This window comes from Streptomyces sp. T028 (genome assembly GCF_048159505.1).
Lineage (GTDB): Bacteria > Actinomycetota > Actinomycetes > Streptomycetales > Streptomycetaceae > Streptomyces.
On the sequence record NZ_JBLRVZ010000005.1, the window covers coordinates 1 to 55,042 of the forward strand.

The 55,042-nt window shown below is 71.1% G+C and carries 54 protein-coding genes (1 of these 54 cut by a window edge); 28 read left to right on the forward strand and 26 right to left on the reverse strand.

All coding sequences use genetic code 11. The features are described 5' to 3' along the window. Positions 1 to 207 precede the first annotated feature (207 nt). On the reverse strand, positions 208 to 870 hold the full coding sequence (locus ACLZN2_RS04375; protein ID WP_416977012.1) for a class I SAM-dependent DNA methyltransferase: 663 nt from the start codon (positions 868 to 870) through the stop codon (positions 208 to 210). A gap of 321 nt (positions 871 to 1,191) precedes the next feature. Here ACLZN2_RS04375 and ACLZN2_RS04380 point away from each other — a divergent pair, with 321 nt between their 5' ends. The 10 genes from ACLZN2_RS04380 to ACLZN2_RS04425 all read left to right on the forward strand — a co-directional run bounded on the left by ACLZN2_RS04380 (position 1,192) and on the right by ACLZN2_RS04425 (position 12,167). Next, the gene (locus ACLZN2_RS04380; protein ID WP_416977243.1) at positions 1,192 to 2,436 is read left to right on the forward strand and encodes an amidohydrolase; all 1,245 of its coding nucleotides are present in this window, start codon (positions 1,192 to 1,194) and stop codon (positions 2,434 to 2,436) included. A gap of 309 nt (positions 2,437 to 2,745) precedes the next feature. Then, complete coding sequence (locus ACLZN2_RS04385; protein WP_416977013.1) at positions 2,746 to 3,783, forward strand: BMP family lipoprotein; 1,038 nt, start codon at positions 2,746 to 2,748, stop codon at positions 3,781 to 3,783. Positions 3,784 to 4,025: 242 nt separating this feature from the next. Then, entirely contained in the window at positions 4,026 to 5,078 is a 1,053-nt protein-coding gene (locus tag ACLZN2_RS04390; protein WP_416977014.1) for a BMP family lipoprotein, read from the forward strand. A gap of 260 nt (positions 5,079 to 5,338) precedes the next feature. Continuing rightward, on the forward strand, positions 5,339 to 6,991 hold the full coding sequence (locus ACLZN2_RS04395; protein ID WP_416977244.1) for an ABC transporter ATP-binding protein: 1,653 nt from the start codon (positions 5,339 to 5,341) through the stop codon (positions 6,989 to 6,991). Continuing rightward, positions 6,988 to 8,103 (forward strand): ABC transporter permease, encoded by a 1,116-nt coding sequence (locus tag ACLZN2_RS04400; protein WP_416977015.1) that lies wholly within the window; start codon positions 6,988 to 6,990, stop codon positions 8,101 to 8,103. The genes ACLZN2_RS04395 and ACLZN2_RS04400 overlap by 4 nt, the downstream gene beginning before the upstream one ends. After that, positions 8,103 to 9,365, forward strand: a complete 1,263-nt coding sequence (locus ACLZN2_RS04405) for an ABC transporter permease (protein WP_416977016.1) — start codon at positions 8,103 to 8,105, stop codon at positions 9,363 to 9,365. Before ACLZN2_RS04400 ends, ACLZN2_RS04405 begins: the two co-directional genes overlap by 1 nt. Beyond that, entirely contained in the window at positions 9,362 to 9,754 is a 393-nt protein-coding gene (locus ACLZN2_RS04410; RefSeq protein ID WP_416977017.1) for a cytidine deaminase, read from the forward strand. Before ACLZN2_RS04405 ends, ACLZN2_RS04410 begins: the two co-directional genes overlap by 4 nt. A gap of 67 nt (positions 9,755 to 9,821) precedes the next feature. Continuing rightward, positions 9,822 to 11,105 carry a thymidine phosphorylase gene (locus ACLZN2_RS04415; protein ID WP_416977018.1) on the forward strand — a complete coding sequence of 428 codons (1,284 nt, stop codon included), beginning with the start codon at positions 9,822 to 9,824 and terminating at the stop codon, positions 11,103 to 11,105. A gap of 76 nt (positions 11,106 to 11,181) precedes the next feature. After that, positions 11,182 to 11,769, forward strand: coding sequence for a Uma2 family endonuclease (locus tag ACLZN2_RS04420; RefSeq protein WP_416977019.1), 588 nt, complete (start codon positions 11,182 to 11,184; stop codon positions 11,767 to 11,769). Between the two features lie 44 nt (positions 11,770 to 11,813). After that, positions 11,814 to 12,167, forward strand: coding sequence for an STAS domain-containing protein (locus ACLZN2_RS04425; protein WP_416977020.1), 354 nt, complete (start codon positions 11,814 to 11,816; stop codon positions 12,165 to 12,167). Here ACLZN2_RS04425 and ACLZN2_RS04430 read toward each other — a convergent pair. The 3 genes from ACLZN2_RS04430 to ACLZN2_RS04440 all read right to left on the reverse strand — a co-directional run bounded on the left by ACLZN2_RS04430 (position 12,051) and on the right by ACLZN2_RS04440 (position 15,762). Then, positions 12,051 to 13,076, reverse strand: coding sequence for a sigma-70 family RNA polymerase sigma factor (locus ACLZN2_RS04430; protein WP_416977021.1), 1,026 nt, complete (start codon positions 13,074 to 13,076; stop codon positions 12,051 to 12,053). The two genes, ACLZN2_RS04425 and ACLZN2_RS04430, sit on opposite strands and share 117 nt — an antisense overlap. A 110-nt stretch (positions 13,077 to 13,186) precedes the next feature. Further along, complete coding sequence (gene dnaN, locus ACLZN2_RS04435) at positions 13,187 to 14,329, reverse strand: DNA polymerase III subunit beta (protein WP_416977245.1); 1,143 nt, start codon at positions 14,327 to 14,329, stop codon at positions 13,187 to 13,189. Between the two features lie 140 nt (positions 14,330 to 14,469). Next, positions 14,470 to 15,762: an MFS transporter gene (locus ACLZN2_RS04440; protein WP_416977022.1), complete on the reverse strand. Its 1,293-nt coding sequence runs from the start codon at positions 15,760 to 15,762 to the stop codon at positions 14,470 to 14,472. A gap of 63 nt (positions 15,763 to 15,825) precedes the next feature. On the opposite strand from ACLZN2_RS04440, the gene ACLZN2_RS04445 reads away from it, so the two are divergent. Then, positions 15,826 to 16,779, forward strand: a complete 954-nt coding sequence (locus tag ACLZN2_RS04445) for a LysR family transcriptional regulator (protein ID WP_416977023.1) — start codon at positions 15,826 to 15,828, stop codon at positions 16,777 to 16,779. An 85-nt stretch (positions 16,780 to 16,864) separates the two neighbouring features. On the opposite strand, the gene ACLZN2_RS04450 is transcribed toward ACLZN2_RS04445, so the two are convergent. Continuing rightward, complete coding sequence (locus ACLZN2_RS04450; protein ID WP_416977024.1) at positions 16,865 to 17,626, reverse strand: alpha/beta hydrolase; 762 nt, start codon at positions 17,624 to 17,626, stop codon at positions 16,865 to 16,867. 113 nt (positions 17,627 to 17,739) lie between these two features. On the opposite strand from ACLZN2_RS04450, the gene ACLZN2_RS04455 reads away from it, so the two are divergent. Together ACLZN2_RS04455 and ACLZN2_RS04460 are read left to right on the forward strand one after the other, a co-directional pair. Beyond that, on the forward strand, positions 17,740 to 18,903 hold the full coding sequence (locus tag ACLZN2_RS04455; protein ID WP_416977025.1) for an adenosine deaminase: 1,164 nt from the start codon (positions 17,740 to 17,742) through the stop codon (positions 18,901 to 18,903). 138 nt (positions 18,904 to 19,041) lie between these two features. Continuing rightward, the gene (locus ACLZN2_RS04460; protein ID WP_416977026.1) at positions 19,042 to 19,419 is read left to right on the forward strand and encodes an ATP-binding protein; all 378 of its coding nucleotides are present in this window, start codon (positions 19,042 to 19,044) and stop codon (positions 19,417 to 19,419) included. A 94-nt stretch (positions 19,420 to 19,513) separates the two neighbouring features. On the opposite strand, the gene ACLZN2_RS04465 is transcribed toward ACLZN2_RS04460, so the two are convergent. The 5 genes from ACLZN2_RS04465 to afsQ1 form a co-directional block, all read right to left on the reverse strand. After that, positions 19,514 to 19,714 (reverse strand): PspC domain-containing protein, encoded by a 201-nt coding sequence (locus ACLZN2_RS04465; RefSeq protein ID WP_416977027.1) that lies wholly within the window; start codon positions 19,712 to 19,714, stop codon positions 19,514 to 19,516. A 128-nt stretch (positions 19,715 to 19,842) separates the two neighbouring features. Beyond that, complete coding sequence (locus ACLZN2_RS04470) at positions 19,843 to 20,394, reverse strand: VanZ family protein (protein WP_416977028.1); 552 nt, start codon at positions 20,392 to 20,394, stop codon at positions 19,843 to 19,845. Positions 20,395 to 20,567: 173 nt separating this feature from the next. Beyond that, on the reverse strand, positions 20,568 to 21,173 hold the full coding sequence (locus ACLZN2_RS04475; RefSeq protein WP_416977029.1) for a hypothetical protein: 606 nt from the start codon (positions 21,171 to 21,173) through the stop codon (positions 20,568 to 20,570). Further along, on the reverse strand, positions 21,173 to 22,774 hold the full coding sequence (locus tag ACLZN2_RS04480; protein WP_416977030.1) for an ATP-binding protein: 1,602 nt from the start codon (positions 22,772 to 22,774) through the stop codon (positions 21,173 to 21,175). The genes ACLZN2_RS04475 and ACLZN2_RS04480 overlap by 1 nt, the downstream gene beginning before the upstream one ends. Further along, a complete protein-coding gene (gene afsQ1 / locus ACLZN2_RS04485) occupies positions 22,771 to 23,448 on the reverse strand; it encodes a two-component system response regulator AfsQ1 (RefSeq protein ID WP_174867840.1) in 678 nt (225 codons plus the stop codon). The genes ACLZN2_RS04480 and afsQ1 overlap by 4 nt, the downstream gene beginning before the upstream one ends. A 577-nt stretch (positions 23,449 to 24,025) precedes the next feature. On the opposite strand from afsQ1, the gene ACLZN2_RS04490 reads away from it, so the two are divergent. Then, entirely contained in the window at positions 24,026 to 24,763 is a 738-nt protein-coding gene (locus tag ACLZN2_RS04490; protein WP_416977031.1) for a SigE family RNA polymerase sigma factor, read from the forward strand. 243 nt (positions 24,764 to 25,006) lie between these two features. Here ACLZN2_RS04490 and ACLZN2_RS04495 read toward each other — a convergent pair whose 3' ends face one another. Then, on the reverse strand, positions 25,007 to 25,720 hold the full coding sequence (locus ACLZN2_RS04495) for a uridine kinase family protein (protein ID WP_416977032.1): 714 nt from the start codon (positions 25,718 to 25,720) through the stop codon (positions 25,007 to 25,009). A 59-nt stretch (positions 25,721 to 25,779) separates the two neighbouring features. Between ACLZN2_RS04495 and ACLZN2_RS04500 the strand changes: the two genes are divergently transcribed. Beyond that, entirely contained in the window at positions 25,780 to 26,187 is a 408-nt protein-coding gene (locus tag ACLZN2_RS04500; RefSeq protein ID WP_416977033.1) for a hypothetical protein, read from the forward strand. Between the two features lie 227 nt (positions 26,188 to 26,414). Here ACLZN2_RS04500 and ACLZN2_RS04505 read toward each other — a convergent pair whose 3' ends face one another. From ACLZN2_RS04505 to deoC, 3 genes are read right to left on the reverse strand one after another with little or no spacing between them, the layout of a single operon-like run. Further along, a complete protein-coding gene (locus ACLZN2_RS04505) occupies positions 26,415 to 27,323 on the reverse strand; it encodes an aldehyde dehydrogenase family protein (RefSeq protein ID WP_416977034.1) in 909 nt (302 codons plus the stop codon). Next, positions 27,316 to 28,752, reverse strand: a complete 1,437-nt coding sequence (locus tag ACLZN2_RS04510; protein ID WP_416977035.1) for an aldehyde dehydrogenase family protein — start codon at positions 28,750 to 28,752, stop codon at positions 27,316 to 27,318. Before ACLZN2_RS04510 ends, ACLZN2_RS04505 begins: the two co-directional genes overlap by 8 nt. 5 nt (positions 28,753 to 28,757) lie before the next feature. Further along, positions 28,758 to 29,711: a deoxyribose-phosphate aldolase gene (deoC, locus tag ACLZN2_RS04515; RefSeq protein WP_416977246.1), complete on the reverse strand. Its 954-nt coding sequence runs from the start codon at positions 29,709 to 29,711 to the stop codon at positions 28,758 to 28,760. Between the two features lie 268 nt (positions 29,712 to 29,979). Between deoC and ACLZN2_RS04520 the strand changes: the two genes are divergently transcribed. Then, complete coding sequence (locus ACLZN2_RS04520; protein WP_416977036.1) at positions 29,980 to 30,672, forward strand: PH domain-containing protein; 693 nt, start codon at positions 29,980 to 29,982, stop codon at positions 30,670 to 30,672. Positions 30,673 to 30,841: 169 nt separating this feature from the next. Here the strand turns inward: ACLZN2_RS04520 and ACLZN2_RS04525 are convergent, their stop codons facing one another. The 4 genes from ACLZN2_RS04525 to ACLZN2_RS04540 form a co-directional block, all read right to left on the reverse strand. After that, a complete protein-coding gene (locus ACLZN2_RS04525) occupies positions 30,842 to 32,473 on the reverse strand; it encodes a phospho-sugar mutase (protein ID WP_416977037.1) in 1,632 nt (543 codons plus the stop codon). 442 nt (positions 32,474 to 32,915) lie between these two features. Next, positions 32,916 to 33,740: a purine-nucleoside phosphorylase gene (locus ACLZN2_RS04530; RefSeq protein WP_416977038.1), complete on the reverse strand. Its 825-nt coding sequence runs from the start codon at positions 33,738 to 33,740 to the stop codon at positions 32,916 to 32,918. 106 nt (positions 33,741 to 33,846) lie between these two features. Then, complete coding sequence (locus tag ACLZN2_RS04535; RefSeq protein WP_416977039.1) at positions 33,847 to 34,131, reverse strand: hypothetical protein; 285 nt, start codon at positions 34,129 to 34,131, stop codon at positions 33,847 to 33,849. Between the two features lie 15 nt (positions 34,132 to 34,146). Beyond that, positions 34,147 to 34,584: a gamma-glutamylcyclotransferase gene (locus tag ACLZN2_RS04540; RefSeq protein WP_416977040.1), complete on the reverse strand. Its 438-nt coding sequence runs from the start codon at positions 34,582 to 34,584 to the stop codon at positions 34,147 to 34,149. A gap of 96 nt (positions 34,585 to 34,680) precedes the next feature. Here ACLZN2_RS04540 and ACLZN2_RS04545 point away from each other — a divergent pair, with 96 nt between their 5' ends. The 4 genes from ACLZN2_RS04545 to ACLZN2_RS04560 all read left to right on the forward strand — a co-directional run bounded on the left by ACLZN2_RS04545 (position 34,681) and on the right by ACLZN2_RS04560 (position 39,478). Further along, a complete protein-coding gene (locus tag ACLZN2_RS04545) occupies positions 34,681 to 36,129 on the forward strand; it encodes an NAD(P)H-quinone dehydrogenase (RefSeq protein WP_416977041.1) in 1,449 nt (482 codons plus the stop codon). A gap of 122 nt (positions 36,130 to 36,251) precedes the next feature. After that, entirely contained in the window at positions 36,252 to 37,217 is a 966-nt protein-coding gene (locus ACLZN2_RS04550; protein WP_416977042.1) for a DeoR/GlpR family DNA-binding transcription regulator, read from the forward strand. Between the two features lie 463 nt (positions 37,218 to 37,680). Continuing rightward, complete coding sequence (locus ACLZN2_RS04555; RefSeq protein WP_416977043.1) at positions 37,681 to 38,652, forward strand: response regulator transcription factor; 972 nt, start codon at positions 37,681 to 37,683, stop codon at positions 38,650 to 38,652. Positions 38,653 to 38,773: 121 nt separating this feature from the next. Further along, positions 38,774 to 39,478 (forward strand): hypothetical protein, encoded by a 705-nt coding sequence (locus tag ACLZN2_RS04560; protein ID WP_416977044.1) that lies wholly within the window; start codon positions 38,774 to 38,776, stop codon positions 39,476 to 39,478. Between the two features lie 125 nt (positions 39,479 to 39,603). On the opposite strand, the gene ACLZN2_RS04565 is transcribed toward ACLZN2_RS04560, so the two are convergent. Beyond that, on the reverse strand, positions 39,604 to 41,379 hold the full coding sequence (locus ACLZN2_RS04565; protein ID WP_416977045.1) for an acetyl/propionyl/methylcrotonyl-CoA carboxylase subunit alpha: 1,776 nt from the start codon (positions 41,377 to 41,379) through the stop codon (positions 39,604 to 39,606). 399 nt (positions 41,380 to 41,778) lie between these two features. Between ACLZN2_RS04565 and ACLZN2_RS04570 the strand changes: the two genes are divergently transcribed. Further along, the gene (locus ACLZN2_RS04570) at positions 41,779 to 42,261 is read left to right on the forward strand and encodes a hypothetical protein (protein ID WP_416977046.1); all 483 of its coding nucleotides are present in this window, start codon (positions 41,779 to 41,781) and stop codon (positions 42,259 to 42,261) included. On the opposite strand, the gene ACLZN2_RS04575 is transcribed toward ACLZN2_RS04570, so the two are convergent. The 4 genes from ACLZN2_RS04575 to ACLZN2_RS04590 all read right to left on the reverse strand — a co-directional run bounded on the left by ACLZN2_RS04575 (position 42,230) and on the right by ACLZN2_RS04590 (position 44,928). Beyond that, complete coding sequence (locus ACLZN2_RS04575; protein WP_416977047.1) at positions 42,230 to 42,835, reverse strand: Maf family protein; 606 nt, start codon at positions 42,833 to 42,835, stop codon at positions 42,230 to 42,232. The two genes, ACLZN2_RS04570 and ACLZN2_RS04575, sit on opposite strands and share 32 nt — an antisense overlap. 4 nt (positions 42,836 to 42,839) lie before the next feature. Beyond that, positions 42,840 to 42,968, reverse strand: coding sequence for a morphogenic membrane protein MmpB (mmpB, locus tag ACLZN2_RS04580; protein WP_416977048.1), 129 nt, complete (start codon positions 42,966 to 42,968; stop codon positions 42,840 to 42,842). A 136-nt stretch (positions 42,969 to 43,104) separates the two neighbouring features. Beyond that, positions 43,105 to 43,314: an acyl-CoA carboxylase epsilon subunit gene (locus ACLZN2_RS04585; RefSeq protein ID WP_416977049.1), complete on the reverse strand. Its 210-nt coding sequence runs from the start codon at positions 43,312 to 43,314 to the stop codon at positions 43,105 to 43,107. Between the two features lie 9 nt (positions 43,315 to 43,323). Further along, on the reverse strand, positions 43,324 to 44,928 hold the full coding sequence (locus ACLZN2_RS04590) for an acyl-CoA carboxylase subunit beta (protein WP_416977050.1): 1,605 nt from the start codon (positions 44,926 to 44,928) through the stop codon (positions 43,324 to 43,326). Between the two features lie 110 nt (positions 44,929 to 45,038). Between ACLZN2_RS04590 and ACLZN2_RS04595 the strand changes: the two genes are divergently transcribed. Both ACLZN2_RS04595 and ACLZN2_RS04600 read left to right on the forward strand, forming a co-directional pair. After that, on the forward strand, positions 45,039 to 45,905 hold the full coding sequence (locus tag ACLZN2_RS04595) for a biotin--[acetyl-CoA-carboxylase] ligase (RefSeq protein WP_416977051.1): 867 nt from the start codon (positions 45,039 to 45,041) through the stop codon (positions 45,903 to 45,905). Positions 45,906 to 46,054: 149 nt separating this feature from the next. Beyond that, positions 46,055 to 47,185, forward strand: a complete 1,131-nt coding sequence (locus ACLZN2_RS04600) for an adenylate/guanylate cyclase domain-containing protein (protein WP_416977052.1) — start codon at positions 46,055 to 46,057, stop codon at positions 47,183 to 47,185. A 9-nt stretch (positions 47,186 to 47,194) separates the two neighbouring features. Here the strand turns inward: ACLZN2_RS04600 and ACLZN2_RS04605 are convergent, their stop codons facing one another. Then, entirely contained in the window at positions 47,195 to 47,803 is a 609-nt protein-coding gene (locus ACLZN2_RS04605) for a hypothetical protein (RefSeq protein ID WP_416977053.1), read from the reverse strand. A 255-nt stretch (positions 47,804 to 48,058) separates the two neighbouring features. Here ACLZN2_RS04605 and ACLZN2_RS04610 point away from each other — a divergent pair, with 255 nt between their 5' ends. The 3 genes from ACLZN2_RS04610 (at position 48,059) to hutH (ending at position 51,975) form a co-directional block, all read left to right on the forward strand. Then, positions 48,059 to 48,865: an enoyl-CoA hydratase/isomerase family protein gene (locus tag ACLZN2_RS04610; protein WP_416977054.1), complete on the forward strand. Its 807-nt coding sequence runs from the start codon at positions 48,059 to 48,061 to the stop codon at positions 48,863 to 48,865. A gap of 165 nt (positions 48,866 to 49,030) precedes the next feature. After that, positions 49,031 to 50,176 carry a diguanylate cyclase domain-containing protein gene (locus ACLZN2_RS04615; RefSeq protein WP_416977055.1) on the forward strand — a complete coding sequence of 382 codons (1,146 nt, stop codon included), beginning with the start codon at positions 49,031 to 49,033 and terminating at the stop codon, positions 50,174 to 50,176. Positions 50,177 to 50,436: 260 nt separating this feature from the next. After that, the gene (gene hutH, locus ACLZN2_RS04620) at positions 50,437 to 51,975 is read left to right on the forward strand and encodes a histidine ammonia-lyase (RefSeq protein WP_416977247.1); all 1,539 of its coding nucleotides are present in this window, start codon (positions 50,437 to 50,439) and stop codon (positions 51,973 to 51,975) included. Positions 51,976 to 52,022: 47 nt separating this feature from the next. Here the strand turns inward: hutH and ACLZN2_RS04625 are convergent, their stop codons facing one another. Next, entirely contained in the window at positions 52,023 to 52,835 is an 813-nt protein-coding gene (locus tag ACLZN2_RS04625; protein WP_416977056.1) for a hypothetical protein, read from the reverse strand. A gap of 42 nt (positions 52,836 to 52,877) precedes the next feature. Continuing rightward, a complete protein-coding gene (locus ACLZN2_RS04630; RefSeq protein ID WP_416977057.1) occupies positions 52,878 to 53,204 on the reverse strand; it encodes an LPXTG cell wall anchor domain-containing protein in 327 nt (108 codons plus the stop codon). Between the two features lie 109 nt (positions 53,205 to 53,313). Between ACLZN2_RS04630 and ACLZN2_RS04635 the strand changes: the two genes are divergently transcribed. Then, the gene (locus tag ACLZN2_RS04635; protein WP_416977058.1) at positions 53,314 to 53,676 is read left to right on the forward strand and encodes a hypothetical protein; all 363 of its coding nucleotides are present in this window, start codon (positions 53,314 to 53,316) and stop codon (positions 53,674 to 53,676) included. Between the two features lie 238 nt (positions 53,677 to 53,914). Continuing rightward, positions 53,915 to 55,042: the 5' portion of a L,D-transpeptidase gene (locus ACLZN2_RS04640; RefSeq protein WP_416977059.1), read on the forward strand. The gene runs 123 nt beyond the window's last position; only the first 1,128 of its 1,251 coding nucleotides appear in the window; it begins with the start codon at positions 53,915 to 53,917; its stop codon lies beyond the right edge, outside the window.

The following is a 55,042-nucleotide window of genomic DNA, read 5'->3' on the forward strand; positions in this document are numbered from 1 at the left end:
CGTGGGGGCTGGTCGCGCAGTTCCCCGCGCCCCTTCAGGGCGCTCAGCTGCGGGCGGTCGTGTGGCTGCGGGTCCGTGGGGGCTGGTCGCGCAGTTCCCCGCGCCCCTTCAGGGCGCTCAGCTGCGGGCAGTCGTGCCGCTGGGGCGGCACGGGTGGGCGCAGCGGCACCCCGTGAGCGGGGGCGAGCGACACCCACCCCCGGCCCGCTACACGCCGGGTACCTGAGCCAGGAGGTACGCGCGCGGATACGTGCGACCCTCGTCCGGCGCCAGCACCACACGTGCCCGAACCTCGAACCCCACCTCGCCCAGCAACCCCGCCACCACCTCCGGATCCCGCAACCAGTACCGCAGCGACACCTCCCGCCCAAACCGCTCCGTGACGTGCAGCTCCTCCCCCCGCCCGACCTGAAAGGCAAGCAGCAGACACCCCCCGGGCACCAGCACACGCCGGAACTCCCGCAGCACGCCGGGCAACTCCGCATCCGGCACATGGATCACGGAGTACAACGCGAGCACCCCCGCGAGCGACCGGTCCGGCAGGTCCAGCCCGGTCATCGACCCGACATGGAACCGCAGATGCGGATGCGCCCGCGAGGCCAGCGCCACCATCCGCGGCGACACGTCCACCCCGAACACCGGCACCCCCAGCGCGTCCAGCCGCCGGGTCACATACCCGGGCCCGCTCCCCACGTCCGCGACCGGCTCACCGCCCCCACGCTCCTTCACCAGGTCCGCGAAGCCGGTGAGCAGCGCTCTGTCCAGGTGCCGGTGCCCCAGCCCGTCCGGGAACTCCTCGGTGTAGGCCTCGGCTATGGCGTCGTACGAGGTACGGGCCGCGTGCAGGAAGTCGACGTCCAGGTCGGTCATGGGCGCGCACACTACCGGCGCGAGCCCAGGGCCGTACGAACGTCGGACAAGGACCCGCACGCCGCCGGGTGAACGTTCGCCACACCCGCCCCTCACGACCGATTCCGGAACGTGGACACGGCGGGCGGCCCACCCGCACCTCGTGGTATGGGTGAGGAAAGGAAGAGGGACGGCGCCAGATGAAAATTCGGCGAGTTTACCCACCCTCTACGGCAACCATGCGTCGCGCGGCCAACTTTTCTTCCTCCAACAGGTTGAAGTTTTGTTGATCGGGTCAGTTGACCGCTTCGGCGTCCTACCCTTCAGAGGGTGAAGCAACTGATGTCCCAAGAGCCCGAGGCCGATCCTGCCCAGCGCGCCGCCGCCCTGCCCGGCACGCTGCCCGAAGCCCTGCGTGCGGAGCTCGTCGCCTTCCGGCGCGACATGCACATGCACCCCGAGCTCGGCAACCAGGAGTTCCGTACGACCGCAGCGATCAAGGCCCGCCTGGAGAAGGCAGGCCTCAGGCCGCGTGTCCTCACCATCGGAACCGGCCTCATCTGCGACATCGGGCTCGAGGAGGGGGAGCAGGTCTCCGGCGTGCCCGTCTTCGCCCTGCGCGCCGACATCGACGCCCTGCCGATCCCGGACACCAAGACCGAGTGCGCGTACCGCTCCACGGTCCCCGACCGCGCCCACGCCTGCGGCCACGACGTGCACACCACCGTCGTCCTCGGCGCGGGCCTGGTCCTCGCCGAGCTGCACCGGCAGGGCCGGCTGCCGCGCCCCGTCCGGCTGATCTTCCAGCCCGCCGAGGAGGTGCTGCCCGGCGGCGCCGCCGACGCCATCGAGTGCGGCGCGCTGGACGGCGTCGGGCGGATCATCGCCGTGCACTGCGACCCGCGTGTCGACGCGGGCATCATCGGGCTGCGCGAGGGTGCCATCACCTCCGCCTGCGACCGTCTGGAGATCACCCTGGACGGCCCCGGCGGCCACACCGCCCGCCCGCACCTCACCACCGACCTGGTCACCGCGGCCGCCCGTGTCGTCACCGACGTGCCCGCGCTCGTCGGACGCCGGGTCGACACCCGGGCCGGCCTCGCGGTCACCTGGGGCCGGATCGAGAGCGGACACGCCCCGAACGTGATCCCGCAGCACGCCGAGCTGTCCGGCACCGTGCGCTGCCTGGACATCGAGGCCTGGCGGCAGGCCCCGGACATCGTCGTGGCGGCGATCGACGAGGTCGCCAACCTGCACCGCGCCAAGTCCGAGATCAACTACGTGCGGGGCGTCCCGCCGGTGGTCAACGACGGCGAGGTCGTCGCCCTGCTGCGCGACGCGATGGTCGCCCGGCGCGGTGAGGGCTCCGTGGAGAGCACCGAGCAGAGCCTCGGCGGCGAGGACTTCTCCTGGTACCTGGAGCGGGTGCCCGGCGCGATGGCCCGGCTCGGTGTCCGTCCCCCGGGCGAGCGCACAGTCCGTGATCTGCACCAGGGCGACTTCGACGCCGACGAGTCCGCGATCACCGTCGGCGTGGAGCTGTTCACGGCCGCTGCCCTGCTGGACGCGGCCACCCGCGAGGCCTGACACCCGTACGGGGGCGACGAGGTGACCGAAAGGCACCCCTTCGCCCCCTTGTGTCACCCGCCCGTAACGCCCAGGACGCGCTTGTAACCCGAGGGTGGCACGGTTCGATAACGGGAGCGAGCAATCCCGTTCCCCTCCCCTTCTACGCGCGTTACTGTCGCCGAAATCGCCACCCGGTACGGCTTGTTGGGCAGTCCTCCGGAACGGCGCCACCAGGGGAAAGCGGGCCGATCACGGCGCCGTGGGGATTTCGAAGGGGTGCTTGCTGTGCGTCTGATATCTCGGAGGAGCAGATTCTCCCAGGCAGCGGTGGCCGTAGCGGTCATCGCGCTCGCGGCCACCGGCTGCGGTGAGTCCAGCACCGGTTCCAAGGCGAGCGACTCGGCGTCGTCGTCGTCCGGAAAGTACTCGGGCAAGGGCATCGGTCTGGCGTACGACATCGGCGGCAAGGGCGACCAGTCCTTCAACGACGCCGCCTACGCCGGTCTGCAGAAGGCCGAGAAGGAGTTCGGCATCACCGGCCGGGACGTCGAGCCGCAGGACGGCGAGACCGACGCGGACAAGATCCAGCGCCTGACCCAGCTCGCCCAGTCCGGCTACAACCCGGTGATCGGCGTCGGCTTCGTCTACGGGCCGGCCGTCAAGGAGGTCGCCGCCAAGTTCCCGAACACCACCTTCGGGATCATCGACGACGAGACCGTCCAGTTGAAGAACGTCGCCGACATGGTCTTCCATGAGGAGCAGGCCTCCTACCTGGCCGGCGTCGCCGCCGCCAAGGCCTCCAAGAAGGCGCACATCGGCTTCATCGGCGGCGTGGACATCCCGCTGATCCACAAGTTCGAGGCCGGTTACGTCCAGGGCGCCAAGTCGGTCAACCCGAGCATCGAGATCGAGTCGCAGTACCTCACCGAGACGGCCCAGGAGGGCGGCTTCTCCAGCCCCGACAAGGGCAAGGACGCCGCAAGCGGCCAGATCGAGGCCGGCGCCGACGTCATCTACCACGCTGCCGGTCTCTCCGGTCAGGGCGTGATCACCGAGGCCGCCGCCAAGAAGGTGTGGGCCATCGGCGTCGACTCCGACCAGTACAGCCAGAGCGCGCTCGCCAAGTACAAGGACTACATCCTCGGCTCGGCGCTGAAGAACGTCGGCGGCGCGGTCTACGACCTCGTGAAGTCCGTCTACGAGGGCAAGCCGCTGTCCGGCGTGGTCCGCGGCAGCCTCTCCAACGACGGTGTCGGATTCGCCGACTCCAACCCCAAGTACCAGGCGATGACGGACGTCGTGGCCGCCGTGGACAAGGCCAAGCAGGACATCATCGACGGCAAGGTCACGGTCAACACCAAGTAACGCCCGACGGGGCCGCTGTAACACCGGTCCCCTCCGTCTGCCAGGGCCTTCCAGGCGTCCTTGCAGCCCAAGCGCCCCTTGCCTCCCGCAAGGGGCGTTCTGCTGAACGTAACCTGGATTACAACTGTGGCCACAGCTCGATAACGGAGCGGACAGAAGGGTTTTTCCTCCCGGTCTACGCGCGTTACGCTGCGGCGGAACCAGCGCCTGGTTTGGGCGCTTGCACAAAGGAGTCTCGTTCCATGCGCCGGGTGTCCCGAATCGCGGCTGCGGGTGTTGCCACCGCAGCTCTCGCCGTGACCGTTTCCGCTTGTGGAAGCTCGTCCACGTCGTCCTCCTCGTCCGAGAGCAGCAAGAACAACCTGGGCCTCGCGCTGGCGTACGACGTCGGCGGCAAGGGTGACCAGTCCTTCAACGACGCCGCCACCGCCGGCCTGGAGCAGGCCGACAAGGAGTTCGGCTACAAGTCCACCGCGGTCGAGCCGCAGGACGGCGAGTCCGACGCGGACAAGGTGCAGCGCCTGGAGAACCTCGCCAAGCAGGGGTACAACCCGGTCATCGGCGTCGGCTTCGCCTACGCGCCGGCCGTCAAGGAGGCCGCGGCCAAGTACCCGAAGACCACCTTCGGCATCGTCGACGACGAGCAGATCAAGGCCGACAACGTCGCCGACCTCGTCTTCCACGAGGAGCAGGCCTCCTACCTCGCCGGTGTCGCGGCCGCCAAGGCCACGAAGTCCGACGTCGTGGGCTTCGTCGGCGGTGTGGACGTGCCGCTGATCCACAAGTTCGAGGCCGGCTTCAAGCAGGGCGTCGAGGACACCAAGAAGGGTGTCACGGTCAAGTCGCAGTACCTGACCGAGACCGCCGCCGAGGGTGGCTTCTCCAGCCCCGACAAGGGTGAGAGCGCCGCCGAGGGCCAGATCGACGCCGGTGCGGACGTCATCTACGCCGCCGCGGGCCTGTCCGGCCAGGGTGTCATCAAGGCCGCCAACGCCAACAAGATCTGGGCGATCGGCGTCGACTCCGACCAGTACAAGCAGGACGCGCTGAAGGCGTACAAGGACTCGATCCTGACCTCGGCCATGAAGAACGTCCAGGGCGCGGTCTACACCCTGGCCAAGTCGGTCGAGGACGGCAAGCCGGAGACGGGCGTCGTCCGCGGCAGCCTGGAGAACGGCGGCGTGAGCGTGTCGAACTCCAACCCGACCTTCTCCGGCGACGCCGACATCCAGGCCGCGATCAAGAAGGCCGAAGAGGGCATCAAGAACGGCACCATCACCGTCAAGACCTCCTGAACCGGTGAACTGAACCGGTCAGAGGCATTGGCCAACAGTGCGCTGTGATGACAGCGTTACAGCCACGGAACGGGGCGCAGAGAGGATGGCCGACCTGTGCCCCGTTCGCGCGGCAGAATGCTCGGAACGGATCGTGACTGATCGAGATGGCGATGTGGACCATCACTGTCGAGATCATTAAAGGTCGATCCGATCCGGGCACTATTTAAAGCAGGGGCGCTACGCGCGTAGAGCGGCCCCTTTCCCAAGGAGAGTGCGCCATCGACGCGTCCAGCAGCCCTCCGCTCACCGCACAGTCGACGATCGCGGTAGAGCTGGCGGGGATCACCAAGCGCTTCCCCGGTGTCGTCGCCAACCACGACATCCATCTCACCGTCCGCAAGGGCACCGTGCACGCCCTGGTCGGTGAGAACGGCGCCGGCAAGTCGACTCTGATGAAGATCCTCTACGGCATGCAGAAGCCGGACGAGGGCACCATCGCCGTCGACGGGCAGCAGGTCACCTTCTCCAGTCCCGCCGACGCCATCGCCCGTGGCATCGGCATGGTCCACCAGCACTTCATGCTGGCCGACAACCTGACCGTGCTGGAGAACGTGGTGCTCGGCAGCGAGAAGCTGCACGGCATCGGCGGCGCCGCCCGCAAGAAGATCAAGGAGATCTCCGACCGCTACGGCCTCGGTGTGCGCCCCGACGCCCTGGTCGAGGACCTCGGTGTCGCCGACCGCCAGCGCGTGGAGATCCTCAAGGTCCTCTTCCGCGGCGCCCGCACCCTGATCCTCGACGAGCCGACCGCCGTACTCGTCCCGCAGGAGGTCGACGCGCTCTTCGCCAACCTGCGCGAGCTCAAGGCCGAGGGCCTCTCCGTCATCTTCATCTCCCACAAGCTGGGCGAGGTCCTCTCCGTCGCCGACGAGATCACCGTCATCCGGCGCGGTACGACCGTCGGCACCGTCGTGCCCTCCAGGACCACCCCCCGCCAGCTCGCCGAGATGATGGTCGGCTCCGAGCTGCCCACCCCGGAGACCGCCGAGTCCACGGTCACCGACCAGGCGGTCCTCACGGTCGACAAGCTCACCGTCTTCGCCAGCGGCGGCGCCTCCCTGGGCACCGAGGCCGAGCCCACCGGCGGCATCACGCTGGCCCCCGAGGGCGGCGAGGTCAAGCGCGTCCTCGACGACGTCAGCTTCACCATCCACGCCGGCGAGATCATGGGCATCGCCGGTGTCGAGGGCAACGGCCAGACCGAGCTGATCGACGCGCTGATCGGCACCAAGAACGCCGACTCCGGCAGCATCGCCTTCCTCGGCGAGGACATCACCGGCTGGCCCACCCGCAGGCGCCGCGAGTCCGGCGTCGGCTACATCCCCGAGGACCGCCACCGCCAGGGCCTGCTCCTGGAGGCCCCCCTCTGGGAGAACCGCATCCTCGGCCATGTCACCGAGACCCCCAACGCCAAGGGCTTCTGGCTCAACCCCAAGGGCGCCCAGGCCGACACCCGCAGGATCGTCGAGGAGTTCGACGTCCGCACCCCCGGCATCGACGTCACCGCCGCCTCCCTCTCCGGCGGCAACCAGCAGAAGCTGATCGTCGGCCGCGAGATGAGCCACAACCCGAAGTTCCTGATCGCCGCCCACCCCACCCGCGGTGTGGACGTCGGCGCACAGGCCCAGATCTGGGACCGCATCCGCGAGGCCCGCCGCGAGGGCCTGGCCGTGCTGCTGATCTCCGCCGACCTGGACGAGCTGATCGGCCTGTCGGACACCCTGCGAGTGATCTACAACGGCAGGCTGGTCGCGGACGCCGACCCCGCCACCATCACACCCGAAGAGCTGGGCTCGGCCATGACGGGTGCCGCCACCGGACACCTTGAGCACGTCGAGGAAGCGAGCGCCCCGGAGGACGAGGCCCGATGAAGAAGTTCGACAAGGAGCGCCTGCTCCTCGCCGTGGCCGGCCCGGTCATGGCGCTCGTCGCGGCGATCCTGCTGACCTCGGTCGTGCTGATCGCCTCGGGCAAGAGCCCGATCGAGCCGTACACGCTGATGCTGGAGCAGATCGGCTACTCCGACGTCCAGGTGCTGATCATCAACCAGGCGTCGCTGTACTACATCGCCGCCCTCGCGGTCGCCCTCGGCTTCCGGATGAACCTCTTCAACATCGGCGTCGACGGCCAGTACCGCCTCGCCGCGATGATGACCGCCGTGGTCGGCGCCCACATGGACCTGCCGGCCTTCCTCCAGGTCCCGCTGCTGCTGCTGGTCGCCATGTTCACCGGTGGCATCTGGGCCGGTGTCGCGGGCGTCCTGAAGGTCACCCGGGGCGTCAGCGAGGTCGTCGCGACGATCATGCTCAACGCGATCGCCACCAGCCTCATCGCGTACCTCACCCTGCCCGAGGTCTTCGGCGTGCTGGTCGGCGACAACAAGACCACCGGCATCATGAAGGAGTCCGGCTGGGTCCCCGGCATCGACCTCGGCCCCGACGTCGGCGAGATCTACGGCCTGGTCTTCCTCGCCGTCGCCCTCGGCATCGTCTACTGGCTGGCCCTCAACCGCACCCGCTTCGGCTTCGACCTGCGCGCCACCGGTGAGTCCGAGTCGGCCGCCGCGGCCTCCGGCGTCGACGCCAAGCGCATGGTCCTCACCGTGATGATCGTCTCCGGCGCGGTCTCCGGTCTCGCCGGTCTGCCCCTGCTGCTCGGCGACGCCCACACCTACAGCCTGAGCTTCCCGACGGGCGTCGGCTTCCTCGCCATCGGCATCGCCCTGCTCGGCCGCAACAGCCCGGTCGGCATCGCCTTCGCCGCCCTCCTGTGGGCCTTCCTCGACAAGGCGTCCCCCGCCCTCGACTACGCGACTCCGGAGCCGTACGAGAAGGAGATCGCGACGATCATGCAGGGCCTGATCGTCTTCGCGGTCGTCATCTCCTACGAGGTCGTCCGCACCTGGGGTCTGCGCCGCCAGCAGAAGCGCGTCGGTGAGGAACTCGCCGCCGCCGCGAACACCAAGAAGGAGGTGGCGGTCTGATGAGCACCGCGACCATCGCGAAGCCGAAGGCGGGGCGCCCCGGCAAGGGCGGCCGCCGGATGTCGCTGCCCGTACTCCTGCTGGTCATCGCCGGCGTGCTGGTCATGACCTCGGCCGTCCGTCTGATCACCGGCGCGGACGGCATCACGTCCACCGGCCAGATGTCCACCGCCCTGCGCGCCGCCGTCCCGATCGGTCTCGCCGGCCTCGGTGGTCTGTGGGCCGAGCGGGCGGGCGTCGTCAACATCGGCCTCGAGGGCATGATGATCCTCGGCACCTGGTTCGGCGCCTGGGCCGGCTACCAGTGGGGCCCGTGGACCGGTGTCGTCTTCGGCATCATCGGCGGCGCGCTCGGCGCCGTCCTGCATGCCATCGCCACCGTCACCTTCAACGTCAACCACATCGTCTCCGGTGTGGCCCTGAACATCCTCGCCCTCGGCACCACCCGCTATCTGTCGAAGTTCACCTTCGAGGACGCCCCGCAGGGCTCCTCCAAGCAGTCCCCGCCGATCGACTCGCTCGGCACCTTCGACATCCCCGGCCTGTCCAGCGGGCTGGAGACCCTCAACGACAAGCACTGGTTCCTGATCTCCGACCTCGCCGGCCTCATCGGCGGTCTGATCACCAACCTGTCGCCGCTCACCGTCGTCGCCGTCGCCCTCGTCCCGGCCACCTGGTACGTGCTGTGGCGCACCTCCTTCGGCCTGCGGCTGCGCTCCTGCGGTGAGAACCCGGTCGCCGCCGAGTCCCTCGGCGTCAACGTCTACAAGTACAAGTACATCGCCGTGATCATCTCCGGTGGCTTCGCCGGCCTCGGCGGCGCCTTCCTTTCGATCGTCGCGTCGAACGTCTACCTCGACGGCCAGACCGCCGGCCGCGGCTACATCGGCCTCGCCGCGATGATCTTCGGCAACTGGATGCCGGGCGGCCTCGCCCTCGGCGCCGGACTGTTCGGCTACACCGACAGCCTCAACCTGCGCGGCGGCGCGACCAACGTCCACGCGCTGATCCTGCTGATCGCGATCCTGCTGGTCGCCGGCGTGGTCTACCTGGCCTGGAAGAAGCAGTACGTCCCGGCCGCGATCACCGCCGCGGTCTCGGCGCTGATGTTCATCTGGTACGTCAGCACCGACGAGGTCCCGAACCAGGTCGTCACGGCCACCCCGTACGTCGTCACCCTGCTGGTCCTCTCCCTCTCCGCCCAGCGCCTGCGCATGCCGAAGGCGGACGGTCTGCCGTACCGGAAGGGACAGGGCAAGTGACCCCGGTCGACTGGGAGAAGCTGCGTTCGGTGGCCCGGGACGCCATGTCCCGCGCGTACGCCCCGTACTCCGGCTACCCGGTCGGCGTGGCGGCCCTCGTCGACGACGGCCGGATCGTCTCCGGCTGCAACGTCGAGAACGCCTCCTACGGGATCGGCCTGTGCGCCGAGTGCGGGCTGGTCTCCGAGCTGCAGAACACCGGCGGCGGCCGGCTCACGCACTTCACCTGCGTGGACGGCAAGGGCGAGATCCTCGTCCCGTGCGGCCGCTGCCGCCAGCTGCTCTACGAGTTCGGCGGCGAGGAACTGCTGCTGGAGACACCGGCGGGGATCCTCCCGCTGTCCGAGATGCTCCCGCAGGCCTTCGGGCCGGGGCATCTCGCCAAGTAACTCCCGTGCGGCCCCTCTGACCGGCACAGAGGGGCCGCACACTTTCTTGAACGTCGGAAGGAAAGCCATGGCCATGGACGCCATCTCCGTCATCCGCACCAAGCGGGACCGCGGCGAACTCAGCGACGAGCAGATCGACTGGGTCATCGACGCGTACACCCGCGGCGAGGTCGCCGACGAGCAGATGTCGTCGCTCGCGATGGCCATCCTGCTCAACGGCATGAACCGCCGTGAGATCGCCCGCTGGACCGCCGCCATGATCGCCTCCGGCGAGCGCATGGACTTCTCCTCCCTGTCCCGCCCGACCGCCGACAAGCACTCCACCGGCGGCGTCGGCGACAAGATCACCCTCCCGCTGGCCCCGCTCGTAGCGGCCTGCGGCGCCGCCGTCCCGCAGCTCTCCGGCCGCGGCCTCGGCCACACCGGCGGCACCCTGGACAAGCTGGAGTCCATCCCCGGCTGGCGCGCGCTGCTGTCCAACGAGGAGATGCTCTCCGTCCTCGACGGCACCGGCGCGGTGATCTGCGCGGCGGGTGACGGCCTGGCCCCCGCCGACAAGAAGCTGTACGCCCTGCGCGATGTCACCGGCACCGTCGAGGCCATCCCGCTGATCGCCTCCTCGATCATGTCGAAGAAGATCGCCGAGGGCACCGGCTCCCTGGTCCTCGACGTCAAGGTCGGCACCGGCGCCTTCATGAAGACGATCGAGGACGCGAGGGAACTGGCGCGGACGATGGTCGGCCTCGGCACCGACCACGGCGTCAAGACGGTCGCGCTCCTGACCGACATGTCCACCCCGCTCGGCCTCACGGCGGGCAACGCCCTGGAGGTCCGCGAGTCGGTCGAGGTCCTGGCCGGCGGCGGCCCCGCGGACGTCGTCGAACTGACCATCGCCCTCGCCCGCGAGATGCTCGACGCGGCCGGTGTGAAGGACGCCGACCCGGCGAAGGCGCTCGCCGACGGCTCGGCGATGGACGTCTGGCGGCGCATGATCGCGGCCCAGGGCGGCGACCCGGACGCGGAGCTGCCGGTGGCCCGCGAGCAGCACGTCGTGACGGCCCCGTCCTCCGGCGTCCTCACCCGCCTCGACGCCTACGACATCGGCATCGCCGCCTGGCGCCTCGGCGCGGGCCGCGCCCGCAAGGAGGACCCGGTCCAGGCCGGCGCCGGCATCGAACTCCACGCCAAGCCCGGCGACCCGGTCACCGCGGGCCAGCCCCTCCTGACCCTCCACACCGACACCCCGGAACGCTTCGACTACGCCCTCCAGGCGATCACCGGCTCCTACGACATCGCCCCCGCCGGCACGGCGTTCACGGCGTCGCCGGTGGTGCTGGAACGTATCGCCTGACCTGCGCCTTCGTCTTTTTGGGTGAACGGGATCGGTGGACCCCCGTCGGTCCCGTTCGGCGTGTTGCATGGCGCCCATGAGCGAATACTTCGGTGACTACATCCAGACGGACGACGCCTGGGACGAGGTCGTCTGGGTCTGGCGGCACACCGACGTACCCAAGGGATGCCGGGCCGAGATCATCGACGGGTTGATCTCCGTGACACCGCTGTCCGCCGGTGGCAGCCCTTACATCGCGTCCCGGGTGACCCGGGCTCTCTACAAGGTGGTTCCGGACGGCTGGGGCGTCTACCAGTGGCTGGGGACGGCCGTCCCGGACCGCCTCAGCCTCTATGTGCCGGACCTTGTCGTGATGCCACGCGAACGAGACAGAGTGGACAGCCACTACGTGCCTGCCGCGGAGGCCCGACTCGCCGTGGAGATCACCTCGAAGGCCACGGCACACAACGACCGTGTCAGCAAGGCCGCCGGATACGCGCTGGCGGGTGTTCCCCTTTACCTCCTCATCGACGCCCTCGCACCCGAGGGCCCGACCGTCAGCCTGTACGGAGAACCCCAGCAGGGCGCCTACCGCCTCCTGAGCGCCTGCCGCTTCGGTGACGTGATCAGGCTGCCCGAGCCGTTCGGACTGAAGCTGGACACCAGCGAGTTTCCCACCGAGTAGGGTCAAGCCCGATGAGTTGAGCCCGGCCCCAGGGTCTACCGAACGTGGACCCCAAAACACCCCCCGTACTCGCCCTGACCGGCCCCATCACCCCCGACCATGTGGCGGGGCTCGCCGACGACGTACGGGCCCTGCTGGCGGCCGGTGATGGCGGGGTCGTCGTCTGTGATGTGAGCGGGCTCGGGCCGCCGGGGCTGGCCGTCGTCGATCTGCTGGCCCGGCTGCAGCTGGCCGCCCGCCGGGCCGGGGGGCGGATACGGCTGCGCGCCCCCGACCCCGCCCTACGCGCCCTGCTCCACCTCGTCGGACTCCCCGTCGAGGTGGAGGGGGAGGTCGAAGAGGGGGAACCAGCGCTGGGTGTCGAGGTAGAAGTGGAACCCGGTGAGGCGGCCGTCTGAGATCTCCAGGACCTGGATCGCCCAGGGGCTGAAACCGCCCTTCTCGGGGTCCGGCTTGTACTGGGCGAACCCCGGCAGCCCGTTCACCCGCACCGGCAGCAGCCGCGAGCCCTCGCAGCCCGAGCCGAGCGTCGTCATGAAGCCCGTGATGTCGTCGTGGCCCGTCAGCCACAGGTCGAACGGCGGCATCGTCATGATGGCGTCCTCGTGCAGCAACGCCGTCAGCGCCGTCATGTCGTACCCCTCGAAGGCCGCCACATAGCGCTCCAGCAGCCTCTGCTGCTCCTCGTCCAGCGGGTCGGACACCGTCGCGTCCGCGCCCGCTTCGGCCCGCTCGGACAGCGTGGCCCGCGCCCGCTGCAGCGCGCTGTTGACCGAGGCGACCGAGGTGCCGAGCAGCTCGGCGACCTCGCTCGCCTTCCACGCCAGCACCTCACGCAGGATCAGCACCGCCCGCTGCTTGGGCGGCAGCTGCTGCAGCGCGGCCATGAACGCCAGCCGCACCGACTCCTTGGCCACCGCCGCCTCCGCCGGATCCTCCACCGTGGGCAGCACGCGCGCGTCGGGCATCGGCTCCAGCCAGGTGTGGTCGGGGCGGGGGGAGAGGGCCGCCTGGGCCAGGGGGGTCGACTCCGCGAGGTCCATCGGCCGGGCCCGCTTGTTGCCCGCCGTCAGCATGTCCAGACAGACGTTCGTCGCGATCCGGTAGAGCCACGAACGCAGGCTGGAGCGGCCCTCGAACTTGTCGTAGCTCCGCCAGGCCCGCACCAGCGTGTCCTGCACCGCGTCCTCGGCCTCGAAGGACGAACCGAGCATGCGATAGCAGTAGCCGGTCAGCTCGACCCGGTGCCTCTCCAGCCGGACACCGAGGTCCTCGCCCATCGCGGCGCCCGCCGTACCGTCACTCATCCTCGTCCACCCACCCCTGTGGCCGTTCTGTCACGCGTCTGTGCGCCCCAGCACTTCGGAAGCTACCCCAGCCCACTGACAACGGCCTGCCGAGCCGCCGAAACCGCAGGTCAGGACAGTTGCTTCACGGACATCAGCAGATGCCGGTGCACCCCGGGCGCCTCCGCCGCGTCCAGCAGCGCCCGCTGCCCGGCCCCCAGCAGCTCCAGCCGCAGCGCCCGCGCCTCGAAGGAGGTCAGCGCGTCCAGCAGGAACGCCGGGTTGAAGGCGACCGCCACCTCCTCGGCACCGGTCAGCGTGGCGGGCAGCCGCTGCGCGGCCACGTCGTCGCCGTACCCGGCGCGCAGCAGCACCGACTCCGGCTCGAACTCCAGCCGTACGGGCCCGTTCGCCTCCGCCACCACCGCGACGCGCCGTACGGCCTCCGCGAGCGCCCCGCACTCCACCTCGGCGACCGCCGCCCCCGTCATGTCGAACAGCTTCCCGTAGCCCGGCAGCCGCCCGTCCAGCCGCCGCAGGACGGTCCGCATCCGCCCGCCCTCGAACCCGATCGACCCGCCCCCGCCGGCCCCGCCGCCCGAGTCGAGCCCGACCTGTACGACCCCGCACCGTGCCAGCGACCGTGACACCTCCAGCAGCCGCCGGGCCGGCACCAGCGCCTCCACCACCCCCTGGGCGGCGGTCTCCGCCACAGCTTCCGCCTCCGCCTTCCACTCCAGCCGCCGTACTGCGTACCGGTAGCGGTCGGACGCGGACAGGGTCATCTCGTCGCCGTCCAGGCACAGCTGCAGGCCGGTCAGCGCGGGGAGCGTGTCGTCGCGGCCCGCCGCCACCGCGACCTGCGCCACGGCGGTGGCGAACGCGGCCGCGTCCACGGTGCCGTACACCCGCGGTGGCACGGGCGCGGCCGGGTACTCCTCGCGGGGCAGGGTCGACAGCCCGAAGCTCGTACCGCCCGCCTCGACCGTGAACCGCGTCCCCTCCAACGCACAGCGCACCGGACCGTCCGGCAGCACCTTGCAGATGTCCAGCAGCCGCCGCCCCAGGACCAGCACCTGCCCGCCCCGCACCACCTCGGCGTCCGTGTCGATCCGCGCCGCCGTCTCCAGGTCGGACCCGGACACGCTCAGCCGCCCCTCGCCCGCCTCCAGCAGCAGCCCGCCCAGCACCGGCACCGGTGTCCGCGCGGGCAGCGCCCGGGCCGCCCACCCCACGGCCTCGACGAGATCACCCCGGTCGACCCGGAACTCCACCATGAACAAACCCCCTGCTCGAACCAGTGACCAGTGACCAGTGGCCAATGGACAGTGGTTGCGCAGGCTATGCGCGCCCACTGACAACAGGTTCTGAACAGGGGGAACGCTGTTGGTCGTTGTTTGGTGTGCCGTCGGCCTCAGTGGGCGGCCACCGGCTCCCGCCGGGCGGCGACCCGCGCCGCCCGCGTCCCGAGGACCGTGATCGCCACGACCCCGAGCACCGCCAGGACACCCACGCCGACCGTGCCGGCCCAGCCGCCGGAGTGGAAGGCGATCGCGCCGACCGTGGAGCCGGTGCTGGAGCCGATGTAGTAGGCCGACTGGTACAGGGCGGAGGCCTGGGCGCGGCCGGTGGTGGCCGTCCTGCTGACCGCCGAGGACGCCACCGCGTGCCCGGCGAAGAAGCCCGCCGTGATCAGGACCAGGCCCAGCAGGACCAGCGGCAGGGAGTCCGCCAGGGACAGCAGCAGGCCCGCCGCCGTCGTGGCGGCCGCCAGATACAGGGCCCCGCGCCGCCCGAACCGGCCCACAAGACGGCCCGCCGTCGACGCCGACACCGTGCCGACCAGGTACACCAGGAAGATCGAGCCGACGACGCCCTGCGGGAGCGAGAACGGCGCCTCGGTCAGCCGGTAGCCGACGACCGTGTACACACCGCCGAAGACGGTCATGAACAGCGCGCCGATCGCGTACAGCCGGCACAGCAGCGGGTTCGCCAGGTGGTCGCGGACCGTGCGGGCCAGGACGCGGGGCTTCAGCGAGCCCGCGGTGAAGTGCCTGGGCGCCGGCAGCAGCAGCCGGAAGGCGATCGCGCAGCCCACGGCCAGCACACCGACCACCCCGAGGGCGACCCGCCAGCCCCACTCCTGCGCGACCCAGCCGGTGATGACCCGGCCGCTCATACCGCCGACGCTGTTGCCCGCGACGAACAGCCCGATCGCCGTGACCAGCGCCTTCGGCCGCACCTCCTCGGCCAGATACGCGGTCGCCGACGCCGGAAGACCGGCCAGCGCCGCGCCCTGCACCGCCCGCAGCACCACCAGCGCGCCCAGCGACGGCGCGAAGGGGACCAGCAGCCCGACGGTCACCGCGACCGCCAGCGAGGCCGTCATCACCGTACGGCGGCCGTAGCGCTCGGAGAGGGCGCTCATCGGCAGCACGAACAGCGCCAGTCCGCCGGTCGCCGCCGCCACCGTCCAGCTGGCCTCGCCCGCCGCCACCCCGAAGTCACCGGAGATCAGCGGCAGCAGCGCCTGCGTGGAGTACAGCAGGGCGAAGGTCGCCACACCGGCGAGGAAGAGCGCGAAGCTCATCCGGCGGTAGCCGGGGCCACCGGGGGTCATACGGGAGTCGTCGGCAACAGGGACAGCAACAGGGACAAGGGACGCGGCGCCCACGATCGTGGACGCCCCGGTACTGGCGGGAGACATACCTCGAAACTACGTACGCCCCTGCTGATCCGTCCAATGCACGGACTGGTCATAATCGTTCCCATGATGCATCAGCAGAGGTCACAGGCTCACCTGTCACCATCCAGTGACACAGAAGACATGGCGATGTTGCTGGCGCCCCGGCTCGCCCACTTCGCCGGGGTCGCCCGCACCGAGCACGTCACCCGGGCCGCGCAGGAGATGCAGGTCCCGCAGTCGACCCTGTCCCGGGCGATGGTCCGCCTCGAACAGGACCTGGGCGTCGACCTGTTCGCCCGCCGCGGCCGCACGGTCTCCCTCACCCCGGCCGGCCGCACCTTCCTCACCTCGGTCGAGCGCGCGCTCGCGGAGATCGGGAAGGCCGCCGACGCGGTCCGCGCCGACGCCGACGCGGCCACCGGCAAGGTCGCGTTCGGCTTTCTGCACACCCTGGGCGCCGAGACGGTGCCCGGCCTGATCCATGCCTTCCGCGCCGACCATCCGCGCGTCCGCTTCAGCCTCGTCCAGAACTACGGCGAGGCGATGCTCGAACGCCTGCGCGCAGGCGAACTCGACCTCTGTCTGACCTCCCCGGTCCCGGACGCCCCCGACCTGGTCGCCCGCCGCCTCGACGAGCAGAAACTCCGCCTGGTCGTCCCCGCCGACCACCGCCTCGCCGGCCGCAAACGCGTCCGCCTCGCCGAAGCGGCCGACGAAACCTTCGTCACCCTCGAACCCAACTACGGCATGCGCCGCATCACCGACGACCTCTGCAAGGAGGCCGGCTTCAAACCCCGCATCGCCTTCGAGGGCGAGGAAGCGGAAACCCTACGGGGCCTGGTGGCGGCAGGCCTGGGCGTGGCCCTCCTGCCCCCACCGGCGGTGGCCCGCCCAGGCGTGGTCGAACTGACGGTCACGGCCCCCCGAGCAGTCCGCGAGATCGGAGTCGCCTGGCTGGACGGCCACCCGGACACACCCCCGGTAGCAGCCTTCAAGAGGTTCCTACTGTCGAGACGCGGAAACCTGTTGCCGACTTAGGCGCAACCCACCCAGGGGCGCGGGGAACTGCGCGACCAGCCCAAACGCACCCGCACCCCGCAACGCTCCGAAACCACCCCCCACCTCACCGGCGCAACGACTTCCCAAACCCCGCAGCCAACGGCATCCGCAACCCCAACGGCGGCGGAGCCACCAGCGCATCCTCGACAGGCCGGGAAAACCCCCTCCCGAACAACACCCCCATCACAAAGTCCTCGGCCAACGCCAGCACTTCATCCCGGTACTGATGCAACCCGTGCCCATCCGCATGCACCTCGAACCGGCACACATCCCGATTCGCCTTCTTCGCCCGAGCCGCCAGCCGGAACGACAACTCCGGGTCACTGCGGTCGTCATGGGTGCCGTGCACCACCATCACCCGCCGCCCCACCAACTGCTTCACCGGTTCGGGTGGCGCCGCCACATCGTCCTGCGGCAGCCAAGGGGCGAGCGCCAGCACGGAGTTGACGGCCTCATGACCCCCCGCCCGCAACGCCGCCCGTCCGCCCATCCCGACTCCGGCGAGGCACACGGGAACGTCCCCGTACCGCCGTACGACCTCGTCGGTCGCCCAGGTCGCGTCCGCGGCGAGATGCGCCGCGCTGCCGTTCCAGCCGCGGTAGCGGTAGTGCACGACATGGGTGACCAGCCCCTCCTCGCGGCCGGCCCGGGTGAGTCTTCGTCCGAGGCCGCGCATGGTGGCGGCCGCCCACATCGGGGACGGTCTGCGCTCGGACACCTCCTCGCCGCCCGGGAGCAGCAGCACCACCCCGCTCACCGCCGTCGGCTCAGGTCCGAGCGCCTTCCCCAGCCGGGCCGTCCGAACCGGCGTCAGTTGCTGTGCCATGACAGAACAGTGTCAGAAGCAGTGGTGTACTCCACCCGTCCGTGCGGTCACCGTTGCGTATCGGCGGCGGGGTGAAGCGGGCGATCTACGCGCGTAGGAGTTAGAGTGCGAAAATGACGAGCCAGAGCATCCAGGCGGGCCTCACTCCCAACCCGGACCAGATCCGGCGGGCGCCCAAGGTTCTGCTGCACGACCACCTCGACGGCGGGCTGCGCCCCGGCACGATCGTCGACCTCGCCCGGGAGACCGGGTACCCCCATCTCCCCGAGAGCGACCCGGACAAGCTGGGCCTCTGGTTCCGGGAGGCCGCCGACTCCGGCTCCCTGGAACGGTACTTGGAGACCTTCTCGCACACCGTCGGCGTGATGCAGACCCGCGACGCCCTGGTGCGGGTCGCCCGGGAGTGCGCCGAGGACCTCGCCGAGGACGGCGTCGTCTACGCCGAGGTGCGCTACGCCCCCGAGCAGCACCTCGACGCCGGACTGAGCCTGGAAGAGGTCGTCGAGGCCGTCAACGAGGGCTTCCGGGAAGGCGAGCGGACGGCCCGTCGGAACGGACGCCGCATCCGCGTCGGCGCCCTGCTCACCGCGATGCGGCACGCCGCCCGCTCCCTGGAGATCGCCGAACTCGCCAACCGCTACCGGGATCTCGGCGTCGCCGGCTTCGACATCGCGGGCGCCGAGGCCGGTTTCCCGCCCACCCGTCACCTCGACGCCTTCGAATATCTGAAGCGGGAGAACAACCACTTCACCATCCACGCAGGCGAGGCATTCGGGCTGCCGTCCATCTGGCAGGCCCTGCAGTGGTGCGGCGCCGACCGGCTCGGGCACGGCGTACGCATCATCGACGACATCGAGGTCGCCGCCGACGGCAGTGTGAAGCTCGGCCGGCTCGCCTCCTACGTCCGCGACAAGCGCATCCCGCTGGAGATGTGCCCCAGCTCCAACCTCCAGACCGGCGCGGCCGCCTCCTACGCCGAGCACCCCATCGGTCTGCTGCGCCGACTGCACTTCCGGGCCACGGTCAACACCGACAACCGGCTGATGTCCGGCACCAGCATGAGCCAGGAATTCGAGCACCTTGTCGACGCGTTCGGTTACACGCTCGACGATCTGCAATGGTTCTCGGTCAATGCTATGAAGTCAGCATTCATTCCTTTCGATGAACGTCTCGCCATGATCAATGACGTGATCAAACCCGGCTATGCCGAGCTGAAGTCCGAATGGCTGTTCCAGCAGACGGCCTCCACCAGCGGTTCCCTGCCCGCGGAGGGCTGACCGCACGGTTTCCTCGGGTGCGAAATGCGGGCGCACGTTCACAACCCGTCCGCATTTCGATGTTTGCGGCCTCCCCCTTTCCGTGTTTACGGTCGTGGACCGATCGGTTTCCCGTATCCCATTCGAGGACGCATTTTCATGAAGCAGTCTGCTGCCAAGACCCTCGGTGTCGCCGCCCTCGGTGCCGCCATCGCCGCCGTCGGAGCGGGCGCCGCCAACGCCGCCCCGGCCGTCCCCGATGCCCCGCAGGCGCTGGACACGGTCTCCGGATCGCTGCCCTTGGAGAACGCCAAGAACGTCACCAAGGCGCTGCCGGCCGCCGGCAAGGTGCTGGAGCAGGCGCAGCCGTCGCAGGCCCAGCCGGCGCTCGCCGCGGGCCTCGCCGCCGTACAGCCGGCCGCCGAGCAGGCGCTCGCCCACGGCCCGACCAAGCCGGTCGCCGGTCTGCTCGGCGGACTTCCGGTCCAGGGCCTGCCCACGCACGGGATGCCGGTGAACGGGGTGCCGATCGGCTGAATCCCCCTTTTGTGCGCGACCTTTGCTGCGCGACGCCGTTGGGGCGCACCCGGAGTGACGGGCGCGCCCCAACGGCGTTTCGCGTGGGCCCGGATCACCAGGCCGTGCGCGCCTTGTCCTCCGCCGGCAACAGGATCCACAGCGCTATGTAGAGCAGGAACTGCGGGCCGGGCAGCAGACAGGAGAGCACGAAGATCACGCGCATGGTGGTCGCGGAGGTGCCGAAGCGGCGGGCCAGCGCGGCGCACACTCCGCCGATCATGCGGCCGTTGGTGGGGCGGGCGAGGCTGGACATCTGCGGCTCCTTCGTGAGCGTCGGAGAGAGGCGGCCCCTGCGGCTGCCCCAGCTGTCTTCAACGCTACGGAGCCGAACAGAACAAAGCGTCACTCTCCGGAGCCATCCCGACCCCGAGATTCCTTCTCCTACGGGGCTACGCCGACCCTGGGAATCCTCGGGGTCCGACCCTGAGCCGCGTCCTCCTGCAAGGCCGCCGCAGGCATCCGGCGTGCGCCTCTGCGACGCAGCCACACCCGGGCCGCCGGCACCACCGTGGCGTGTGCGAGGGCCACGCCCACGGTGTTCAGCAGCAGGGAGTCCACGTCCACGACCTGACCCGGCACCCCGGTCTGCAGCAGCTCGATGGCCAGGGACAGCAGGGCGCCCGCCGCGACCGTACGGATCAGGGACGCGAGCGGCGAGACGCGGAGCCGGCCGTGCACCAGCGGCAGCAGGACGCCCAGCGGGGCGAGCAGCCCCAGCCCGCCACCGATCCGGCGGGCCGCCTCGGGCCAGCCCAGTCTCAGGTCGGCACGGATCCCGGCGAACGGATGCAGATTGGTGGGCAGCACCCAGGGCACGTCCCGGGGGCGCAGCGTGACCCAGGCCACGAACACGAGGTGCGCGGCCAGGAGGACAACCCCGGTCGCACGGAGACGGAACGCGGCGCTGCCGCCGATGGAGCCTTGACGCTGCACGACCCCCTAGACGCACCCCCCGGCACGATCGGTTCCGACTCCCCACCGGCCACTCCCACAAGCCCCTGCGCCTCCCGGCGGGCCGCCACCCCACCATCCGGCGGTGACCTGCGACGACACCGCCCGCGGAGCCACCCGTGAGGCATCCGCCACACCCGGCGGCAGAGAGGCGCTCAGCTCCCGGTGACCGCCGAGGACGGCGGCTCCGTGCTGCCCGGGCGGGAGCGGACCTCGTCCGTGCACTCGTAGCGGCGCAGAGGGTCGGAACCCGGGCCGCCGAGGACCACCGAGCCGTCGCCCTCGGCCGCGGCCGAGTCGGAGAAGGTGCACACCAGCTGGGCGAGCGCGTAGGAGGTGAGGGTGTCCGGGGGCACGCTCAGCCGGAGCGTGTCGTCGGGGTCCTCGGCGCGCGGCCCGCTCACCGTCATCCCGCCGCGCACGTCGGTGGTGTACCCGGCCTCCTTCTCGGCCGCCGACGGCGACTCGGCGAGCTGGTCGAGCAAGCCCTGCGCCACCAGCGCGCGCCGCTGGGAGTCCGCCGCCCCGTCCGGGACCCGCACCGAGCGGTCGACGGCCACCAGCGACGAGCCGCACAGCAGGAACACCTGCACCGGCACCCCCGCGCGCGCGGGCTGCGACGCGACGTCCGGATCGCTGAGCGAGCAGCGCACCCGGGATGGCGCGGCCCCGAAGTCGGTCGGTACCTCGGTGGCCCGGATCCCGCAGCCGGTGAGCAGACCGGCGAGCAGGGGAACCACGAGCAGACGGCGTACGTTCATCAGGCGTCCCCCTTGTTGTCCTTCCCGGCCTTCGCGCCCGGTCCGCCCTGCGCCCCCTGCCCGCCCGGCTCCACCAGCTCCGACGCGTCCCTCGGCAGCCGCAGCGTGAACACCGCGCCGCCCTCCGCGGAGTTGGCGGCGGTGATCTCGCCGCCGTGGATGTGGGCGTTCTCCAGGGCGATCGACAGCCCGAGCCCGCTGCCGTCGGAGCGCGGCCGGGAGGCGCTCGCCTTGTAGAACCGGTCGAAGACGTGCGGCAGCACCTCATCGGGGATGCCCGGCCCGTGGTCGCGTACGGCGATGACGACGTCCTCGGCCGACTCGCGCACCGACACCCGCACCGGGGAACCGCCGTGCTTGAGCGCGTTGCCGATGAGGTTGGCGAGTATCACGTCCAGGCGCCGCGGATCCAGCCGGGCGTGGATGCCGCGTTCGGCGTCCAGGTCGACCGCGTCCAGCCACGCGCGCGCGTCGATGCAGAAGGTGATCTGGTCGGCGACGTCGACGTCGTCGAGCACCAGACGGGCCGTACCGGCGTCGAAGCGGGTGACCTCCATCAGGTTCTCGACGAGGTCGTTGAGCCGCCGGGTCTCGCTGACCACCAGCCGCACGGCGGGCTCGATCATCGGGTCGATGCTGCCCGACTCGGCGTCCAGCTCCTCCTCCAGCACCTCCGTGACGGCGGTGATGGCGGTCAGCGGCGTCCGCAGCTCGTGCGACATGTCGGCGACGAACCGCCGGGACGCCTCGTCCCGCGCGGCCATGTCGTCGACCCGCTTCTCCAGCGCCTCCGCCGTCCGGTTGAACGTCCGTGACAGATCGGCGAGTTCGTCCGTGCCCGACACCCGCAGCCGGGTGTCCAGGCGGCCCTCGCCGAGCCGCCGCGCCGCGACCCCCAGCCGGTGCACCGGCTTCAGTACGGTCGTGGCGGCGGCCTGCGCGAGCAGCGCGGCGCCGATCAGCGCGAGCCCGGTGGCGATCCCCAGCGACCAGGCCAGCGAGTTGAGGTCCTTGGCCTCCGGCTCCAGCGACTTGCGCATGTACCCGGTCGGCCCGCCGCCGATCACCTTCGTACCGGCCACCAGATACGGCGTGCCGTGCTCCACGACCCGCTGCCAGTACAGGTGGTACGGCGACTTGTTGCCGTCGGTGACGTCCTGCTCCTTGTTCACCGCCGTACGCAGCGACTTGGGCACGTCGTCCAGCGAGAAGCCGTTCAGCCCGCCGGAGTTGCCGTACACCGTCCGGCCGTTCGCGTCCTCGCCGACCAGCAGCACGCTGAACCGCTGGCTGCTGTTGGCCATCTGCCCGGCGGTGTGCTGCAGCTCGTCCTGCGTCGGATGCTCGGGCAGCGAGCCCGCCCGGTTCTGCATCTCCTGCTCGAAGTCCCGCAGCACCGCGCCCTGGGTACGGGTCAGCACGGCCTCGCGGTTGAGCCAGTACGCGATGCCGGACGCGGACACGGCGGCGGTCAGCGCGACCGCCCCGAAGACGACGACGAGTCTGAGCCGCAGGCTGGTGAACCGCAGCCGTGACAGATGCCCCTTGCGCACCGCGGACCAGCCGCGGAACCCGCGGGACTCTCCTTGCTCCTCCGTCACTGAGGGGCGTCCAGGCGGTAGCCGACCCCGCGGACGGTACGGATCAGCGTCGGCGACGAGGGCACGTCCTCGACCTTGGCGCGCAGCCGCTGCACACAGGCGTCGACGAGCCGCGAGTCACCGAGGTAGTCGTGCTCCCACACCAGACGCAGCAGCTGCTGCCGGGACAGCGCCTGCCCCGGCCGCCGGCTCAGTTCGAGGAGCAGCCGCAGCTCGGTCGGCGTGAGCTGCAGGTCCTCGCCGTTCTTCGTCACGGTCATCGCCGCGCGGTCGATGACCAGGCTGCCGAAGGCCGCCGCGTCGTTCGACTCGCGCTCGCCGCGCCGCAGCACGGCCCGGATCCGGGCGTCCAGCACCCGGCCCTGGACGGGTTTGACGACATAGTCGTCGGCGCCGGACTCCAGCCCGACCACCACGTCGATGTCGTCGCTGCGCGCGGTGAGCAGGATGATCGGCAGCTGGTCGGTGCGCCGGATACGCCGGCACACCTCGAAACCGTCGATGCCGGGCAGCATGACGTCCAGCACGATCAGATCCGGCCGCTGCTCGCGCAACAGCTTCAGACCGTCCTCACCGCTCGCAGCGGTCGCCACTCGGTGCCCCTGGCGCGTCAGTGAGAGCTCCAGGGCCGTACGGATGGCGTCGTCGTCCTCGATCAGCAACAGGGAAGGCACGGGCTCATTCTGGCCCATGAGGGGGCTGTCGTTCGACCTGTGGGGCTGGGCTCGGACGCCAGAGGGAGATGGTTTCGGCGGCGCGGGCGGTGTGAAGGGGGTCGGACGCCTCCTGCGCGCGCCGGTGGCGAGGGCGGGCGTCGAGGTGCCCGCGTACCCGTGGACCTGCGGTTTCGACGAGTGCGAGCAGTTCGGCGCGGGTGCGCGGACCGAGGCGTTCGGCGAGGTCGGAGAGGATCGGCCGGCCTCCCCGCCGGATCGCAGATGTTGTACGAGACCTGTCAGGAAACCGTGCGGCATCGGCCCGGCCCTGCGGCCCACGCCTTGCCGGGCCGGCGCGGCAGCGCGCGCCAGGCCGCCAATGACCAGGTCAAGGGTGGTACGGCGGGGTCCGTTGACCCAGCGGACAGCCGTACCCCCGACGACTGTGAACACCCTGTGGTGTCGGCATGACAGACCCCTGTGACAGGTCTGTGACAGTCGGCGGACACGGCGATGAAGTGGCCCCGGCAGTCTTTTGGGCACAGGCAAGAACGCAAAGAACGAAACACCGGAAGTCCACGACGGGGGGCGCGAGATGAACACGCTGCACGGTAAGAACACCACCGCAGTCGCAGTCGTCACGCGTCTCCACGACGTGAACGCCGGCCGGGTTTCCGAGAAGTCCGGTGTCGTGAGCGGGCGGGGGTGCGCTCGCGGCACCGGGCGTCAGCACACCGGGTTCATGACGGTGGTTGACGAGGCTCACGGGGGAGCCGCGTACAGGGAGGACACGGGGGAGCGTCGCTCGCTGACCGAGGCGGAGTTCACCGCCTACGTCCAGGAGCGCCGCGCCTCCCTGTACGCCACCGCCTACCACCTCACCGGTGACCGCTTCGAGGCCGAGGACCTGCTGCAGAGCGCGCTGTTCTCGACGTACCGGGCATGGGACCGGATCAGCGACAAGGCCGCCGTCGGCGGATACCTCCGTCGCACCATGACGAACCTGCACATCAGCGCGTGGCGCCGCCGCAAGCTGAACGAGTACCCGACCGAGGAACTGCCGGAGACGCCCGGCGACACGGACGCGATGCGCGGCACCGAACTGCGCGCGGTCCTGTGGCAGGCGCTGGCCCGGCTGCCCGAACTCCAGCGGACGATGCTGGTCCTCCGGTACTACGAGGGCCGCACCGACCCGGAGATCGCGGAGATCCTCGACATCAGTGTCGGCACGGTGAAGTCCAGCATCTGGCGGTCGCTCCGCCGGCTGCGCGAGGACCAGGTCCTCAGCTTCGGCCGTGACGAGGAGGACGCCTTCGGGGAGCTTGTCGCCTGAGGGTCACGGGGGAAAGCACGGGGGAAACGGGGGAGCGGTACTCGGGGGCCCGACGGGGGATGTCGGGGAGCGGTACCGCGCAGTACGGGGGGAAGCACGGGGGAACGCCACTGGGGGGTGGCGTGGGGGGGAACGGGGGAAGCGGGGCTGGAGGGCCGGGGGGTCCTTCCAGTCCCGCTTACCCCTTTTTGCGCCTAAGCCGGCGCCGCTCTCGCGGACGTGGTTGCTCGCCGTCGTGGTTTCTCAATTGATGGTTGCGGTGTTCTTCGCTTTCACGCAGCGACCCGCAGCCGCGTTGGCCAGCCGGCCCATCGCCTCGTCGCGGTCGCAGGCGTACGCGCCGAGCGCGGTCTGCCGGGCCACGATGGAACGTTCCGCCCGCATCAGCCGCCAGCCCCGGCGCAGCAGGAACGGGACCGACTTACGGCCCTCCTTCAGATCGCGCAGGAAACGGCGGCGGAACGTCTTTACCGGGCCGCGGCTCAGACACAGCGCGTCGGCCAGCACGCCCAGTTCACGGCAGCGCTCGACGATCTCGGCGGCGAAGATGCCCTCCGCGATGAACAGCGGGGTCCGTCCCACCTCGACCGCCTCCGTGCCGGTGCGGGCGCTGAGCGAGATGTCGTAGACGGGTACGTTCGTACGACCCGACGCGCACAGTTCCACGATGGCGGCGACGGCCGTGTCCGCGTCCCATGATCCGGGGTGGTCCCAGTCGATGTCGGAGCTCCCGGCGACCAGCGGCAGGGTCGGGTCGTCGCCCTCCTTGTAGAAGTCGTCGAGCCGCAGCACGGGCAGACCGGAGCGGGCGGCGAGAAGGGACTTGCCGGAGCCGGAAGGGCCGCAGAGCAGCACGACTCGGGTGGGTATGGGCGGTTGGGAGCTCACGGGACACCAGTGTGAGGCATTGATCGGCCCCAGTACGACCCCGCGGGTCGGCTTTGAAGCGCGCGTCACACCTCAACTACCCTTTGTGTCGATCCGATTACCTTGCGCAGCAGAAGGTGGCACCAGTGATGGCCCGACACGCCTCCCCCCACACCCCCACCGGCCGGCGCGTGCTCGCCGCCCTCGCGACCGCCGCAGTGGCGCTGGGCGCGGGCGCCGGGACCGCCGCCGCGGCGACCGGCGAACCGGCCGCCGACGCGCCGCGGACCCGGCCCACCTCGCTCGGCAACATCGACCCGCAGACCGGCGTACGGGGCACGCTCGCCGCCCTGCCGTACGTCACCGGCGCGTTCACCGGTCTCAAGCCCAACCCGCTCGCGGGTACGGGTGTGGACCCTCTCGACAACGGGGTCGGCACGCAGGTCGCCGACTTCCAGCCGCTCACGTCCCAGATGCTGACCGCGCCCGTGGCGCAGGCGGAGTCGCTGGGGGCGGTTCCTGTGGTGGGGGATGCGACGCGGGTTGCGGGGGGCTGACTCCCACCGGGGTGCGGAATTCTGAAGGGGGTCGCGAAGTGAGCGATCCCCTTCGCCGTTCAGGGGGTCCGGCGGAGGTGGGTGACCAGGACGCGCGCGTGGCCAGCGCCAACGCCCGCAGCAGAGGTGAGGTTCTGTGAGCTCGGCGGAAGGGCCGCGGCTCCTCCGGACGGAGAGGGACCGCGGCCCTGTTCATGGGGGCGGCGTCGTACGCCGCTGCGTGGCCGTCAGTACGACGAGCCCGACGCGCCCAGTGAACCCGTCGGGTGCCAGACGGTCTTGGTCTCCAGGAACGCCGTCATGCGGTCGATGCCCGGCGTCTCCGTGTAATCCACAGGCTGTGGACGGAGGACGCGCTTGAGGTTGTCGGCCGCTGCGATCTCCAGGTCTTTCGCCAGGACCTCGTCGGCGCCCGCGAGGTCGATCGCGTTGACGTCCTGGTGCGCGGCAAGCGGGGCCGCGATCTCCGCCGTACGGCCGGAGAGGACGTTGACGACGCCGCCGGGGACGTCGGAGGTCGCCAGCACCTCGGCCAGGGAGAGGGCCGGGAGCGGGGACTTCTCGGAGGCGATCACCACGGCGGTGTTGCCCGTCGCGATCACCGGGGCCAGTACCGAGACCAGGCCCAGAAGGGACGACTCCTGTGGGGCCAGGACCGCGACCACGCCCGTCGGCTCGGGGGAGGAGAGGTTGAAGTACGGGCCCGCGACCGGGTTTCCGCCGCCCACGACCTGGGCGATCTTGTCGGTCCAGCCCGCGTACCAGACCCAGCGGTCGATCGTGGCGTCCACGACGTTGGCCGCCTTGGACTTGCCGAGGCCCTCGGCGTCGGCCACCTCGCGCACGAACTGGTCCCGGCGGCCCTCCAGCATCTCCGCGACGCGGTAGAGGATCTGGCCGCGGTTGTAGGCGGTGGCGCCGGACCAGCCGCCGAAGGCCTTGCGGGCGGCGACCACCGCGTCACGGGCGTCCTTGCGGGACGACTGCGGCGCGTTCGCGAGCCACTTGCCCTTGCCCGCCGCGTCAGCGGCTGATGTCTGCGTCGTCACCTCGTACACCCGGCCGCTCTCGGAACGCGGGAACTTCCCGCCGACGTACAGCTTGTAGGTCTTCAACACACTGAGTCGGTCAGACATCGAGGTACGCCTCCAGGCCGTGGCGACCGCCCTCGCGGCCGAAGCCCGACTCCTTGTAGCCGCCGAACGGCGAGGTCGGGTCGAACTTGTTGAACGTGTTGGACCAGACGACGCCGGCCCGGAGCTTGTTCGCCACCGCGAGGATGCGGGAGCCCTTCTCCGTCCAGATGCCCGCCGACAGGCCGTACGGCGTGTTGTTGGCCTTGGCGACGGCCTCGTCCGGGGTGCGGAAGGTGAGGACCGACAGGACCGGGCCGAAGATCTCGTCGCGGGCGACGGTGTGGGCCTGGGTGACGTTGGTGAACAGCGTCGGTGCGAACCAGTAGCCCGACTCCGGGAGTTCGCAGGCAGGGGACCAGCGCTCGGCGCCCTCCGCCTCGCCCCGCTCCACCAGCGCGGTGATCCGGGCGAGCTGCTCCTCGGAGTTGATCGCGCCGATGTCGGTGTTCTTGTCCAGGGGGTCGCCGAGGCGGAGCGTGGAAAGCCTGCGCTTGAGGGAGCCCAGCAGCTCCTCCTGGATCGACTCCTGGACGAGGAGCCGGGATCCGGCGCAGCAGACCTGGCCCTGGTTGAAGAAGATGCCGTTGACGATGCCCTCGACGGCCTGGTCGATGGGGGCGTCGTCGAAGACGATGTTGGCGCCCTTGCCACCCAGTTCCAGGGTGAGCTTCTTACGGGTGCCCGCGACCGTCTTCGCGATCTCCTTGCCGACGGCCGTGGAGCCGGTGAAGGCCACCTTGTTCACGTCCGGGTGCGCGACGAGCGCGGCGCCCGTGTCGCCGTAGCCCGGCAGGATGTTGACGACACCCTTGGGCAGGCCCGCCTGGCGGCAGATGTCCGCGAAGAAGAGCGCGGAGAGGGGGGTCGTCTCGGCGGGCTTGAGGACGACCGTGTTGCCGGTCGCCAGCGCCGGGGCGATCTTCCACGCCAGCATCAGGAGGGGGAAGTTCCAGGGGATGACCTGGCCCGCGACGCCGAGGGGCTTCGGCGAAGCGCCAAACCCGGCGTGGTCGAGCTTGTCGGCCCAGCCCGCGTAGTAGAAGAAGTGCGCGGCGACCAGGGGGAGGTCGGCGTCGCGGGTCTCCTTGATCGGCTTGCCATTGTCCAGGGTCTCCAGGACCGCGAGCTCGCGGCTGCGCTCCTGGATGATCCGGGCGATGCGGAACAGGTACTTCGCGCGCTCGGAGCCGGGCAGCGCCGACCACTTCTCGAAGGCCTTGCGGGCGGCCTTCACGGCACGGTCGACGTCCGCCTCGCCCGCCTGGGCGATCTCGGAGAGGACCTCCTCGGTGGACGGCGAGACGGTCTTGAAGACCTTGCCGTCGGCCGCGTCGACGAACTCGCCGTCGATGAAGAGGCCGTAGGAGGGGGCGATGTCGACGACCGAGCGGGACTCGGGTGCCGGGGCGTACTCGAATGCGGATGCCATGATGATCAGTCCACCGTCACGTAGTCGGGGCCGGAGTAGCGGCCGGTGGCCAGCTTCTGGCGCTGCATCAGCAGGTCGTTCAGGAGCGAGGAGGCGCCGAAGCGGAACCAGTGGTTGTCCAGCCAGTCCTGGCCGGCCGTCTCGTTGACCAGTACCAGGAACTTGATCGCGTCCTTGGAGGTGCGAATGCCGCCGGCGGGCTTCACGCCGACCTGGACCCCGGTCTGCGCCCGGAAGTCCCGCACCGCCTCCAGCATGAGGAGGGTGTTGGCGGGAGTGGCGTTGACGGCGACCTTGCCGGTCGACGTCTTGATGAAGTCGGCGCCCGCCAGCATGCCGAGCCAGCTCGCCCGGCGGATGTTGTCGTACGTCGACAGCTCCCCCGTCTCGAAGATGACCTTCAGCCGGGCCGCCCCGCAGGCCTCCTTCACGGCGACGATCTCGTCGTACACCTTCAGGTAGTTCCCCGCGAGGAACGCGCCGCGGTCGATGACCATGTCGATCTCGTCGGCGCCCGCGGCGACCGCGTCCCGCACGTCCGCCAGCTTGACGGAGAGGGCGGCGCGGCCCGCCGGGAAGGCGGTCGCGACCGAGGCGACCTTCACCCCGGAGCCGGCGACGGCCTCCTTGGCGACGGCCACCATGTCGGGGTAGACGCAGACCGCGGCGGTGGTGGGCGTGGTGCGGTCGGTCGGGTCGGGGCGGACCGCCTTGGCGCCGAGCGCCCGGACCTTGCCCGGGGTGTCCGCGCCTTCCAGCGTCGTCAGGTCGACCATCGAGATGGCGAGGTCGATGGCGTACGCCTTCGCGGTCGTCTTGATGGAACGGGTGCCGAGCGAGGCGGCGCGCGCCTCCAGGCCGACCGCGTCGACGCCGGGCAGCCCGTGGAGGAAGCGGCGCAGCGTGCTGCCGGACGACGTCACGTCCGTGAGGGCTGCGGTGGGTGCGTTGGTGGGCATGGTCACCAGACGAGCATATCTACGCGCGTAGCGGATGTATAGCCCGAGGGGCGGATCCCTGAGGCACCGGGTGAGCGGTCCGACCTCGAAGGGCCGCGGGGCTGTTTCGACATGCGGCTACCGCCGCGATGGGGGTCCCCCCGCTCGAGCGCAGCCGAGAGTGGGGGAGCGACCAGCCACGGACAACCCGCACCCGCGTTCGCGCTGAACCCCTGCGGCGCGTAGGCGGCTCGGCCCACCGCCGGAGGCGTGCGGCACAATCGGCCCCATGACCACCCCCGAAGACCAGCCCTCCGCTCAGCCCCCGGCACCCGGGTTCGACGACCGCGTCCACCGGTCGTCCGCCGGTATCGCGAGCGGCGTCCTGCTGCTGGCCCTCGTCGGCTGGCTCGGCGTCGACGCGATCGTCGCGGGCGAGGGGCGTACGCCGTGGCTGGCGCTCGCGACGCTCATCCTGGTCGTGCCGCTGGTCGTCGCCTTCACCCTGCGGCCCGCCGTGTACGCGGGCCAGGACCGGCTCCGGGTGCGCAACCCGTTCCGGGTGGTCGTGCTGCCCTGGGGGCAGATCGCGGCGCTGCGGTCCGGCTACTCCAACGAGGTCGTCGCCAGGTCGGGGACGAAGTTCCAGCTGTGGGCGATCCCGGTGTCGCTGCGGGCCCGCAAGTCGGCGGCCCGGCGGGAGGCCCGGGCGGCGGCGCAGGGCACTCCGGGGATCGAGGGCGGAGGACGGCGGAGCGGGCTCGGTGGCTTCGGTGGCCTCGGGGGTTCCTCCCGGCCGGTGCCGCAGGGGCCCGTGCGGGCCGCGACCGACCAGGTCATGGACGACCTGCGGAGCCTGTGGGAGACGCGCGAGAAGGAGGAGGGCGCGCAGGGCGAGGTGACCGTGCGGTGGGCGTGGGAGATCCTCGGCCCGGCCGCCGCCGGGGCCGTGGTGCTGGCGATTCTGCTGGCGGTGGGGTGAGCTTCCCCTGCATGTGGCGGGACCCCGCGCCGCGGCCGGCGGGTGTGGCGGCGGTGTTGTTCCTGCCCTGACTCGTGTGCGGTGAGCCGGGGCAGGGGCGGGTGCGGTGGTGGCCGTCCGATGCCGGTGGGCGTCACCGCCGTCGGCCTCGGTTACCTGCCTCCGGCGGTCAGATGCCCGCGGCGGCCGCCAGGTCCCGCTTGATCTCCGCGAGGATCTCGGCCGCCTTCGCGCGCGCGGCCGGGAGGGCGGTGAGGTCGGCCACCGGGACGACCACCTCCAGGTAGCACTTCAGCTTGGGCTCCGTGCCGCTGGGGCGGACGATCACCCGGGCGCCGTCGAGCGTGTAGCGCAGGCCGTCGGTCGGCGGCAGCCGGTCCGTTCCCCGGGTGAGGTCCTCGGCGCGGGTGACGGACAGCCCGGCGAGGGAGGCCGGGGGCCTCTCGCGCAGCCGGCGCATGGCGTCGGCGATCACGGACAGGTCCTCGACCCGGACCGAGAGCTGGTCGGTGGCGTGCAGACCGTGCTCCACGGCGAGCTCGTCCAGCAGGTCGAGCAGGGTACGGCCCTGCTCCTTGAGTTCGGAGGCCAGTTCCGTGATGAGCAGCGCGGCGGTGATGCCGTCCTTGTCGCGCACGCCCTCCGGGTCCACGCAGTAGCCGAGGGCCTCCTCGTAGCCGTAGCGCAGGCCCTCGACGCGGGCGATCCACTTGAAGCCGGTGAGGGTCTCCTCGTACGGCAGTCCCGCCTTCTCGGCGATGCGGCCGAGGAGGGAGGAGGAGACGATCGACTCGGCGAAGGTGCCGTGGGCGCCGCGCCGGACCAGGTGGGCGGCGAGCAGGGAGCCGACCTCGTCGCCGCGCAGCATCCGCCAGTCGCCGCCGTCGGGGACGGCCACGGCGCAGCGGTCGGCGTCCGGGTCGTTGGCGACGATCAGGTCGGGAGCCGTCTCACGGGCCTTCGCGAAGGCCAGGTCCATCGCACCGGGCTCCTCCGGGTTGGGGAAGGCCACGGTCGGGAAGTCGGGGTCCGGGTCGGCCTGTTCGGCCACCAGGACCGGCTCCGGGAATCCGGCGCGGGCGAACGCGGCGAGGAGGACGTCCTTGCCGACGCCGTGCATCGCCGTGTACACCGTGCGGGCGGTGCGCGGGGAGCCCTTGGCGAGTACGGCGTCCGTGCGGGCCAGGTAGGCGTCCAGGACCGCGTCGTCCAGGGTCTCCCAGCCGGTGTCGGGGCGGGGGACGTCGTGGAGCGAGGCGATCGCGTCGATCTCGGCGGCGATCTCCACGTCGGCGGGCGGCACGATCTGTGAGCCGTCGCCCAGGTAGACCTTGTAGCCGTTGTCGCGGGGCGGGTTGTGGCTGGCCGTGACCTCGACACCGGCGACCGCGCCGAGGTGTCTTATGGCGTAGGCCAGGACGGGGGTCGGGAGGGGGCGGGGGAGCACCGCGGCGCGCAATCCGGCGCCCGTCATCACGGCCGCGGTGTCGCGGGCGAAGTCCGCCGACTTGTGGCGGGCGTCGTAGCCGATGACGACGACTCCGTCGGTGTGGCCGTGCTTCCTGAGGTAGGCGGCGAGACCGGCGGCTGCGCGGATGACGACGGACCTGTTCATGCGCATGGGGCCGGCGCCGAGTTCGCCGCGTAGGCCGGCGGTGCCGAACTGGAGGGTGCCGTTGAAGCGGGTGGTGAGTTCGGGGACGTTCCCTGCCGTGAGGAGCTCGGCGAGTTCTGCGCGGGTCTCCGGGTCGGGGTCCTCGGCCAGCCAGGCCTGGGCGCGGGTGGTCAGGTCGTCTTGCACGTCGGTCAGCCTTTCGTGTGTGATGTCTCGCCCCCGCCGCCCTTACCCTTCCCATCCCCAGGGGCTCCGCCCCCTCGCCCCCGCCAGGGGGCTCCGCCCCCTGGACCCCCGTTCGGCCCTGAAGGGGCCTCGTCCTCAAACTCCCCCAGAGGGGGTACCCCCAGACGGGCTGGATTCACTGGGCCGGTGCTGAGAGGCGCAGCCCCCTACGGGTGGGTGGGGGATCGGGACGGCGACGGCTTCGTCCTCTGACGCCGGACGGGCTGGGCGGGGTGCCGTTGTGTCCAACCGAGTCGGGTGGTGGGTGGGCATGGGCCGGGGGGCTGGGGGCGGCAGCCCCCGGGGAGGCCGGTGCGCTCGTTCCCGACCGAGTCGGGTGGTGGGTGGGCAAAGGGCGGGGGTCTGGGGGCGGAGCCCCCAGGGGCGGCGCAACGGTTCGGGGCTACAGGCGGTCCAGGACCTGGGTCAGGAGGGCGCCCATGTGGGTTGCCGAGTCGCGGCCCGCCTGGAGGACCTCCTCGTGGTTGAGGGGCTCGCCCGTCATCCCCGCGGCGAGGTTCGTCACCAGGGAGATGCCGAGCACCTCGGCCCCGGCCTCGCGGGCCGCGATGGCCTCGAGGACGGTCGACATGCCGACCAGGTCCGCGCCGATGACCCGCGCCATCCGGATCTCCGCCGGCGTCTCGTAGTGCGGCCCGGGGAACTGGGCGTAGACGCCCTCCTCCAGGGTGGCGTCGATCTCCTTGCAGAGGGCGCGCAGGCGGGGGGAGTACAGGTCGGTCAGGTCCACGAAGTTCGCGCCGACGATCGGGGAGGTCGCGGTGAGGTTGATGTGGTCGCTGATCAGGACCGGCTGCCCCGGGCGCATACCCTCGCGCAGACCGCCGCAGCCGTTGGTCAGCACGACGGTCTTGCAGCCCGCCGACACGGCCGTACGGACGCCGTGCGCGACGGCGGCCACCCCGCGGCCCTCGTAGAAGTGGGTGCGGCCCAGGAAGACCAGGGCGCGCTTCTCACCGATGCGGTACGAGCGGATCTTGCCGCCGTGGCCCTCGACCGCGGGCGGCGGGAACCCGGGCAGCTCGGTGACCGGGAACTCGGCGTCGGGGGCGCCCAGGGCGTCCACGGCGGGTGCCCAGCCGGAGCCCATCACGAGGGCGACGTCGTGGGTCTCGGCGCCGGTCAGTTCGCGCAGGCGCGCGGCGGCGGCGTCGGCGGCGGCGTGCGGGTCGCCCTGGATGTCGTCCGGGAGAAGAGATGCGTTCACGCGGATGAGGGTAGCCGGTTCTTGCCTACGCGCGTAGATGACAGAGCCCACGGGAAGGGATCGTTGTCTTGTCGTTTCCAACCAGGGGCGTCGCCGGAAGGGGCGGTCAGTCCTCCGGAATCAGTACGTCCTCGTCGCTGAAGACCTCGACGACGAAGATCAGCAGCCGCCCCCGGCTGACGATGTACTCCGCGAACATGTGCTCGGTGAGCCGTACCGTCCGGTCGTCGCCCGTGCCGCTGACCGCGCGCGAGGCCGGGAGATAGGGGTCGCGGGCCAGGACGGCGACACCCTTGTCGAATCTGGCGCGCTGCCGTTCGTCCAGGCGGTCGCGCTCGGCCGCCGCCTGCTCGGTGTACTGGACCTGGTAACCGTGACGTGCCGTGCTCATGCCTTCCAGGATCGATCAGCAGGGACGCTTCCGCAGCTCCATCACGTAGTCGTGGGGTGCGCCGGCCGACTCGGCGGCGTCCGCGACCTCCCCGAGGTAGCGGGCCGACGGCAGCCCGCCCTCGTATCCGTTCAGGACGTACAGCCACGCCGGGGCCTCGCCGTCCAGGGTGTGGACGCGGATCCGCAGCCGGCGGTAGATGCCTAGGCCGACGCCCTCCCAGCGGTCAAGGGACTCCTCGTCCATCGGGGCGATGTCGTACAGCGCGACGAACACCCGCGCCCCGGGGTCCTCGACGACGGTCGCCAGCGCACCCTCCCAGCCGAGCTGCTCGCCGCCGAAGGTCAGCCGCCAGCCGTCGAGCCAGCCCGTCGCGCGCAGGGGCGAGTGCGGGGCGCGGCGGGTCATCAGCCGCGCGTCGAGGTTGCCGGCGTACGCGGCGTAGAGCGACATGGGAGGAGGGTACGGCAGCCGGCGCGCAGGTCACTTCCGTCACAGGCGTATCTCCGTTCGGCCCCGGACGACCGGTACGCCGGGACGTGCGGGACAATGGAGCATGTGACTCGGATCGTGATCATCGGTGGCGGACCCGGCGGCTATGAGGCGGCGCTGGTGGCCGCGCAGCTCGGCGCGGAGGTGACCGTCGTCGACAGCGACGGTCTGGGCGGAGCGTCGGTGCTGACCGACTGCGTGCCGTCGAAGACCCTTATCGCTACGGCCGAGGTCATGACGACCTTCGACTCGTCGTACGAGGAACTCGGCATCATCGTCGCCGACGACACCCCGCCCCTGGAGCAGGCGGCCCGGGTGGTCGGGGTGGACCTCGGCAAGGTCAACCGGCGTGTGAAGCGCCTCGCGCTCGCCCAGTCGCACGACATCACCGCCTCCGTCACCCGGGCCGGCGCCCGGGTGCTGCGCGGCAAGGGCCGGCTGCAGGGCATGCAGGCCCTCGACGGCTCCCGCAAGGTCGTCGTCACCGCCGCCGACGGCACCGAGGAGACCCTCACCGCCGACGCCGTGCTGATCGCCACCGGCGGTCACCCGCGCGAGCTGCCGGACGCCCAGCCCGACGGCGAGCGCATCCTGAACTGGACCCAGGTCTACGACCTCGGTGAGCTGCCCGAGGAACTCATCGTGGTCGGCTCCGGCGTCACCGGCGCCGAGTTCGCGGGCGCCTACCAGGCTCTCGGCTCCAAGGTCACCCTCGTCTCGTCCCGCGACCGGGTGCTGCCCGGCGAGGACCCGGACGCCGCCGCCGTCCTGGAGGACGTCTTCCGGCGCCGCGGGATGAACGTGATGGCCCGCTCCCGCGCCGAGGCCGCCAAGCGGGCCGGCGACCGTGTCGAGGTCACCCTCTCCGACGGCCGGGTCATCACCGGTTCGCACTGTCTGATGGCCGTCGGCGCCATCCCCAACAGCGAGGGGCTGGGCCTGGAGGAGGCGGGCGTCAAGGTCCGCGAGTCCGGGCACATCTGGACCGACAAGGTCTCCCGCACCACGGCGCCGGGCGTGTACGCCGCCGGTGACGTGACCGGCGTCTTCGCGCTGGCGTCCGTCGCCGCCATGCAGGGACGTATCGCCATGTACCACTTCCTCGGCGACGCGGTGGCCCCGCTCAACCTCAAGACCGTCTCGTCGAACGTCTTCACGGATCCTGAGATCGCCACCGTCGGCTACACCCAGGCCGACGTCGACGCCGGCGTCATCGACGCCCGGGTCGTCAAGCTGCCCCTGCTGCGCAACCCGCGCGCCAAGATGCAGGGCATCCGCGACGGCTTCGTCAAGATCTTCTGCCGCCCGGGCACCGGGATCGTCGTCGGCGGAGTGGTCGTCGCGCCGCGCGCCTCGGAACTGATCCACCCCATCTCGATCGCCGTCGACAACAATCTGACGGTCGAACAGATCGCGAACGCGTTCACCGTGTACCCGTCCCTTTCGGGGTCGATCGCCGAGGTGGCCCGCCAGTTGCACACCCGTAAGGCGGCGGGCGAGGCCTGACGGGAGGTGTGGGGTGCCGGAATAGGGGCCCTATACCACCCCCCGCCCCTGTGTGCGAACAACTTCTACTATTCGGTGTAAAGAGCTGAAAGCAGACGGTCGCCCGCGTTACTGTCAGTTTCGTGTTCGCTGCAGAACGTCGCCAATTGATCCTCGAAATGGTGCGAGCGAACGGAGCCGTGTCGCTCCGTGAGCTCGCCCGCGTCGTCCAGACCTCCGAAGTGACCGTACGGCGGGACGTGCGCGCACTGGAGGCAGAAGGACTCCTCGACCGCCGGCACGGCGGTGCGGTATTGCCGGGCGGATTCACGCGAGAGTCCGGCTTTCCGCAGAAATCCCATCTCGCGACCGCCGAAAAGACCGCCATCGCGGACCTCGCCGCGGGCTTCGTCGAAGAGGGCGAGGCCATCGTGGTCGGGGCGGGTACCACCACCCAGGAGCTGGCCCGCCGGCTCGCCCGGGTACCCGGACTGACCGTCGTCACCAACTCCCTGCTGGTGGCCCAGGCGTTGGCCCATGCCAACCGGGTCGAGGTCGTCATGACCGGGGGGACCCTGCGCGGTTCCAACTACGCCCTCGTCGGCAGCGGGGCCGAACAGTCCCTGCAGGGGCTGCGCGTCTCCAGGGCCTTCCTGTCCGGGAGCGGGCTGACCGCCGAGCGCGGACTGTCCACGTCCAACATGCTGTCGGCGTCCGTGGACCGGGCCCTCGTCCAGGCCGCCGCCGAGGTCGTCGTCCTCGCCGACCACACCAAGCTCGGCACCGACACCATGTTCCAGACCGTGCCCACGGACCTCATCACCCGCCTGGTGACCGACGACCCGCCGGCGCACGACGACCGCGCCGCCACCGAACTCCAGGCCCTCGCCGACCAGGGGGTGCAGATCGCCGTGGCCGGGGCGTCCGGGAACCCGGGGGGTGAGGCGGTCCCGGCGCGACCGCAGCCGCAGCGCCGGGACGTCCCCCTCCCGGCCCCGCGCCGGGGCCAGGTACCGGGCCCCGCGGCGGGCCTGCGCGCCACCGCGGTCCTCGGCGAACAGCCCCCCGGCACCGACCGGGCCCGCGTGGCGGACCTCCGCCGCCGCTGACCCGCCGACGACCGGCCAGCGGCCATCGTCGGCCGGTCGCCGAGTATCGGCAGATGGTCTCCGGTCGCCGTCGGTGGGTTGCTGGCGACGGTCGGCCGGTCGCCGACCACCCCAGACCGGCCAGCGGCCATCGTCGGTCGGTCGCCGAGTATCGGCAGATGGTCTACGGTCACCGTCGGTGGGTTGCTGGCGACGGTCGGCTGGTCGTCGAGCATCGGCAGACGGTCACCGATCACGTGCCGGCTGGTCGCGACCACCGGTCGATCACCGACCACCAGGTCGCCGACCGTCGGCCACGGTCTCCGTCGCCGGGGCCACCGTGCCCCCAAGTCACCAGCCTGCACAGTGGGTTCACTCGTGCTGGTGAGGACGGGTGCGCGAGCCTCGCCGGGGGCGGTACGGGCCGTACGGTCGTCCCAGGGGCGTCGAGGCAGCTCCGGGGGACGTGATGGAGATCAGCGGTGTGGACGCGCGACGCGTGCTGTCGCTCGTACGGGGGCTCGAAGAGGCCGACTCCGTGGCGGAGTTGCAGGAGCGGGCACTGCCCGGGCTGATGCGGCTCGTGGCGGCGGACGCGGCACAGTGCTACCGGCTGTCGGTGGACGGCGCCGGACTGTTCACGCTGTCACTGCCGAGGGACTCCTTCCACGAGGACCCGATGGTCATCTACGACCACCCCCTGGACCACCCGCTCACCGAAGTGATGCTCCAGACCCCCACCCCGGAAGCCTGGAGGGTGAGCGACGTGGCGGGGGACCGGCAGTGGCGGCGCACCCACTGCTACAACCTCGACTTCCGCCCCTTCGGCCACACCCGGCACCTCGTCGCCTCGGCCGGCGCGGAGCCGGGGGTCGTCGAGGGATACGCCCTGGTCCGCGCCGGGCGGGACTTCACCGAGGCCGACCGCGAACTGTTCGGCCTCGCCCAGCAGCAGCTCGCCCTCGTCGCGGACCAGCTGACCCGGCGGGAACGGCTGCGGCTGCTCGCCGCCACCGCGCTGGGACTGGTCGGCGGGGGCGGCCGGGGCGTCGCCCGCCTCGACGAGGACGGCCACCCGCACCCCCTCGACGCCACCGCCGCCCGCCTGCTGGCCGCCGTACGGGACGACCCCCGCCTCGGCGACCCCGGAACGTTCACCGCCCGCGACACCGAGGTGCGGTACGTCCCCTCCGCCGGACCCGGACTGCCCGCGCTGCTCCTGCTGCGCGACCTCGCCCGGGGCCGGGCCCTCGCCCGCCTTCTCGGCGTGACCGACCAGGAACACCGCATCCTGCGCCACCTCCACGGCGGCCGTACGGCCATGGAGACCGCCCGGCACATGGGCCTCGCCCCCGCCACCGTGCGCGGTTACATCGCCTCCCTGCACCGCAAACTCGACGCCGGCCACACCGCCGCCCTGCTGCACCGGGGCCGTGAACTGGGAATGCTCGACTGAACCGCCGTACACGCGACATGTCGCGACCGGTCAGAATTGACGGATGGTCACCGCCCCGCCCCGGCCGCTTCACTGACGTAGGACGCCCCCGCGCGCGGGGCCGGTCGGCAAGGGGGAACCCATGACCACGACACCGTCACGCCCTGACACCTCCGCCGCGGACACGGGCACCGCGGACGGCCCCGCCCGACTTCTCGCGGTCGGCACCGCCGCCCTCGGGCCGGTGCTGCTCGCCGTCGGCATGGCCCTCACCCCGTACACCAGCAACAGCTCCAACAAGGAGATCGTCCGCGACATCGCCGAGCACCGGGGGACCGCCGAGCTCGTCCAGTGGTTCTGGATCGTCGGCTCGATCCTTCTCGTCGCCGGCACGGTCGTCGTCGGGCTGGTCGCCGTACGGTGCTCACCGAAGCTCGGGCTGTGGGGCGGGGCCGTCTTCGGCACAGGGCTGCTGGCGATCGCCTCGACACCGTCCATGGACATCGTCGTCCTCGGCGGACTCGACAACGGCGTGAGCCAGGAGACCCTGGTCAGGCTCGGGGACGGTACGTACGCGCTGGCCGTGACCGGCGTTCCCACGCTCTACTTCGTCGTCGCGCACGTCGTCGGCGCGATTTTGCTGGGCGTTGCCCTGCTGCGGGGGCGCGTGGTTCCGGCGTGGGCCGCGTGGGTGCTGATTCTTTCGATGCCGCTGAATGTCGTCGGGTATGCGGGTGGGATCATGCCGCTTACCGTCGCGACGTTCCTGATGCTTGGCATCGGCTTCGGCTTCGCCGCGGTTCGCCTGCCGGCGGTTTGGCGGGGCGGGGGCGCCTTGGCGTCGTAGGGGTTCGCCTTTGCGGGCGGGTGCCGGTTCGTTGTGGCTGATCGCGCCCACGCGGCGGAGCCGCATATCGAAAAGGCCCCGCGCCCCTTCAGGTGGGGGCGGGGAACCTTCTCAGGAACTGACCGTCAGTCCTTGATTTCGCAGATCGGGGCGCCTGAGGTGATCGAGGCGCCCACCTCGGCCGCCAGGCCCTTGACCGTGCCGGAGCGGTGGGCGTTGAGGGGCTGTTCCATCTTCATCGCTTCGAGTACGACGATCAGGTCGCCCTCCTTGACCTCCTGGCCCTCCTCGACCGCGACCTTGACGATCGTGCCCTGCATCGGGGAGGCGAGGGTGTCGCCGGAGGCGACCGGGCCGGACTTCTTGGCGGCGCGGCGCTTGGGCTTGGCGCCGGCGGCGAGGCCGGTGCGGGCCAGGGTCATGCCCAGGCTGGCGGGGAGGGAGACCTCCAGGCGCTTGCCGCCGACCTCGACGACGATCGTCTCGCGGTCCTTGTCGTCCTCCTCCGCCTCGGCGTCGGTGCCGGCGGCGAAGGGCTTGATGTCGTTGACGAACTCGGTCTCGATCCAGCGGGTGTGGACCGTGAACGGCTCCTCGGAACCGGTGAGTTCGGGGGCGAACGCCGGGTCGGTGACGACCGCGCGGTGGAAGGGGATGGCGGTGGCCATGCCCTCGACCTGGAACTCCTCCAGGGCGCGGGCCGCGCGCTGCAGGGCCTGCTCACGGGTGGCGCCGGTGACGATCAGCTTGGCCAGCAGGGAGTCCCAGGCCGGGCCGATCACGCTGCCGGACTCCACGCCGGCGTCCAGGCGGACGCCCGGGCCGGTGGGCGGGGTGAAGGCGGTGACCGTGCCGGGGGCCGGGAGGAAGCCGCGGCCCGGGTCCTCGCCGTTGATGCGGAACTCGATGGAGTGACCGCGCAGCGGCGGGTCGTCGTAGCCGAGGGCCTCACCGTCGGCGATGCGGAACATCTCGCGCACCAGGTCGACGCCGGCGATCTCCTCGGTCACCGGGTGCTCGACCTGCAGCCGGGTGTTGACCTCAAGGAAGGAGATCGTGCCGTCGAGGCCGACGAGGAACTCCACCGTGCCGGCGCCGACGTAACCGGCCTCCTTCAGGATCGCCTTGGAGGAGGAGTACAGCTCGGCGACCTGCTCGTCGGAGAGGAAGGGGGCCGGGGCCTCCTCCACCAGCTTCTGGTGGCGGCGCTGGAGGGAGCAGTCGCGGGTCGAGACGACGACCACGTTGCCGTGGGAGTCGGCCAGGCACTGGGTCTCCACGTGACGCGGCTTGTCGAGGTAGCGCTCCACGAAGCACTCACCGCGACCGAAGGCGGCGACGGCCTCACGGACGGCCGACTCGTACAGCTCGGGGACCTCTTCCAGGGTCCGGGCCACCTTCAGACCGCGGCCACCGCCACCGAAGGCGGCCTTGATCGCGATCGGCAGCCCGTGCTCCTGTGCGAAGGCGACGACCTCCTCGGAACCGCTCACCGGGTCGGGCGTGCCCGCCACCAGGGGGGCACCCGCGCGCTGCGCGATGTGACGGGCGGCGACCTTGTCGCCGAGGTCGCGGATCGCCTGCGGCGGCGGGCCGATCCAGATCAGACCCGCGTCCAGGACCGCCTGGGCGAAGTCGGCGTTCTCGGAGAGGAAGCCGTATCCCGGGTGGATGGCGTCCGCGCCGGACTCACGGGCCGCGTTGAGTACTTTGTCCATGTCCAGGTAACTGGTCGCCGGAGTCTCACCGCCCAGGGCGAACGCCTCGTCCGCGGCACGCACGTGCAGAGCGTCCCGGTCCGGGTCGGCGTACACGGCCACACTGGCGATACCGGCATCCCGGCACGCCCGGGCCACGCGGACTGCGATTTCGCCACGGTTGGCGATGAGCACCTTGCGCACGATTGAGGCTCCCTCCTTGAAACAAGCCGAGTTTAGGGACTGCCGACACGACACATCGACCCGTCCCCAAAGGTGAGCTTGCCCACACGGAGCGTGATGCCAGGCTCACTCGACCGTGAAATCCCTTGTAGTACCGCCGTACGCAGCACTCCACCCGGCAACCCTAGCCCGCTCATGTGGTCAAGGTCTCTGTGAGAGCGTGCTGCGGCCCACTCCGTTTCTTTGTGGAGTCCCTACGAATGGCCCAACGATTCTTTGCCCCGCGCCGAACCCTTGTCCCCGGGTTTACCCGTTAGTAGCGTTCACGATGTTTCGAACGTACTTGGGGTAACTGAAACTCCGCTCGGCTCTGGATCGAGCGAAGGCGAAAGTGGGTGGGGACCGGTGGTGCGAAGACCGGTGGCGTCGATCGTGGCTCTGCTGCTGTTCGCGGAGGGGTTCGGCATCGCTCTGCTGAACTGGGCCCTGGGGGTCATGGCCGACGCGCAGAACATGTCCATGGCCGGCATCGACCCGGACGTCATGTCGACCTCCTCGAAGGTCGGCGGGATCGTCTTCGGCCTCTACTTCGCGGCCTGCGGTCTGGTCGCCCTGCTGATCGCCGTACGCAACCGCGCCCCCGGCCTGTTCGGCCGGATCCTGCTGATCAGCGCGGCCGTGGTGCACGGCCTGCTCGGCGCGTTCGCCTGGGGGCTGCTCGGCCGGCCGCAGTTCGTGTACATGGTCGTGGTGCTCGGGCTGATCGTCCTGCTCCTGATGACGTACGACGCCCAGCCGGGGCCCGCCGTGGAGGAGCCCCGGGACGGCGGCGGCCCGGGGGAACCCGGCGACGACGGTGACGGCTCGCCGGTCACGCCTCCCGCGGCGCCCACAGTTCCGTGATGCCCACGCCCAGTTGACCCAGCAGCTTGCGGACCAGCGGCAGGCTGATGCCGATGACGTTGCCGTGGTCGCCGTCGATGCCGTCGATGAACGGCGCCGAACGGCCGTCCAGCGTGAACGCCCCCGCCACCTGGAGGGGCTCGCCCGAGGCGACGTACGCCGCGATCTCCTCGTCGCTGGGCTCGCCGAAGCGGACCACCGTGGAGGCGATCGCCGAGGCGTAGCGCCCGCTGAGGGTGTCGTAGACGCAGTGGCCGGTCTGGAGTGTGCCCGCCCGGCCGCGCATCGCCTTCCAGCGGGCCGTGGCCTCTGTGGCGTCGGCGGGCTTGCCCAGCGCCTCGCCGTCCAGGTCGAGGACCGAGTCGCAGCCGATCACCAGGGCGCCCTTGACCTCCGGCTTCGCCGCCACGACGGAGGCCTTCGCCTCGGCGAGGGCGAGGGCCAGGTCGGCGGGGGTCTGGGCGGTGACGGCGTCCTCGTCGACACCGCTGACGACGACCTCCGGCGCGAGACCGGCCTGGCGGAGGAGGTTCAGTCGGGCGGGGGACTGGGAGGCGAGGACGAGTCTGCGCATGGGCTCAGCGTAGGCCCAGCACGATCATTGCCACCACCATGGCCAGGGCGAGGAAGAAACCGAGCCGCCCGAGGGACTCCTGCATGTCGCGGAGTTCCTTGGGCGGCTCGTTCTTCGGGTCTGACCACAGCATGTCACCAGCGTGGGGCTTGGCCGGTGGGGTGCGCCTGAGTAGGGGTACTCAAATTGGCGCCGTGAGTTGTTCTGCCGTGCGCTCACGCGGCGGAACCGCATATTGATGCAGCCCCGCGCCCCTGAAAGACCTCCGGTCACGCTGGCCAGTACGTGCGGGTCCACGAGGCCTGGCCCGGCTGGGGGACGCGGCGGGCCGCGATCCTCGCCGGGTCGGACCACGCGTCCCTCGGGCCCTCCGCGCCGGACGGTGCGGTCGCTGCCGCCGCGGCGCGGGCTCGGACCACCGCCAGGGCGGCGGCCAGCTCCTCGGGGGTCGGGTTGCCCCGTACGACCTTGATCGTCACAGCGGCTCCTTAGAGGGGGATGTTGCCGTGCTTCTTCGGGGGGAGGGATTCCCGCTTGGTGCGCAGCTGACGCAGGCCGCGGACGATGTGGTGCCGGGTGTCGGACGGCATGATCACGGAGTCGATGTAGCCGCGTTCGGCCGCGATGTAGGGGTTGAGGAGGGTGTCCTCGTACTCCTGGATCAGGCGGGCACGCACCGCGTCCAGGTCCTCGCCGTTCGCCTCCGCCTCGGCGAGGGTGCGCCGGTGCAGGATGTTGACCGCGCCCTGGGCGCCCATCACGGCGATCTGGGCGGTGGGCCAGGCCAGGTTGAGGTCGGCGCCGAGGTGCTTGGAGCCCATGACGTCGTAGGCGCCGCCGAAGGCCTTGCGGGTGATCACGGTGATCAGCGGGACGGTCGCCTCGGCGTAGGCGTAGATCAGCTTGGCGCCGCGGCGGATGATGCCGTCGTGCTCCTGGTCGACGCCGGGCAGGAAGCCGGGGACGTCGACGAAGGTGATGACGGGGATGTTGAAGGCGTCGCAGGTGCGCACGAAGCGGGCGGCCTTCTCGGACGCCTTGATGTCGAGGCAGCCGGCGAACTGCATCGGCTGGTTGGCGACGATCCCGACCGGGTGGCCCTCGACGCGGCCGTAGCCGGTGAGGATGTTCGGCGCGTACAGCGGCTGCGTCTCGAAGAACTCGGCGTCGTCCAGGACGTGTTCGATCACCGTGTGCATGTCGTACGGCTGGTTGGCGCTGTCCGGGACGAGGGCGTCCAGCTCCCGGTCCTCGGCGGTGAGCGCGAGGTCGGCCTCCTCGGGGAAGACCGGGGCCTCGGAGAGGTTGTTGGACGGCAGGTACGACAGCAGCTGCTTGATGTACTCGATCGCGTCCTTCTCGTCGCCCGCCATGTGATGGGCCACGCCGGACACGGAGTTGTGGGTGCGGGCCCCGCCCAGCTCCTCGAAGCCGACGTCCTCACCGGTGACCGTCTTGATGACGTCCGGACCGGTGATGAACATGTGGGACGTCTGGTCGACCATCACCGTGAAGTCGGTGATCGCCGGGGAGTACACGGCCCCGCCCGCGCAGGGGCCGACGACCAGGCTGATCTGCGGGATGACACCGGAAGCGTGCGTGTTGCGGCGGAAGATCTCGCCGTACGCCCCGAGGGACGCCACGCCCTCCTGGATACGGGCGCCGCCGGAGTCGTTGATGCCGATGACCGGGCAGCCGGTCTTCAGCGCGAAGTCCATCACCTTGACGATCTTCTGGCCGTAGACCTCGCCCAGCGCGCCGCCGAAGACGGTGAAGTCCTGGGAGAACACGGCCACCGGGCGGCCGTCGACCGTGCCGTAGCCGGTGACGACTCCGTCGCCGTAGGGGCGGTTCTTCTCCAGGCCGAAGTTGGTGGAGCGGTGCCGGGTGAACTCGTCGAGCTCGACGAACGAGCCCTCGTCGAGGAGGAGTTCGATGCGCTCACGGGCCGTCAGCTTGCCCTTGGCGTGCTGCTTCTCCACGGCGCGTGCGGAGCCGGCGTGCGTCGCTTCCTCGATGCGGCGCTGGAGATCCGCGAGCTTGCCGGCGGTGGTGTGGATGTCGATCTCTTGACGCTCTTCCGGCTCGGACATCGGGATGCGGCTCCCTGCCTGCTCAAAAGGGGGGACGGTTACTCATCCGTAGAGTAGTGGTGCGCCTACCAATCAGCAGTGCGGCGTTTCACACACCTAGGGTGGCTTGCATGACGCCCCGAGATGCCTCAGACGCGAACGGCAGCCGCTGGTCCGACCTCGACCGGCCACCCCTCAACGCCACTGCCCTGCGCCGGGCGCTGGCCCATGGCGGCGGCTTCTACGGCGACCTGGAGGTCGTCCAGCGCACCGGGTCCACCAACTCCGACCTCGTGGCCCGTGCCGTGGCGGGGAAGGCGGCCGAGGGGGCTGTGCTGGTGGCCGAGGAGCAGACCTCCGGGCGCGGCCGCCTGGACCGGCAGTGGACGGCGCCCCCGCGCTCCGGCCTGTTCTTCTCCGTCCTGCTCCGGCCGGCCGAGGTCCCCGTCGCCCGCTGGGGCTGGCTGCCGCTGCTGACCGGCGTCGCCGTCGCCACCGGCCTGGCGCGCGCGGCCGGCGTGGACACGGCACTCAAGTGGCCCAACGACCTGCTGGTGACCGTGGACGGCCAGGAGCGCAAGGCCGGCGGGATCCTCGCCGAGCGGGCCGGGGAGGACGCCGTGGTCGTCGGCGTCGGCATCAACGTCACCCTGCGCGCGGACGAGCTGCCGGTTCCCCAGGCGGGCTCGCTGGCCCTGGCCGGAGCCGTGAACACGGACCGCGACCCGCTGCTGCGGGCCGTCCTGCGCTCGCTGGAGGAGTGGTACGGCCGCTGGCGGTCGGCGGGCGGCGACCCGGCGGCGAGCGGGCTGCAGGAGGCGTACGCGGCGGGCTGCGCGACCCTGGGGCGCGAGGTGCGGGCCGAGCTGCCGGGGGACCGGTCGGTGGTGGGGGAGGCGGTGGCCGTGGACGGGGACGGGAGACTGGTGATCGCCACCAGGGACGGGGTGCAGGAGCCGGTGGGGGCGGGGGACATCGTCCACTTGAGGCCTGCGTAGGTGTTTTCAGCCCAGGGCCGGCACAAACGCCGGGTGCCATACAGCCGCACGGGACTTAACGTCGGCTCCACGGGCGTGAGCTACCGCACACTGCCGTAGAGTTGAGGCCGGTCGATACCTGACCGCGGAAGATCGGAAGGGCAGCAGGCGTGACCGTCGACGACACGGGCTCCGGGGCGGGCGCGGAACGCCGGGTGGACCCCCACGCCGACGATCCCGGCGAGGGCAACCCGCTCGCGCTGCGCCTCGAACAGCTCATCCTCGGCGCCGAGCGGCGCTACACCCCGTTTCAGACGGCCCGCAGCGCCGGTATCTCCATGGAGCTGGCGTCCCGTTTCTGGCGGGCGATGGGCTTCGCCGACATCGGGCAGGCCAAGGCGCTCACCGAGGCCGATGTGCTGGCGCTGCGTCGGCTCGCCGGTCTGGTCGAGGCGGGGCTGCTGAGCGAGGCGATGGCGGTGCAGGTGGCTCGGTCCACGGGCCAGACCACCGCCCGGTTGGCTGAGTGGCAGATCGACTCCTTCCTGGAGGGCCTGACCGAGCCGCCCGAGCCCGGGATGACCCGCACCGAGGTCACCTATCCGATCGTCGAACTGCTGCTGCCCGAGCTGGAGGAGTTCCTCGTCTACGTCTGGCGCCGTCAGCTCGCCGCGTCCGCGGGACGGGTCGTGCAGGCCGCGGACGACGAGGAGATGGTGGCCCGGCGGCTCGCCGTCTGCTTCGCCGACCTGGTCGGCTTCACCCGGCTGACCCGCCGGATGGAGGAGGAGGAGCTCGGCGAGCTCGTCGAGGCCTTCGAGACCACCTCGGCCGACCTGGTGGCGGCCCGCGGCGGACGGCTGATCAAGACCCTCGGCGACGAGGTGCTGTACGCGGCGGACGACGCGGGCACCGCCGCCGAGATCGCGTTGCTGCTGGTCGAGACGATGAGCAACGACGAGACGATGCCCGAGCTGAGGGTCGGGATGGCCTTCGGCACGGTCACGACCCGGATGGGCGATGTCTTCGGTACGACGGTGAACCTCGCCTCGCGGCTGACGTCGATAGCGCCCCGGGACGCCGTGCTCGTCGACAGCGCGTTCGCCGAGGAGCTGATCCGCACAGGGGACGCGCCGGCCTCGGAGGCGGAGGCCGCGGAGGAGGCCGCGGCGGCGGAGAAGGAGGGCGAGGAGCCGCCGAAGTACCGCTTCGCGCTCCAGCCGATGTGGCAGCGCCCGGTCCGCGGCCTCGGCGTGGTCGAGCCCTGGCTGCTGACCCGCCGCCAGGACCCGTCCGGCTGACCTCCGGGTTCACAGCGCTGACGGCACGTTCAGCGCGTCCACGCACAGGCCTACGACGGGGACGCAGACGCCCGGCTGAGGGGTCTGCCCGGGCTGTGGCGGGGCGGGGGCCCGGGAGGCGGTGACCGTCGGTGCGGGGGCGGCCGGGGGCGGGGTCGGTGTCGGCTGGACCGCGGCGGTGCGGCTCGGCGCGGGGGCCCGGGTGTGCGGAGCGGCCGGTGTGTAGGAGGCGCCCGGGGCGAGGGCGACCGACGTGGGGGCGCCAGGGGTGCCGGGGACGCGGCTGGATTCGGGGGTCGGCTCGGTGCTCGCCACGCCCATGGCGGAGGGCGCGGTCGGGGTGGCCGCGACGGTGGCGCCGGCGTTGGCCGCGCGGTCCGTGGCGGTGTCGGCGCTGGTGACGGGGTCCGCGTGGGGTTCCGCGTCCGCGGTGCCGATGCCGGTGACGCCGGCCGGGTCGGACGACATCCGGACCAGGCTCAGCACCCCGGCGGCGAGCGCCAGGCCGCCCGCGGCGAACAGCGCCTTGCGGGGGCGGGGACGGCGGTGCCGGCCGCGCGGAGCCGTCCAGAGCCGGGTGGGCAGCGGCTGGGTGTCGTCCACCGGTGTGCTGGTCATCGCGTTCCCTCCCGGTGCGGTCGCGCCCCCGATGCACCGGGGCGGACGCACGTTATGCGCTCCCATGAGCGGTCGGGGAGGAGTTGGGTGAGATGTCACTCGAACGGGTGGGCGGTCCCTGGTGTGGGGATTGGACAGGTGTCCCAGGGGGAACCGGGCCCGGACCGCTTGGCCTTTTCTCTCGGGCCGGGGGCTGGGATGATCTCGCGTGGAGAGGTGTTAACCGGCGTTAACTCGGATGTCTCGGAGGAAGTCATGGGCGAGGAGCAGCGGTTCGGGGAGTTCGTCCTGGTACGGCGGCACGGGGACGGCGGTCATGTCGCGGAGCTGGTCCTCGACCGGCCCAAGGCCATGAACGCCATGTCCACCGAGATGGCCAGGTCCCTCACCGCGGCGTGCACGGCGCTGGGCGACGACCGGGACGTACGGGCCGTCGTACTGGCCTCGACACACGAGCGGGCGTTCTGTGTCGGTGCCGATCTCAAGGAGCGGAACTCCTTCAGTGACGACGACCTGCGGCGGCAGCGGCCGGTCACGCGCGGGGCGTACACCGGTGTACTGGAGCTGCCGATGCCGACAGTGGCGGCGGTGCACGGGTTCGCGCTGGGCGGGGGGTACGAGCTGGCGCTCGCGTGCGATGTGATCGTGGCGGATCCCACGGCGGTGGTGGGGCTGCCGGAGGTGTCGGTGGGGGTGATTCCGGGCGGGGGCGGTACGCAGTTGCTGCCGCGCCGGGTGGGGGCGGCGCGGGCGGCCGAGCTGATCTTTACGGCGCGGCGGGTGGAGGCCGGGGAGGCGCGGGAGCTGGGGTTGGTGGATGTGCTGGTGGAGGAGGGGCGGGACCGGGAGGAGGCGCTGGCGATGGCGGCGCGGATCGCGGGGAACTCGCCGGTGGGGTTGCGGGCGGCCAAGCGGGCGTTGCGGGTGGGGCTGGGGCTGGATCTGCGGGCGGGGCTGGAGGTGGAGGACGCTGCGTGGCGGACCACGGCGTTTTCGGGGGACCGGGCGGAGGGGGTGGCGGCGTTCAACGAGAAGCGGGCGGCTCGGTGGCCGGGGGAGTGAGCTCGCTGGTGTTGGCCGGGGGTGGGTGTTGCTTGCCCGCGTTTGCGGGGTGCCGCTGCGCCCACCCGTGCCGCCCCAGCGGCACGATTGCCCGCAGCTCGCGGGTAATCACTCTAAGCGCCCTCCCGTATCCCCTTTCGCCTTAAATGTTCCTAACCTGGGGTTATGGGTGAGGACAGGCGCCTTGTGGCCGTCGTGGCGTTGGCTCAGGGGATGGCTGCCGCGCACACGCCCCGGGAGTCGTGGCGGGCGGCGGCGTTCGGGGCGTGCCGGGCGCTGTCCGGGGGGTTCGCCGCGCTGTCGGTGTGGGAGCGGGATCTGGGGCAGCTGCGGGTCCTGGTGAACGTCGGGGACCGGGCCGCCGACGAGGAGGAGTTCCCGGAGGCCGAGGCCTATCCGGTGCACCAGTTCCCCGAGATCACCGAGTTCCTGCACGAGCGCTGGGTGTCCGGCGGCGAGCCCAACGCCTGGGTGGAGACGGCGGAGGGCGCGGCGCGGGGGCGGCCCGGGTACTGCCATCAGAGGGTCGCCGCCCTGCGCCGCAGGGGGCGCGGTTCGTGTGTCGTCGCGCCGATCGTGCTGCACGGGCGCGCCTGGGGTGAGCTGTATGTGGCCCGATCCTCCGGCACCCCCGTCTTCGACCGCGCCGACGCCGACTTCGCGACCGTCCTCGCGGCCGTCGTCGCTGCGGGGCTCGCCCAGACCGAGCGGCTGGAGGAGGCTCGCCGCCTCGCCTTCACCGACGCCCTCACCGGCCTCGCCAACCGCCGCGCCGTCGACGTACGCCTGGAGGAGGCGGTCGAGCAGCACCGTGTGCGGGGAGTCGTCGTGAGTCTGGTCGTCTGTGACCTGAACGGGCTCAAGCGGGTCAACGACACCCGGGGGCACGCGGTGGGCGACCGGCTGCTGGAGCGGTTCGGGTCGGTGCTGTCGCTGTGCGGGGCCATGCTGCCGGGGGCGCTGGCCGCGCGGCTCGGCGGGGACGAGTTCTGTCTGCTCACGGCCGGACCGGGCGCCGACGAGGTGGTGAAGGTGGCCGACGAGTTGTGCCGGCGCGCCGGTGAGCTGGAGCTGGGGGAGGGAGTGGCGTGCGGGGTCGCCTCCACCGGCGATCCCATCGGGCCCGTCCGCACCGCCCGCCGGCTCTTCCGGCTCGCCGACGCCGCCCAGTACCGCGCCAAGGCCGTACGGGCCGCCCGCCCGGTGGTCGCGGGTCGCGCGGGCCCCGACGATCCCGTCGTACGCCTGGCCGACCAGCCGCCGCGGGAGCGGCCGGCGGCCGAGCGCCGCAGCTTCCGTGGCCGGCCCTGAGCGCCCCCGGCTCCGCAGCTGCGGGCAGTCCTGCTCCGCAGCTGCGGGCAGTCGTGCCGCTGGGGCGGCACGGGTGGGCGGTGGGGGTCCCCCCGCTCGAGCGAAGCCGAGAGTGGGGGAGGCACCCCGCAAACGCGGCCAAGAAACACCCACCCCCGCCCGTCGCCCCCCAGCCCGACTGTGACGCATTCGGTAAGGGGCGAACCGCACCCCCACTGGTGACATCCTCGTCTTCACTGCGTACGCTCCTGAATATGGATATGCACACTGTGGTGGTGGGGACGTCCGGGGCGACCGCGTCCGACGTACTCGCCGTGGCGCGCGGCGGGGCCCGCGTCGAGCTCTCCGGGGAGGCGGTGGCGGCCCTCGCCGCGGCCCGCGGGATCGTGGACGCCCTCGCGGCCAAGCCCGACCCGGTCTACGGCGTCTCCACCGGGTTCGGCGCCCTCGCCACCCGGCACATCAGCCAGGAACTGCGCGCGCAGCTCCAGCGCAACATCGTCCGCTCGCACGCCGCCGGCATGGGCCCGCGCGTCGAACGCGAGGTCGTCCGCGCGCTGATGTTCCTGCGACTGAAGACCGTCTGCTCCGGCCACACCGGCGTACGGCCCGAGGTCGCGCAGACCATGGCCGACATCCTGAACGCCGGGATCACCCCCGTCGTCCACGAGTACGGCTCCCTCGGCTGCTCCGGCGACCTCGCGCCCCTGTCCCACTGCGCCCTCACGCTGATGGGCGAGGGAGAGGCGGAGGGCCCGGACGGGGTCGTGCGCCCGGCCGCCGAACTGCTCGCCGAGGCCGGCATCGACCCGGTCGAGCTGCGCGAGAAGGAGGGCCTCGCCCTCCTCAACGGCACCGACGGCATGCTCGGCATGCTGATCATGGCCCTCGCCGACCTGGAGCGGCTCTACAAGTCCGCCGACATCACCGCCGCCCTCAGCCTGGAGGCCCTGCTCGGCACGGACAAGGTCCTCGCCCCCGAGCTGCACGCCATCCGCCCGCACCCGGGCCAGGGCGACTCCGCCGCCAACATGCTCGCCGTCCTCACGGGCTCCGAGCTCACCGGGCACCACCAGGACGACGCCCCCCGCGTCCAGGACGCCTACTCGGTGCGCTGCGCCCCGCAGGTCGCCGGCGCCGGCCGCGACACGATGGCCCACGCCCGGCTGGTCGCCGAACGGGAACTGGCCTCGGCCGTCGACAACCCCGTCGTACTGCCCGACGGGCGCGTGGAGTCCAACGGCAACTTCCACGGCGCCCCGGTGGCATACGTCCTGGACTTCCTCGCGATCGCCGTCGCCGACCTCGCCTCCATCGCCGAGCGGCGCACCGACCGGCTGCTGGACAAGAACCGCAGCCACGGCCTGCCGCCGTTCCTCGCCGACGACGCCGGAGTCGACTCCGGCCTGATGATCGCCCAGTACACACAGGCCGCTCTGGTCAGCGAGCTGAAGAGGCTCGCCGTACCGGCGTCGGCGGACTCGATCCCGTCCTCCGCGATGCAGGAGGACCATGTGTCGATGGGCTGGTCGGCGGCGCGCAAGCTGCGCACGGCCGTCGACAACCTCACGCGCGTCATCGCCGTCGAGCTGTACGCCGCCACACGCGGCATCGAGCTCCGTGAGGGGCTCACCCCGGCGCCCGCGACCCGCGCGGTCCTGGACGCCGTACGGAAGGCCGGTGTCGCGGGGCCCGGTCCCGACCGGTTCCTGGCGCCCGACCTCGCGGCGGCCGACGCGTTCGTGCGCGAGGGACGGCTGGTCGCGGCGGCGGAGACCGTCACCGGGCCGCTGAGGTAGCGCGGTTGGGCCCTGCCGTCACGGCAGGGCCCTGTGCGGTGTCCGGGTTACTTGAGCTTGCCGAGCTGGGCCGTGATCACGGCCGCCGGGACCGGGCCCATGTCGCCGCCGGAGCCGAGCGCGGCGAAGTTCACCGTGTAGAACGTGGCGACGCTGTTGCCCTTGCGGATCACCTCGGCGTGGAAGGTGGCCGTGCCCTCGCCGTCCATGTCGATGCCCTCGGAGAACGCCACCGCCTCGTCACCGCCCCCGGTGCCCTTCTCCGAGGCGACCTTGGTGATCTTGGACTTCTGGCTGTCGGCCTGCAGTCCGAACCCGCCGGGGCAGGCCTCGACGCCGTCGGACACGGCCTTCATGGCCTTCTGGGCGCCGTCGCCGTCGTAGGAGGACAGGCCCACGAACGTCAGGGTGATGTTGAACGCGTCCTCGATGTCGGCGTCGCTGACCTCGTCCAGGGAGGTCGGCGCGTCCGAGGCCTTGTCCGCCGAGACGGTGTTGCTCGCGTTCGCGTCCGTGTCACCCGGCGCGAGGGCGGCCGTGGCCCAGGCCAGCGGGGCGCACTCCTCCTTGTCCACCTTCACGACGGACTTGGACTTGGGGAGCGTGTCGTCCCCGTCGGCCACCGTGTAGCCCTTGACCTCGCCCTGCGCGAGCAGCAGCTTCTCCAGCTCGGCCGAGGTCAGCGCCTTCGCGTCCGCGTTGGACGAGGACGACGAGGACGAACCCTTGGAGTTCCCGGAGCTTCCGGAGTTCCCGGAGTCCTTCGATCCGTCGTCCGACGAGCAGCCAGTGAGCAGGGCGAGTGACAGTGCGCCGATCGCGGCGGTGGAGCACAGCCGCGCCCCCGATGATCTCTTCATGGGCGGACTATGAAACGCCTGTCAAAGAACAGTCAAGTCGATTCAAAATCCGAGGCGTTCCCGGCGCACCGAATAGACGACGAAACCGGCGCCCAGGGCGAGCAGTGTGGTTCCGCCGATCACGTACGGGGTGGTGTCGAAGCTTCCGGTGTCGGCGAGTCGGGTGCCGTCGTCGGAGGTGGTCCGCGCGTTGGTCACGTTCGTCGCGGTGGTCGTGGACGCGGCCCGCGCCTGGGTCGTGACCTGCGTCGTCGTCTCGGTTCTGGCCGGGGCGTCCTGGGACGCGTTGGCGGACGGGACGAACCACAGGGCGCCCAGGAGGGTGCCCGCGGCGGTGGCGGTCAGCAACGGACGGCGAGCGGATGACACCGGATATCGATCCCCTTGTGGCGCTGGCGAATTGGCCCTGGGACCCGATGCTAGTGAAAGGCGCGGGTCGCGGGAAAGTTGCGGGAGCTGTGAGCCGTACGCTCCGGGCATGAGCGCTGAGGAGACATCACAGTTTGTACGGATTCGGGTGGATCTTGTGGTGGAAGTCCACGACCCGGACGGGCTGACGCGGGCCGCGGTCGCCGGGATCGAGGACGACCCCGAACTCCCGGACGCCGAGCGCGTCCATGCGCGGAGCGCTGTGACGGAAGACACCGCGGAGGCCCTCGCCTCTCTCGTGGATCCGTTCGACCTGGTCAGCGGTGTGCCCGGGGTGGAGCTCCAACAGGCCTCCTGGTCCACCGAACAGATCGACTACGACCCGGACTCGCCGGAGTGGGGTCCGTACGACGATGATGGCGACGACGCGGGCGACGACGACGGCGAAGGGGCCGGAGCCGGCATCGGCTGAGCGTCCCGGGGAATTCGTCAACCTCGGACGGCAACCGCCCACCCGGGTTTCGTCGTCTCAACAGGCGCACGGAACGACAGCCGCACCACCCGTCCCGAGCGGGCCCACCGCCCGCGTGGACGTGGCGTGCCCCACACATTCGGCGAATGTGGAACGGGACGAACCGGTCGCAGCGTTTAAGTTCTTTAACGGGGACTCTCGGGGTTTCAGGGAATCGGCAACGATGGAGAAGCGTGTGATGACGGACAGTAGGCGGCGCCGAGGTCTGATGACCGCGTCCGCACTGCTCGGCGGTGTGCTCATGCTCACCGCGTGTTCCAGCGGCGACAGCAGCGCCTCGGATGACGGCAACAACAGCTCCTCGCAGGCCAAGGCCGACGAGGCGGCGGCGAAGAAGTCCTCCGAGGCGCAGATCAAGATCACGCCCGCGGACGGCTCGAACAACGCCTCCATCAACAACTCGGCGGCCGTCACGGTGAGCAAGGGCACGCTCACCGAGGTGACGATGACCACCGCCGACGGCACCGCCGTCGAGGGCACGCTCTCGGCCGACAAGACCAGCTGGAAGCCCAGCGTCCAGCTGGAGCGCTCGACCACCTACAAGGTCGCGGCCAGCGCCAAGGACTCCAAGGGCCTCGAGGCCCACGAGAACGCGTCCTTCACCACGGTCTCCCCTGACAACAGCTTCATAGCCAACTTCACGCCGGAGGACGGCTCGACCGTCGGCGTCGGCATGCCCGTCTCGATCAACTTCAACAAGGAGATCACCAACAAGGCGGACGTGCAGAAGGGCATCACCGTCACCTCCAGCAGCGGCCAGGAGGTCGTCTGCCACTGGTTCTCCACCGTCCGCATGGACTGCCGTCCCAACGACTACTGGCAGGAGAACTCCACCGTCACGCTGAAGCTGGCGCTCGACGGTGTCGAGGGCTCCGACGGTGTCGTCGGCGTCCAGCAGAAGACGGTCACCTTCAAGATCGGCCGCAACCAGGTCACCACCGTCGACGCGCAGACCAAGCAGATGAAGGTCACGCAGGACGGCAAGGTCATCAAGACCATCCCGATCTCCGCCGGTTCGCCCGACAACAAGACGTACGAAGGCCAGATGGTGATCTCCGAGAAGTTCAAGGAGACCCGGATGAACGGCGCGACGGTCGGCTTCACCGACTCCGACGGCAAGGGCGAGTACGACATCAAGGACGTCCCGCACGCCATGCGCCTGACCACCTCCGGCACCTTCGTGCACGGCAACTACTGGGGCGCCAAGTCGATCTTCGGCGCGGTGAACACCAGCCACGGCTGCGTGGGCCTCTCCGACACCAAGGGCGCCAACGACTCGAGCACGCCCGGCGCGTGGTTCTACAAC

Bases quoted from the DNA above. Each gene is read 5' to 3' on its own strand.
- ACLZN2_RS04635 (WP_416977058.1), top strand. From the start codon at position 53,314: ATGAGCGCTGAGGAGACATCACAGTTTGTACGGATTCGGGTGGATCTT.
- ACLZN2_RS04505 (WP_416977034.1), bottom strand. From the start codon at position 27,323: ATGTCTGACCGACTCAGTGTGTTGAAGACCTACAAGCTGTACGTCGGC.
- ACLZN2_RS04420 (WP_416977019.1), top strand. From the start codon at position 11,182: ATGAGCGAATACTTCGGTGACTACATCCAGACGGACGACGCCTGGGAC.
- ACLZN2_RS04535 (WP_416977039.1), bottom strand. From the start codon at position 34,131: ATGAGCACGGCACGTCACGGTTACCAGGTCCAGTACACCGAGCAGGCG.
- ACLZN2_RS04510 (WP_416977035.1), bottom strand. From the start codon at position 28,752: ATGGCATCCGCATTCGAGTACGCCCCGGCACCCGAGTCCCGCTCGGTC.
- ACLZN2_RS04445 (WP_416977023.1), top strand. From the start codon at position 15,826: ATGATGCATCAGCAGAGGTCACAGGCTCACCTGTCACCATCCAGTGAC.
- ACLZN2_RS04405 (WP_416977016.1), top strand. From the start codon at position 8,103: ATGAGCACCGCGACCATCGCGAAGCCGAAGGCGGGGCGCCCCGGCAAG.
- deoC (WP_416977246.1), bottom strand. From the start codon at position 29,711: ATGCCCACCAACGCACCCACCGCAGCCCTCACGGACGTGACGTCGTCC.
- mmpB (WP_416977048.1), bottom strand. From the start codon at position 42,968: ATGCTGTGGTCAGACCCGAAGAACGAGCCGCCCAAGGAACTCCGCGAC.
- ACLZN2_RS04540 (WP_416977040.1), bottom strand. From the start codon at position 34,584: ATGTCGCTCTACGCCGCGTACGCCGGCAACCTCGACGCGCGGCTGATG.
- ACLZN2_RS04605 (WP_416977053.1), bottom strand. From the start codon at position 47,803: ATGACCAGCACACCGGTGGACGACACCCAGCCGCTGCCCACCCGGCTC.
- ACLZN2_RS04615 (WP_416977055.1), top strand. From the start codon at position 49,031: ATGGGTGAGGACAGGCGCCTTGTGGCCGTCGTGGCGTTGGCTCAGGGG.
- ACLZN2_RS04545 (WP_416977041.1), top strand. From the start codon at position 34,681: ATGGAGCATGTGACTCGGATCGTGATCATCGGTGGCGGACCCGGCGGC.
- ACLZN2_RS04465 (WP_416977027.1), bottom strand. From the start codon at position 19,714: ATGTCCAGCCTCGCCCGCCCCACCAACGGCCGCATGATCGGCGGAGTG.
- ACLZN2_RS04450 (WP_416977024.1), bottom strand. From the start codon at position 17,626: ATGGCACAGCAACTGACGCCGGTTCGGACGGCCCGGCTGGGGAAGGCG.
- ACLZN2_RS04460 (WP_416977026.1), top strand. From the start codon at position 19,042: ATGAAGCAGTCTGCTGCCAAGACCCTCGGTGTCGCCGCCCTCGGTGCC.
- ACLZN2_RS04625 (WP_416977056.1), bottom strand. From the start codon at position 52,835: ATGAAGAGATCATCGGGGGCGCGGCTGTGCTCCACCGCCGCGATCGGC.
- ACLZN2_RS04475 (WP_416977029.1), bottom strand. From the start codon at position 21,173: ATGAACGTACGCCGTCTGCTCGTGGTTCCCCTGCTCGCCGGTCTGCTC.
- ACLZN2_RS04390 (WP_416977014.1), top strand. From the start codon at position 4,026: ATGCGCCGGGTGTCCCGAATCGCGGCTGCGGGTGTTGCCACCGCAGCT.
- ACLZN2_RS04595 (WP_416977051.1), top strand. From the start codon at position 45,039: ATGACGCCCCGAGATGCCTCAGACGCGAACGGCAGCCGCTGGTCCGAC.
- ACLZN2_RS04575 (WP_416977047.1), bottom strand. From the start codon at position 42,835: ATGCGCAGACTCGTCCTCGCCTCCCAGTCCCCCGCCCGACTGAACCTC.
- ACLZN2_RS04500 (WP_416977033.1), top strand. From the start codon at position 25,780: ATGGCCCGACACGCCTCCCCCCACACCCCCACCGGCCGGCGCGTGCTC.
- ACLZN2_RS04455 (WP_416977025.1), top strand. From the start codon at position 17,740: ATGACGAGCCAGAGCATCCAGGCGGGCCTCACTCCCAACCCGGACCAG.
- ACLZN2_RS04490 (WP_416977031.1), top strand. From the start codon at position 24,026: ATGAACACGCTGCACGGTAAGAACACCACCGCAGTCGCAGTCGTCACG.
- hutH (WP_416977247.1), top strand. From the start codon at position 50,437: ATGCACACTGTGGTGGTGGGGACGTCCGGGGCGACCGCGTCCGACGTA.
- ACLZN2_RS04520 (WP_416977036.1), top strand. From the start codon at position 29,980: ATGACCACCCCCGAAGACCAGCCCTCCGCTCAGCCCCCGGCACCCGGG.
- ACLZN2_RS04440 (WP_416977022.1), bottom strand. From the start codon at position 15,762: ATGTCTCCCGCCAGTACCGGGGCGTCCACGATCGTGGGCGCCGCGTCC.
- ACLZN2_RS04375 (WP_416977012.1), bottom strand. From the start codon at position 870: ATGACCGACCTGGACGTCGACTTCCTGCACGCGGCCCGTACCTCGTAC.
- ACLZN2_RS04610 (WP_416977054.1), top strand. From the start codon at position 48,059: ATGGGCGAGGAGCAGCGGTTCGGGGAGTTCGTCCTGGTACGGCGGCAC.
- ACLZN2_RS04400 (WP_416977015.1), top strand. From the start codon at position 6,988: ATGAAGAAGTTCGACAAGGAGCGCCTGCTCCTCGCCGTGGCCGGCCCG.
- ACLZN2_RS04415 (WP_416977018.1), top strand. From the start codon at position 9,822: ATGGCCATGGACGCCATCTCCGTCATCCGCACCAAGCGGGACCGCGGC.
- ACLZN2_RS04380 (WP_416977243.1), top strand. From the start codon at position 1,192: ATGTCCCAAGAGCCCGAGGCCGATCCTGCCCAGCGCGCCGCCGCCCTG.
- ACLZN2_RS04560 (WP_416977044.1), top strand. From the start codon at position 38,774: ATGACCACGACACCGTCACGCCCTGACACCTCCGCCGCGGACACGGGC.
- ACLZN2_RS04430 (WP_416977021.1), bottom strand. From the start codon at position 13,076: ATGAGTGACGGTACGGCGGGCGCCGCGATGGGCGAGGACCTCGGTGTC.
- ACLZN2_RS04590 (WP_416977050.1), bottom strand. From the start codon at position 44,928: ATGTCCGAGCCGGAAGAGCGTCAAGAGATCGACATCCACACCACCGCC.